The organism is Nonomuraea sp. ATR24, from assembly GCF_041950485.1.
Classification (GTDB): Bacteria; Actinomycetota; Actinomycetes; order Streptosporangiales; family Streptosporangiaceae; genus Nonomuraea; species Nonomuraea ceibae.
Window position 1 is genome coordinate 1 of record NZ_JBGNUU010000016.1, and the last position, 56,216, is coordinate 56,216.

A 56,216-nucleotide genomic window follows, 5' to 3' on the forward strand; every position below is an offset into this window, starting at 1 on the left:
TACGGCGGTTATGGCGGGAAGGAAACACCCGGTTACATTCCGAACCCGGAAGTTAAGCTTCCCTGCGCCGATGGTACTGCACTCGGGAGGGTGTGGGAGAGTAGGTCACCGCCGGACAATCTTTCAGAGAGGGCCCCGACAGGTTTGTCGGGGCCTTCTCTGCGTTGTGTGGCGAAGTAGGCCCTCGGGGTGTCCCCGGGGGCCTTTTCTGCGTTCACGATAAGGCAGCTCAGGCCGTGCCGACGCGCGCCGGCCTTGTCTTCCAAGACAAGCAAGATTGAGCAGTCGCGGGCCTACATTCAGGAGCACCTGGCAAGCGCTGGAGCCCGGAGCGGATCGTCCAGAGCTTGCGCAGGGTCTTCCCTGATCGGCCGGATATGCATGTGTGCCACGAGACCGCCTACCAGGCGCTCCACGTTCAGGGTCGCGCGATGCGCAAGCGCGCTGTCTGGCCCAGCAGCGCCGGTCGGCTACTGCGTGCCCATGGTGATGATGAGCGAGCGACCCGCCGAGGTCGACGACCGCGCCGTACCCGGCCACTGGGAAAGCGACTGCATCCCTGGAAAAGGCCAGGCCTCGGCCGTCGACACTCTCGTCGAGCGCACCACGCGCTACGTGATGCTCGTCCACCTGCTCGGCTGGCTGGGACACGCCCGCGGAGCGCCTCCGGGAGCTCGTGGCGCACCAGAGCCCGACATAGAAGAGGTAGGGGGCGGGCGCGGGTGGCGGGCATGGTCTGTAGGCGTCGGCCGGCGTCAGGGCTTTCTCGGCAAGTGACGACGTATGGACAGCTCTACCAGCACGGGGAGGCTATGCCTACCCGCGAGCTTCATGTTTGCCGTAGGGACACAGCAGCGCCCAGATGATCCACTGGTTGCCCTCCAACGAGAAGGGAACGGGACATGGAGCAGTGTGATCGGCGGGCTGCGATCGGAGCGGCGACCGCGCTGTTGGCGAGTGGCATGACCGTGATGGCGGGCAGCGAATCCGTCCGAGCGGAGTCGTCCGGCGAGGAGGCCCGAAAGTCGTTCCGGGTAGTGGACCGCCGAGGCCGACAGCGCTTCCTGGCGAGCTCAAGCAAACCTCCGGTGATCATTGGAGGTAAGACGTACCCCGCCGACCAACGTCAGGGGCCGGAAGGCACCTACCTGATTTTCAATGACGGCGACGGCAACGAGAAGGGAGGAATCGTTGCCTCCTCTGCCGGGGCCAGCCTCTCGCTCGACTACACCAACGCGCAGGCGATCACGATGGCCACCCGCTGGGAGGGCGTTCAGGGCGCAGCGCTGCTGGAGATGAAGCACATGCCTGATCCAGCGCTCCCGATCGACCAGGTACCCGCCATGCCGCCTCGCGTCCAGCTCGGCTACAGCACTCCGGAAGGAGCTTTCCTGGTGCTCAGCGACTCGCGAGGACGCCCGAGGATCGTGCTGGAGATCGACGGCGACGACCAACCGGCGATCAAGGTGCTGGACTCCGAGGGCAAGGTAGTCGGCCGGCTTCCCGAAACGCCAACCGGGCGGCGTTCGTAGCCGGCATCCATGATGGCCCGGCCCAGGCATGATGCCTCGAGGCCGGTCAAAGCGTGCATGACGCTCGGCCGAGATATCCAGCCGAGCGTCTTACTGTGCTGCAGCAGCCAATTGTCGGTCGTGTGTTGCGACCCCCTGGAATTCGCCGGTCTCCAGGAGACGGGGAGCTTCAGGGGCTGATGACCTGGCCGTGGGCGGTGCCTTCGATGGTGTCCGCGTAGATGCGGGCCAGGTCGTGTGCCGGGATGCCGGCTGTGCCGTCCATGCCCAGGGCGAGGCTGGTCTCGCGTACCCAGCCGGGGCTGATGGCGTTGAGGCGGATGCCGCGCGGCATCTCCGGGGCGGCGGCGCGTACGAAGGACTCCAGGCCGGCGTTGACCAGGTGGCCGAGGGTGCTGCCCGGCAGGGGGTCGGGGATGCGTCCGCTGGTGAGGGTCACCGAGCCGCCGGGCCGCAGGTGCAGGGCGGCGCGGCGGACCAGGTTGACCTGGCCGATGAGCTTGCCGTCGAGGCCGCGCCAGTAGTCGGCGTCCGGCAGGGTGACCAGCGGCGCCAGGGCGCCGGAGGCCGCGCAGCACACCACGGCGTCGACGTCGGGGACGGCGGCGAACAGGGCGTCGAGCGACGCGGGGTGGGTCAGGTCCACGCGCGCCGGGCCGCGGCGGGATGCCGGCACCACCTCGTGGTCCGCTGCCAGGAGGGCGGCGACCGCGCTTCCGATGGTGCCTGTCGCGCCGATCACGATGATTCTCACAGTTGTCTCCTCAGGCGGGTGGTTCGCATTCCAGCGTGGGGGCGGGCTGGTGGCCCAGGCAGAGGTCTGGTGTGGGTACATCTGGCAGGTGCAGGTTGGCGGGGGCGGGTGCCGGGATACTGGGAGTGTGGACGGGCGTGCGGATCTGGGGGAGTTTCTGCGGTCGAGGCGGGCGCGGTTGCGGCCGGGGGAGCTCGGGCTGCCGGTGTACGGGCGGCGGCGGGTGCCCGGGTTGCGCCGGGAGGAGCTGGCTCAGCTCGCTGGGGTGAGCGCGGGCTACTACACCCGGCTGGAGCAGGGGCAGAGTCCCAACGCCTCCGATGCCGTGCTGGACGCCGTAGCCCGGGTGCTGCGGCTGGACGACGACGAGCGGGGGCACCTCTACTCGCTGGCCAGGGCGAAGCCTCGGCCGCCGCGTCGGGCCGCCGAGGCGGAACGGGTGCGGCCGGGCGTCCGGGTGATGATCGAGTCGTTCCGGGACGTGCCTGCGCTGGTCATGGGGCGCTTCTGCGACATCCTGTGCTGGAACGCCACGGCGCACGCGCTGCTGGCCGGACACCTGGACTTCGACGCGCCGGACGACCCCGCCGGGCGGCCCAACGTGGCGGCCATGCTGTTCCTGGACCCGAGGCTGGGTGAGCTGTATGCGGACTGGGCGGGCAAGGCCCGCTCGACCGTCGCCGACCTCCGGCTGATCGCGGGACGGTATCCCGGCTCTCCCGAGCTGGCCGCGCTGGTCGACGAGCTCACCGTGGGCAGCGCCGAGTTCGCGGAGCTGTGGGCGGCGCATCCGGTGAGCGAGTGCGACACCAGGCCGCGGGTCTATCGGCATCCGACCGTGGGGACGATGGAGCTCAGCGCCGAGTTCATGACCCTGCCGGACGACGAGGGGCAGCGGGTGGCGGTGTTCAACGCCGCGCCCGGCTCGCCCTCCGAAGCAGCGCTCCGCCTCCTCGCCACCCGGAGCACGACGGTCGCCCGGACTGCGACGGCCGCCGGGATCACGACGGCCGCTCGGCGGTCCTGAGCGTGTCCGTACGGGCCGTAGGGCCCGTTACGGAGGCCCCGTAACCCTGGGTGCCGGCTCCGGAGGCGGGAGCCGTGTCTCAAGCGCTGGGAATCCCGGCGCCATCGGCGGCTCAAGGCTCAGTGACCTGCGGCTTTACCTTCATGATCAAATGTGATCAAATTGTGATCAGCGTCAGAGTGTGCACGTGGCCTGAGTGGGGCACATCCACGTGACTGATGAGGCCTCAGATGTGGAGGGTGCCGGTGACGACGGTGACAGCGTGTCCCGCGAGCTGGACGCGGTCGCCGTCGAGCGTCACCCGTACGACCCCGCCCCGTGCCGACAGTTGCGCGCCCGTCAGGGTGTCGCGGCCCAGCCGTGCCGTCCAGTACGGCGAGAGCGCGCAGTGCGCCGAGCCGGTCACCGGATCCTCGGGCACGCCGACGTTCGGGGCGAAGAAGCGTGAGACGAAATCGGTCGCCGAGCCGGCGGCCGTCACGATGACACCGCGCGCGTCGATCGCCGCCAATGCGGGGATGTCGGGCGTCAACGACCGGACGACTTCTTCGGATTCGAGCTCGACCAGCAGGTCGAGAGCGCTCCTGCCGACGCTCACCGGGGAAGCCCCGAGTGCTTTTTCCAAGCCGTCCGGAACTGTGGCGGGTGTCACTTCCTTGGCCGGAAAATCCATAGTGATCATGTTGTCCGGCATGCGATTCACGGTGAGCGGACCGCTCGCCGTGGCGAATTTCACCGGACCCGTCGCCGCGCCCGTCGAATACAAGACGTGGGCCGTGGCCAGGGTGGCGTGGCCGCACAGCGTGACCTCGACCTTCGGCGTGAACCAGCGCAGCGAATCGCCCAGCAGGAACGCCGTCTCCGACAGGTTCATCTCGGCCGCGACGGCCTGCATCCACTCGTCCGGAACTCGATCCTCCAGCAGGCACACGGCCGCGGGATTACCCTTGAATGCGGTGCTGGTGAAGGCATCGACGATGAACAGGCGCATGGCTCGATGCTATACGGGGCCGGATATCGGGGTGAAACCAGGACGCTAGCCGTACAAAATGGAATTAGTGCTGGGCGTGTCGCATGGCGAACGCGGAATCGTCGGTTACCGTCCAATGTGTCGGGACGTGCCGATTGCGGTGAGTTCCTGAGGAAAGGACAAGCCGATGGGGGCAGTGCGTAAGGTTGCGGGATACCTTGGCCTGGGCGGGATCGATCACTACGACGAGGGTTACGACGACGACGGGCAGTACGAAGAGGAGTACATGCCCGCGACGGAGCGGGCCGCGCGTAGGTGGCGGTCCACGATCGAGTCGTCGCGCATCGTGATGGTGCAGCCGCTCAAGTACAACGACGCACCGTTGATCGGCCAGTATTTCCGCGAGGGCCAGACGGTGATCATGGATGTGACGGGCATGGCGATGCCGGAGGCGACCCGGATGGTCGACTTCGCGGCCGGCCTGGCCTATGGCTGTGAAGGGCGGATCGAGCGCATCGCCGATCGGGTCTTCCTGCTGGCGCCCGCACACGTGGAGATCGAGACGAGCTGAGCCCGGCTTCAGGGGAAGCCGGGGCGGCTCGCCTCCGCCGCCTTCTCGGGGGGAGAAGGTGGCCACGCGCCTCGGGCGTCATGCCGTGGGGCCGGATGCTCAGCTCATGCGCCTCCGCCGTCTCGGGCGGGCGAGCAGGCGCTCACACGCCTCCATCCCCACTTTTGGGCCCTCCTTCCGAGCGGAAGCGGGCGCTCGACTCCGCCGACTGCTCCGGGAGCACGGTCCAGGAGCGAGCAGGGGCTAGGAGCGAGAAGAGCCCAGGAGCGACAATGGCTCAGGCGCCTCCGGGGAGAAGAGCCCGGTCAGGCGGCTCGGGGGCCGCGGCGGATCAGGCGGGTGAGCTCGGCGCAGTCTTCACTGGCCTGCTTGGCACGCCCCTCCGCCTCGTGCGCGTAGGCGTGCAGTGCCCACACGGCCCCGTCGGCCAGCTCCTTGAGCTCGGCGACCTGGGAGGCCACCCAGCGGGCGTCGGCCTCGGCGGCCTTGCGCCGCCGCCAGAGCAGCCAGGCCGCCGCGCCGAGCAGGCCGGCGCCCGCCACAGCGAGCAGCGGCGGCCCGAGCACCGCGCCGGCGAAGCACGCCAGCCCGGCCAGGACCAGCAATGCGACGTCCCACGGGCGGCGGCGCGGGGTGGTGCCGGCGCTGACGATGGCGGCCTCGGCGGCGGCCATCGAGCTCTCGTCCGGCCCTTCAGGATGCAGCTTGATGTGGTGGCCGAGCAGCGCGACGGTGACCGTGGCGGGCGGCTCCAGGCGGGTGTCGGCCTCCAGCTCCTCGGCGACGCCGCGCAGGATCGGGCCGGCCACGTGCAGGGCGATCGCCGCCAGGTGCGGGTCGGCGCCGGGGCGCAGGTCGTCGAGCAGGTGGGAGCTGAGCGAGGCCATCGGGCCGGGCGGTCCGCCCAGGCCGATGAGGGTGCGCAGGACGGCCAGCGGCTCGTCCTCCTGCCAGGCCGCGGCAGGGCTGGCGTCGGAGTTGGTGAGCGGCGTCGACGCGCTCTGCCCGGCCTGCGGGGTGGAGGTGATCTCCGCGCAGCGGGCGCGCAGCCGGTCGAGCCGGGCGGCGGCCTGGGCGGGCCGGGCCAGCTCGGGGATCTCGGCCATCTCCGGGAAGTCGACGAGCGAGGCGGGCACCACGACCGAGGGCTCGCCGGGCACGAGGGCCTGGGTCCACTGCGACGGGTCGGCGTGCTCCTGGACGGCGAGTGCGTCGAGCTTGCGCAGCACGAAGATCTTGCCTGCCGGGCCGTAGGCGCCGCGGGCGGCGGCGAGCCAGAGCGAGCGCTGGCCGTGGCTGACGGGCTGGTCGAGTGACAGGTCGCCGAACGCGGTGCCGAGCCAGGAGGCGTGGATGCGGCTGCCGTGGCCGGCCACGGCGAGCGCCAGGCACAGGAAGAGCGCGGTCTGCTGCTGGTCGCGGCCGGCGGCCTTGCTCAGCGGCTCCAGCGGGTCGTCGCCGGCCAGGATCGCCACCAGCGCCTCGACGGCGGGCGGCAGCCAGTTGCCCGGGATGTCGGCGAAGCCGGGCGGGGCAGGGGGCGCGGAGCCGTTGGCCGCCAGGTGGGCCAGCAGCGCCTCGGCGTAGCGGCGCAGCTCCGCCGCTGTCTGGGGGCTCGCAGTCAGGTCCGTGCTCAAGGCAGAGAACTCCCCCATTTCGGCCTCAGTTCATGACCGCGTAAAGCCTAACCGTTGGAGCGCGCCTTCGAGGTGGAGGCGCGCCCCAACGGAACAGGGGTCTTTCGCGCTAACCGCCTGTTACATGCGCTCGGGGACGGGGACGCCGAGCAGGTCGAGGCCGGTTTCGAGGACGCGCAGCGTCAGCGCGCACAGCGCGAGCCGGTGCGCCCGGATCTGCGGGTCGACGCCCGGCTTGACGACCGGGCACTCCTCGTAGAAGCCGCTGAACAGCTTGGCGGCCTCGAACAGGAAGGTGGACAGCCGGTGCGGCTCGGAGTGCTCGGCCACCTGCTCGACGATCTGGCCGAAGCCGAGCAGGTGCATCACCAGCGCGCGCTCGGCCGGCTCGGCGGGCACGATGCCGGCGGTGGCCTGCGACGGCTCCAGCTCGGCCCTGCGGAAGATGGAGCGGATCCGGGCCGTGGCGTACTGCATGTACGGGCCGGTGTTGCCGTGGAACTCCAGCATCCGGTCGAAGTCGAAGACGTACTCGGTGTCGTGGCTGACCGAGAGGTCGGCGTACTTCACCGCGCCCATGCCGACGTCGTTGGCGATCTCCCGGCGGGTCGCCTCGTCGTACTCACGGTCGGCGAGCTTCTGCTGGGCCCGGTCGACGGCCTCTTCGAGCAGGGCGATCAGCTTGACCGACTCGCCCGAGCGGGTCTTGAACCGGCGCCCGTCCTTGCCCAGCATCATGCCGATCTGCACGTGCTCGGCCGAGACGGTGTCGGGCAGCCAGCCGGCCATCCGGGCGGAGGCGAACACCATCCGGAAGTGCAGCGCCTGGTCGGCGCCGACGACGTAGAGGATCCGGTCGGCCTTGAGGTCGTGGACCCGGTAGCGGATCGCGGCCATGTCGGTGGAGGCGTAACCGTAGCCGCCGTCGCTCTTCCTGATGATGAGCGGCAGCGGCTTGTCGTCGGAGCCGGTGAAGCCCGGCGGGAACAGGCAGAGCGCGCCCTCGCTCATCACCGCCGTGCCCGCGTCCTCCAGGTCGCGGCAGGTCTTCTCCAGCATCGGGTTGTACATGCTCTCGCCGGCGATGTCGGCGTCGGTGAGCGTGACACCGAGCAGGTCGTAGATCTTGTTGAAGTAGCGGACGGTGGCGTCCATGAAGACGTGCCAGAGCCGCATCGTCTCGGGGTCGCCCGACTGCAGCGTGGTCACCCGGGCGCGGGCCCGCGACTTGAACGCCTCGTCGTTGTCGAACTTGACCCGGGCCGCCTGGTAGTACTCGGTGCCCTGGCCGGCTTCGAGCTGCTGGACCGCGGCCTCCTCGCCGATGTCGAGCAGGTGCTCGATGAGCATGCCGAACGGGGTGCCCCAGTCGCCCAGGTGGTTCTGCCTGATCACCTGGTTGCCGAGGTGCTCGTGCACGCGGGCCAGCGAGTCGCCGACGATCGTGGTGCGCAGGTGGCCGACGTGCATCTCCTTGGCCGCGTTGGGCGCGGAGTAGTCGATGACGATGGTCTGGGCCGGGGCGATCGTGCCCACGCCGGTGCGCGGGTCGGCGGCCATGCGGTTGACCTCGGACTCGATCCAGGAGCCGTCGAGGGTGATGTTGAGGAAGCCGGGGCCGCTGACCTCGACCGTGCCGGGGAAGTCGGACAGCTCGGCCCTGATCGCCTCGGCGACCTCCCGCGGGGACCGTCGCAGGCGCTTGGCCAGGCTCATCGCGACGTTCGCCTGGAAGTCGGCGAACTGGGAGGGCCGGATCAGCGGGTCTGCGTCGGCGTGCTCCGCACCGAACGCGGCGGCCAGCGCCTGCTGGACGCGCTCGGTGAGCACTAGCTGCGGGTCGGTCATGTCCTAAGGGTACCGGTGGCCTTGAGCACGGCGCTGAGCGCGGCGGCCGCCGCGACGGAGACGCCGACGGCGATCAGATCGGCCCGTACGCCGCCCGGTTCGAGCGTGAACAGCTCGCGTACGGCGGGGATGGCCAGGGCCAGTGCGAACAGCCCGGCCATCGCGGCGACCAGCACGATCCGGCCCCGGGTGAGCGGCCTGGCGACGAGCACGAGCACCCACCAGGTGGTCAGGAACAGGGCGAGCACGGCCGAGGTGCGGTCCTGCTCCAGCGAGCCGGTGGCCGCCGCCGCGTAGGCGGCCAGCACGGCGAGGGCGCAGAACACCCCGGCGGGCACGGCGAAGCGCAGCACTCTCGGCACGAACCCGGGCTTGGCCCGCTCCAGCGTGGGCGCCAGCGCCAGGAAGAGCGCCGGGATGCCGATCGTGAGCGCGTTGACCAGCGTCGAGTGGCGGGGGGTGAAGGGGAACATCATCCCGGCCACGCCGGTGGTGAGCGCCAGCACGATGGCGAAGAACGTCTTGGTCAGGAAAAGTCCTGACACGCGTTCGATGTTGGCGAGCACCCGGCGCCCCTCGCCGACCACGTGCGGCAGCGTGGCGAACGTGTTGTCGAGCAGCACCACCTGGGCGACCGCCTTGGTGGCCGGGCTGCCCGCGCCCATCGCGATGCCGAGGTCGGCGTCCTTGAGCGCCAGCACGTCGTTGACGCCGTCGCCGGTCATGGCCACGGTGTGGCCGCGGGCCTGCAGCGCGCCGACGAACAGGCGTTTCTGCTGCGGGGTGACGCGGCCGAAGACGGTGTTGGCGTCGAGCGTCTCGGCCAGTTCGTCCGGGTCGTCGGGCAGCGTGCGGGCGTCGACCGCGCGCTCGCCGCCCGGGATGCCCAGGTCGACGGCGATCGCGGAGACCGCCGCCGGGCTGTCGCCGGAGATCACCTTGACGGTGACGCCCTGTTTGTCGAAGTAGCGCAGGGTCTCGCGCGCGTCGGGCCTGATCCGCTGCTTGAGCGTCACCAGTGCGACGGGCTCGACCTCGGGTGTGCCGCTTTCCGGGAGTTTGTCCGTACGGCACAGCGCCAGCACGCGGGCACCGGTGGCGCTCAGGCCGGCGGCTCGCGCGTACCCCTCCTCGCCGTCGGAGAGCAGGACGTCGGGAGCGCCGAGGACCCAGACGCCGTGCGGTCCGAAGTCGGCGCCGCTCCACTTGCGGGCGGAGGAGAACGGGACGGCGGCGCGCGCCTGCCAGGGCGCGGCCGGGTGGCGCTCCAGGATGGCCCGGGCGGTGGCGTTGGGACGGGGGTCGGCGGCGGCCAGCGCGGCGAGCGCGTCGCCGACCGGCTCGCCGTCGCGCAGCGGCAGGACCTGGTCCAGCTCCATGCCGCCGGCGGTGAGCGTGCCGGTCTTGTCGAGGCAGAGCACGTCGACCCTGGCCAAGCCCTCGATCGCGGGCAGCTCCTGGACCAGGCAGCGGCGCCGGCCGAGCCGTACGACGCCGATGGCGAAGGCGATCGAGGTCATCAGCACGAGCCCTTCGGGGATCATGGTGACGATGCCCGCGACGGCGCCGGTGATGGCGGTGCCGAAGTCGACCGAGTGGCGCAGCTGGCTGTACATGAGCAGCGCGCCGATCGGGATGACCAGCCAGGTGACGTAACGGATGAACTTCTTGATGCCGTCACGCAGCTCGGAGTGCGACAGGTGGAATTTGGCCGCCTCCTCGGCCAGCCGCACGGCGTAGGCGTCAGTGCCGACGGCGGTGGCGGTGAACGCGCCGGTGCCGGCCACGGCGAAGCTGCCCGACAGCACCCGGTCGCCGGGCCGCTTGAGCACCGGGTCGGCCTCGCCGGTCAGCAGCGACTCGTCGACCTCCAACCCGGCGGACTCGACCACCTCGCCGTCGACCAGCAGGTTGTCGCCGGGCGAGAGCAGGACGAGATCGCCGAGCACCACCCGGTCAGGGGCGATCTCCTGCTCGCGGCCGTCGCGGCGGACCGTGACCGGGCTCTGGCTGACGACGGCCAGCCGGTCGAGGGTGCGTTTGGCGCGCAGCTCCTGCACGACGCCGACGAGCACGTTGGCCAGCATGATCAGGCCGAACACGCTGTCCTGCCACTCGCCGAAGATCAGGATCAGCAGCCATAAGACGCCGATGACCAGGTTGAAGAGCGTGCAGAAGTTCGCCCGTACGATCGCGGCGAGCGACCTGCTCGACCGTTTGGGCACGTGGTTGGGCTTCGCCGCGGCCACCTGCGCAGCCGTCAGCCCTTGCCCCGTTGTCACGACAGCTCCCCCCGCCATCCCCCTGGCCCTGCCACACCCTAGCGCGACCTGTGGGACCGGCCGGCGTGCGCGATCCGCTCGCCGATCTTGGTCACCAGGCCGCCTTCGGACAGGTCGGCGGCCAGCCGGCAGGCCGCGCTGATGCCCGCGGCCCGGGAGGAGCCGTGCGCGATGACCACGGTGCCGTTGAGGCCGAGCAGCACCGCGCCGCCGTGGGCCTCGGCGTCGAGCCGCCGGCTCAGCTCGCGCAGCCGGTTGCGCTGCATGAGCGCGCCCAGCCTGGCCACCGGGCTGTCGCCGATGGACTGCCTGAGCTCGTCGAAGGCGTAGCGGACCGCGCCTTCCATGGTCTTGAGCGCGACGTTGCCGGTGAAGCCGTCGGTGGTGATCACGTCGGCCTTGCCGGTCAGCAGGTCGTAGCCCTCGACGTTGCCGGCGAAGTGCAGGCCGGGCGCGGCCTCCAGCAGCTCGTGGGCGCGGCGGACGAGCTTGTTGCCCTTGCCCGCCTCGCTGCCGATCGTCAGCAGGCCGACCCGGGGCTGTTCGACGCCGTGGGCCAGCTCGGCGTAGGCGGCGCCCAGGTGGCCGAACTGCACCAGCGCTTCCGGTTTGACCTCGGCGTTCGCGCCGGCGTCGAGGAGCACGGTGGGGTGCGGCAGGGTGGGCAGGGCGACGGCGATGGCCGGGCGCAGCACGCCCTGCTGGGCCTTGAGCCGGAGCTTGCCGGTGGCCACGATGCCCGCGGTCGAGCCGGCCGACACGACAGCCGACACGTCGCCGCGCCGCAGCAGGTGGCAGGCGACGGCGATGCTGGAGCGGGGGCGGCGCAGGCTGGCCAACGCCCCCTCGTCCATCGCCAGCGCCTCCTCGGCGCGCACGATGGGCAGCTCGTTGGTGGCGCCGTGGTCGGCCAGCGACTCGTAGAGCACGCGCGGCGCGCCGACCAGCACGACCTGCAGCCCCCGCTCACGCACCGCGTGGACGGCGCCGGCCACGATCTCGTGCGGCGCGTGGTCGCCGCCCATGGCGTCGACCGCGATCGGCCTGCTGTCGGACAATGGTCACCTCGTACGGCATGTCTTCACAGGCCACTACCAGGTTAACCGGTCAGTAGTCGCACTATGCGTCGCCGTGCAGGTTCCAGTCCGTGACGGTGCGGGCGACGATGACCTTGCCGAACGTGACCCGCCCGGTGATCCTGATGACCGGGCCGTCGCCGCCGGAGCCGCCCGACACCTGGCGCTTGGCGAACACCGCGCCGACCTCGTCGATGACCTGGGCGTTCGGCGGCACCCTGACGATCGTCTTGGCGCAGAAGGCGCTGACGGAGACGGTGATCTCGCGGCCGGGGAGCACGGCCTGCGACAGGTCGACGATGAGGGCGCCGAAGGTGGCGGCCAGGTGGGTGTGGCGGGAGGCGATCCAGCGGCCGCGCTTGATCACCTTGCTGAACACGGCGCTGACCTGCTGGTGCTCCACGGTGGCCGGGGCGCCGCCCGAGGCGGGGGTCTGGGGGAGGTCCTTGGTGTGGGGGACGAGCTCGCCGACGGTCTTGGCGGTGTAGATGGCTTCGAGCCGGTCGGCGTGCTCGACGCTGGTGAGTCGTCCACTGGCGAACGCCTCGCCGAGCACCGTGGCCGCGCGGTCACGGTCGGCGTCGGAGGCGCGCATCGTCGGGTCGTCGGTCACGCCCGCCAGTCTAGGTCAGAACGCGATATGTCGCGAGAAGAAGTCTCCAGAGAAACTTGGAGCCCACGCGGAACCGTAGCCCCGGCATGCCGCGTCCCGATATAAGAGCGTTAGACGCGCGACGGAGGCATCAGGTTTACACGATCGAACAAAAAAGATGGGAACGGCCTAGTGATCTTGAACCAAGCAGGAACCCGACGCTTCAAGGCGTACACGTCCAAGCACCTCGACGACCTCCTGCTGCGAGCCGGGCTCGACGACGAGGAGCGGCTCAGGGTACGCGCCGTGGCCACGGTGCTCCCCTTCCGGACCAACGCCTACGTCGTGGATGAACTCATAGATTGGTCGGCAGCGCCCGACGACCCCATGTACCGCCTGGTCTTCCCGCAGGAGGACATGCTGCCCGCGGCCGACGTGGCCCGGCTGGCGGACCTGCTCAAGGCCGAGGCGCCCAACGCGGAGATCCAGGCCGAGGCCAACCGCGTGCGCGCGCAGCTCAACCCGCACCCCGCCGGGCAGAAGGAGCTCAACGTCCCCCGCATCGGGGACGAGCCGGTGCCGGGGATGCAGCACAAGTATCCGGAGACGGTGCTCTTCTTCCCCAAGCAGGGGCAGACCTGCCACGCGTACTGCACCTACTGCTTCCGGTGGGCCCAGTTCGTCGGCGACGCCGACCTGAAGTTCGCCTCGGACGACATCGACCAGATGGTCGGCTACATCCGCCGGCACCCGGAGGTCACCAGCGTCCTGATCACCGGCGGCGACGCCATGATCATGGGCGAGCCGGTGATCCGGCGTTACATCGAGCCGCTGCTGGAGCTCGACCAGCTCGAATCCGTCAGGATCGGCACCAAGGCGCTGGCGTACTGGCCGCAGCGCTTCGTCACCGACCCCGACGCCGACGCCACGCTCGGCCTGTTCGAGCAGGTGGTGGAGTCGGGCAAGAACCTCGCCTTCATGGCCCACTTCTCGCACCCGCGCGAGCTGGAGTCACCGCTGGTGGAGTCGGCGGTCAAGCGCATCCTCGGCAGCGGGGCCACGATCAGGACCCAGGCGCCGCTCATCCGGTCCATCAACGACGACCCGCACATCTGGTCGTACATGTGGCGGCGGCAGCTCCGGATGGGGATGATCCCCTACTACATGTTCATCGAGCGGGACACCGGCCCGCAGGACTACTTCGCGGTGCCGCTCGCGCGGGCGTACGAGGTCTTCAGGGACGCCTATGCCGGCGTCTCCGGGCTCTGCCGGACGGTCCGGGGGCCCTCGATGTCGGCGACGCCGGGCAAAGTGTGCGTCGACGGAGTCACGGAGATCGACGGGCAGCGCGTGTTCGTCCTCCACTTCATCCAGGCTCGCGATCCCGGCCTGGTCGGGCGGCCGTTCTTCGCCCGGTACGACCCCACCGCGGTGTGGCTGACGGATCTGCGTCCGGCATTCGCCGACCGTTTTCCGTTCGAGGCCGAGCAGGCCCTGCTGACGGTCTGACCGGTTCAAGCGCGTCTACCGCAACCGGAAAATCTGCGCCCCCGGCCCCTGGCATTTCGTTTTGACGATGATGCCGGCGGGCCGTGCGGGCGCACTTCCTTGTCCCGGGAATATCCGAAATCGCCTCCTGGTATTTCCCGCTTTGTCCGGCCGCGCATTACCTTTCCGCCGCTCGGTAACTTACCCACAAAGCCCGTGTCACGCGGGCTTCCAGCAGCTGCCCCGGGCTCGTACGGGGTGATAGAACTGCGTTAGTAGCTCAGCCGGGACGTCGCGCTTCGTGTGGTGCCCATAGCGCGGACGACTCGGCATTCGGGGGTTATCGATTCGCATTATTCGCTGCATTCGAGAGCGATCGATCAACGAGCCGGGAAGGCAATCATGAAACGCGCAATCAAGACGGCCGTGGCTGTCACATCATTCGGGCTTGCGGCGGCGCTGGCCCCGCCGGTGCACGCCGACGTCCAGGAGCTCGGTCACCGGGCCGCCCCCCAGGCCGACGAGCCGGGCGGCAAGGGCGGCGGGCCGCTGGGCGGCCTGCTCAGCCCGGTCACCGGCCTGCTGGGCGGCCTGCTCGGGGGCGGCGGGGGCCTGCTGGGCGGCGGCAAGAAGTCCGCGCCCGCCGAGAAGTACGAAGGCCAGGCCGAGCCCCGGGGCCCGATCGGCCCCAACTCCTACGAGGACGCCACCCGCTGGTCGGAGCCGCGGCCCGAGCTGGCCCCCAGGGTCGCCGGCCTGCCGCTGCTCGGCGGCCTCGGCAAGGGCCTGCCGCTGGCCGGCGGCCTCCCGCTGGGCGGCGTCGTGCCCGGCGCCTCCCGCCTGGCCGTGCCGCAGAACGCGAAGGTCAAGCCCAACGTCGACGGCACCCTGCACGGCGCGTTCGCGTCGGTGGCCGACCTGGTCGAGGGCTCCCTGAGCGGGGCCATGGCCAAGCTGTCGACCACCCGCCTGCTGCCCGGCGGCACCACCAGCGTCGTCGACGCGAGCAACACCACCACGGACACGCTCAACGGCACCACGCAGGGGCTGGAGAACCTGTCGCTGGAGAGCACCATGGCCGGCCTGGGCGCGGCCGCCAAGCACGCGCTGCCCCACGCCTCGCGCGGCGAGCTGTCGCCGCTCATCGGCCACCTGACCCCCGCCGAGGCCGCGCCGCTCATCGAGTCGCTGCCCGGCACCACCCAGATCGCGGCGGTCGACGAGGTGTCGCCGCTTGTCGAGGACGTCTCCAACGTCCTGTCGACCAACGGCACCAAGGCCACCGGGTCCTACAACGAGACCATCACCTCCCTGGGCTGGTCCACCGCCGCCCTCACCCGCCACGCGGCCGACGCCTGGCCCACGAACTGACACCCCGCGTGGTCGCGGCGGGAGTCTTCCTTGAGGTGCCGACCCCGCGTCTGCGGCCCGCCTGAGACCTTCTCGAACGCCCCTTGAGATGCCGGGGCCCGTTCGGAGGCTCATCCCCGCCGGGGTGTCACCCCGGCCCCGGCTCGCCGGAGCCGCCGCCACTGCAGGGCGGCGGCGCCCGCGGAGCCGCTCGTCAAAGGCCGCCGGCCCCTTCACCGGGCCGGCGGCCTTTTCGTGTGCGCGTGTGTGTGGTCAGGGCAGGCGCACGCCGGTGCGGCGGGCGATCTGCGCCTGCAGCCGGGCCATCTGCCAGTGCAACTCGAGCAGCTGCTCGACCAGCTGCGTCTTGGGTATCTCGGACACATCCTCGGTGGCCAGGTGGTCGATCGCGGCCGAGAGCTCACCCATCGCGCCCCCCACTCCATCGCCGTCAACAGCTCGAACCGACGTTCGAATCCTATCGGACCGGCCGTCTCGCTGTCAGTCTCTTGCCTCACGTGTCACGGCGCTTTTCGTACACACGAGCGATCGCGGGCATGCCGACGGCACCCTCCGGAGGGAGGGCGCACGGGCGGGAGGGCGGGCGTCAGCCCTTGGTGTAGGCGGCGAGGACCTCTTTGGGGTCGCCGTCCATCTTGATCTTGCCCTTGTGCAGCCAGATGACGCGGTTGCAGGTCTGCTCGATGACCCGCAGGTCGTGGGCGACGAGGAAGACGGTGCCGGCGGACTCGCGGATCTGCCGGATGCGCTGCTCGCTCTTCTTGCGGAACTCGCGGTCGCCCGTCGCCAGGGCCTCGTCGATGAGGAGCACGTCGTGCGTCTTGGCCGAGGAGATGGCGAAGCGCAGGCGGGCGCCCATGCCGGAGGAGTAGGTGGACATCGGGAGCTGGACGAACTCATCGATGCCGGAGAAGTCGACGATCTCCTGGTACTTCTCGCGCACCTCGGCCGGCGACATGCCCATGGCGTAGCAGCCGAGCACGATGTTGCGCTCACCGGTCAGCTCGCGCATGAGGGCCGCGTTGACGCCCAGCAGCGACGGCTGGCCGTCGGTGTAGACGGCCCCGGAGTGCGGGGGCAGCAGGCCGGCGATGGCGCGCAGCAGCGTGGACTTGCCGGAGCCGTTGCGGCCCACGATCCCGATGGCGTCGCCGTGGTAGGCCACGAAGGTGACGCCTTTGACGGCGTGCACCTCCTTCATCTGCGGCCGGCCCTGACGCTTGAGGATGCGCGTGAGGGCGTTGACCGCGTTGCCCTTCTCGTTGTCCGACGCCGCGCCGTAGACCCGGTAGATGATGTGCAGGTCGTCGACGATGACCGTCGGCGTCCCGGTGGGTGCGTCCAAGGGGCCCTTGGTCGCGGGCTCCGGGTTGGGGTGCACCCTCACGTCCTTGCCGGGGACGGCGGGCTCCTCGCCCTTCACCTTTGACAGCTCCTTGGTCAGCTCAGCCACGCCCGTACCTCTCCTCGGCTCGCCAGAAGTACCAGAAGCCGAATCCGAGTGCGAACACTGCCCAGAATACGCAAGACGCCCAGACCATCGTCGGGGGGTGGTGCCCGTAGTCGGGGTTGTAGGTCGTGATCATGATCTCGCGCATCCACTCGATGAAGGAAGCGGCCGGGTTGAGGTACATCGCGGTGGCGACCCACTCGGGCAGCTTGGCGACGTTGACGACCTTGTCGTGGATGGCGAAGAAGACGCCGGAGGCGTAGAGCCAGGTGCGGGTGATGAAGGGCAGCAACTGGTTGAGGTCGCGCATGGAGGCGCCGAGCCGGGCGATGATCAGCGCCGCGCCGATGTTGAACATCGTCTGCAGCAGCAACACCACGGGGATCATCAGCCAGGCCCAGGTCGGGAACTCACCGGTGGCCACCACGATGACGGCCAGCACGCCCATGGAGATCGCGAGCTGTTGCAGCTCCTGGATCGTGTAGGCGAGCGGCAGCGTGGCCCTGGGGAAGTGCAGGGCGCGGATCATCGACAGGTTGCCGGAGATCGACTTGGCGCCCGCGGTCACCGTGCGCTGGGTGAAGGTGAAGACGAACATCCCGGTGATGAGGAACGCCGGGTAGTTCTCGATGTTGCCCTTGCCGCCCAGGATGAGGCCGAACATCACGTAGTAGATGCCGGCGTTGAGCAGCGGGGTCAGCACCTGCCACAGCTGGCCCAGCGCCGAGTTGGAGTACTTCGAGACGTTACGCGAGGTCGCGTAGGTCATGACGAAGTGACGCCGCTCCCACAGCTGGCGCATGTATACGGGAAACCTCGGCCGCGCGATGGCACGGCGAAGACCGTATCTCTCGGCGAGCTTGGCCAGCGGCTCCTGCCCGCTTCGGCCGCCCGCCTGGGCGTCCGCGACAGCGGATTCCGGCTGGCTCATGGCAAGGACTCTATTGGATCCGGGTCGTTGGGGTGGCTGCCACGGGGACTGTGGCCGACTGTTGGACGGTCGTCCCGGGTGCCCGGTTCCAAGGCACCGTCAAGACTCGCTCAACCGTAGCTCAGCTAGAACGACTCTGCCCGGAACGGCGCGAGCACTGTTTGGTAGGAGGTATTTTTCATCAACTGTTCACGTCCACTCCTGTGCTCACATGACCGTTTCATGACCTTTGTCGCGGCGTGCGTTGTATGGGTGTGACGTGGGATAGGCGCACGTGTGACCGAACTGCAACGCGCCAGAGACTCCCTGGTGGCAAGTAGTAAGGGATAGTCGCGATCGACTGGCAGGGCGTCGGCTGGTTTGACCAGGTCAGCCAAACCCGGGGGATTACAAGGAACCCCCCGTCAGGCTGCTCACGATCATCGCAGCTCAGCGCTTACGCCCACTTGTAGAGGGAGGAAGTTTTTCACCATGCGTGTTACTCGAGGCGCACGAATCGTCGCCGGTACCGCGCTGCTCGCTCTCGCGGTCGCCGCGTGTGGCGGCGGCGCCACTCCGTCCGGCGGAGACCCCACTGCGGGCGGCGGGGAGACGCCGGTCCGCATGGAGCTGGGCGAGCCGCAGAACCTGCTGGTCCCCTCCAACACCACGGAGTCCGAGGGCGCCGAGCTCCTCGCGGCCGTCTTCGAGCCCCTGGTGAACTACGACGAGAACAAGCAGGCCGTCGAGGCCGCTGCCGAGTCGATCACCACCGAGGACAACATCACCTGGACGATCAAGCTCAAGCCGGGCTACACCTGGCACAACGGTGAGCCGGTCGTCGCGCAGAACTACGTCGACGCGTGGAACTACGCCGCCAACCAGGACAACGCCCAGGGCGCCGGCTACTTCTTCGGCCGTGTCGACGGCTACAGCGACCTCGCCCCCGGTGAGGGCAAGGAAGTCACGACCAAGGAGATGAAGGGTCTCAAGGTCGTCGACGACACCACCTTCACGGTGACGCTGGCAGCGCCGTTCTCGCAGTTCAAGGTGATGCTCGGCTACACCGCGTTCTACCCCCTGCCCAAGGCGGCCTTCGGCCCCGACGGCAAGGTCACCGACGCCTTCGGCGAGCAGCCGATCGGCCAGGGCCTGTTCAAGCTGGACAAGCCCTACAAGAAGGGCACCGACCAGACGGTCGACCTGACGGTGTACGACAAGTACCCCGGCACCAAGCCGACCGGCTGGACCAAGCTGCAGTTCAAGCTCTACAACAGCTCCGAGACGGCCTACAACGACCTCCAGGCCGACAACGTGGACATCCACGACTCGCTGCCCGCGTCGGCGATCGCCAGCGCCAAGACCGCGCTCGGCGACCGTTACCAGGACCAGCCCGACGCCGGCATCGGCTACGTCGGCTTCCCCCTGAAGTACAACGACGAGTACAAGGACATCAAGGTCCGCGAGGCCATCTCCATGGCCATCGACCGGAAGACCATCGCCGAGACGGTCTTCTCCGGCACCCGCGCCCCGGCCGACGACTTCATCAACCCGGCCATCGCGGGCTACCGCCAGGGCGCCTGCGCGGCCTGCACGTACGACCCGGGCAAGGCCAAGGAGCAGTACGCCGCGGCCAACGGCCCGAAGAAGCTGGAGCTCGGCTACAACTCCGACGGTGGCCACAAGGAGTGGATCGAGGCCGTCGCCAACAACCTCCGCGCCAACCTCGGCGTCGAGGTGACGGTCAAGCCGTTCGAGAAGTTCGCGGCGATCCTGGACGACCTGGACGCCAAGAAGTACAAGGGCATGTTCCGGATGGGCTGGGCGATCGACTACCCGTCCGCCGAGAACTACCTGACGCCGATCTTCTCCACCGGCGCCATGACCACCGGCTCCAACTACTCGGGCTACTCCAGCAAGGAGTTCGACGAGCTGGTGGCCAAGGGTGACCAGGCGCCGACGGCCGAAGAGGGCCTGAAGTTCTACCAGCAGGCGGATGACGTCCTGATCAAGGATCTCCCCTACATTCCGGTGTACTTCTACCGGAACAATTCCGGGTACTCAACCAAGGTCAAGAACGTCAAGATCAACCTTCTTAACCAGGTCGAGTGGGCCGACGTCCAGAAGGCCTGACGTTGATCCAGGGGTGGGCGGCGCGCTCGTCCACCCCTTGAGAGCCCGCCTCGAAGGCAGTCGCTTGGGCCGTTTTACCCCAGGTTCCCAGGGACTGCCTTCAGGCATGTACGGGAGGCTTGTATGGGCCGTTATGTCATCAGGCGCCTGATCCAGGCGATACCAGTCCTGCTGGGCGCCACCCTGTTCATCTTCGCCATCGTCTTCGCACTTCCCGGTGACCCCGTGGAAGCGCTGGCCGGCGAGAAGCGCCAGGACCCGGCCATCTTGGCCGTCATCCGGGAGCAGTACCACCTGAACGATCCGCTTCTGGTGCAGTACTGGCACTACATCACCGGGATCATCTTCGAAGGCGACTTCGGCAAGACCTTCGCCGGGGTCCCCGTGACCGAGCTGCTGGCCGGCAAGCTCCAGGTCACGCTGAACCTCGCGCTGGTGGCGCTCACCCTCGAGGCCATCATCGGCGTCGTGCTCGGTCTTTGGGCGGCGCTGCGTCGCGGGCGGGCCACCGACACCGCGATCCTGGCCTCGACCCTGCTGCTCATCTCCGTGCCGACCCTGGTCACCGGATTCGTGCTGCAGCTCTGGCTGGGCGTCTGGCTCAAGCAGGCCGTGGGCACCGAGATCTTCCCGATCGCGGGCGCCACCCAGGGTCTGAAGTCGTACCTGCTGCCCGGGTTCGTCCTGGCCGGCACGTCGATCGCCTACCTGACCCGGCTCACCAGGACGAGCCTCGTCGAGACGCTGAGATCCGACTACATCCGCACGGCCACCGCCAAGGGCATGTCCAGGCGCCGGGTCGTCGGCAGGCACGGGTTGCGCAACGCGCTCATCCCGATGGTCACCTATCTGGGCGCCGACCTCGGCGCGCTGATGGGTGGCGCGGTCATCACCGAGACGATCTTCAACCTGCCGGGCATCGGCAAGCAGCTCTACGATGGCGTCTACCTGCGAGAGCAGCCGATCGTCGTAGGTATCGTGACAATCCTGGTGTTGGTGTACATCGTGGCGAACCTCATCGTCGACATGCTGTACGCCGTGCTCGACCCGAGGATCCGCTATGAGTGACACACCAAGCCCGGACACCCAGACGCTGACGGCGGACCAGGCCAAGCCGGCGCCGCCGCCCCCGGTCAAGCACCGCAAGAAGGAAGCCCGGTCGGCCAGCCTGTGGAGCGACGCCTGGCACGACCTGCGCCGCAGGCCGATGTTCATCTTCTCGCTGGTCCTCATCGCGATCCTGCTGGTCATGTCCTTCTGGCCGTCGCTGTTCACCTCGATCGACCCGTTCGACGCCCGCACCTGCGAGCTGTCGACGGCCCGTCAGGGACCGAGCCCCGGCCACCTGTTCGGCCGCGACAACCTCGGCTGCGACGTGTTCGCCAGGACCATCTACGGCGCCAAGAACTCGATCATCATCGGTGTCGCCACCATGGCCATCACCGCGATCGTGGGCGGGCTGCTCGGCCTCATCGCCGGCACCCGGGGCGGCATCACCGACACGATCACCTCCCGCATCACCGAGGTCTTCTTCGCGATCCCGTCCATCCTGGGCGCGCTGCTCATCACGGCGACCTTCCGGGACGCCGAGCTGGGCATCTGGATCGTGGTCTTCGCCCTGTCGATCATCGCCTGGCCGATGACGTTCCGCATCATGCGGGCCGCCGTCATCACCGCCAGGAGCCAGGACTTCGTCATGGCGGCGCGGGCGCTGGGCGCGAGCCAGAGCCGGATCATGTTCAAGCACCTGCTGCCGAACGCGGTCGCCCCGGTGATCGTCGTGGCCACCATCAACCTCGGCGGGTTCATCGCGGCCGAGGCCGCGCTGTCCTTCCTCGGGGTCGGCGTGCAGTCGCCCGACATCTCGTGGGGTCTGATGATCGCCGACGCGCGCAGCCGGTTCCTGGAGGCGCCGCTGCCGCTGGTGTTCCCCGCGGTGTTCCTGAGCATCACCGTGCTCGCGTTCATCATGCTGGGCGACGCCGTGCGCGACGCGCTCGACCCGAAGCTCAGGTAGGAGGGGGGATAAGTGAGAAAGACATCGCTGGACACGTTGCTCGCCGAGGGAGGGCGCAGCAACGAGCCGCTGCTCGCGGTCGACAACCTGCACGTGGAGTTCGCCACGCGCGCGGGCCTCGTGCGGGCCGTCAACGGGGTGAGCTACTCGCTCAACCCCGGTGAGACGGTCGCCGTGCTGGGCGAGTCGGGTTCGGGCAAGTCCGTGACCGCCCAGGCGATCATGGGCATCCTCGACATGCCGCCGGCCCGGATCCCCAAGGGGGAGATCCGTTTCCACGGCACCGACCTGCTGAGACTGTCGGAGGAGGCGCGTACCCAGGTGCGCGGCCAGCGCATCGCGATGATCTTCCAGGACGCGCTCTCCGCGCTCAACCCGGTGTTCACCGTGGGCTGGCAGATCAGCGAGATGTTCCGGGTGCACCGCGGCATGTCCAAGCGCGACGGCATGAAGAAGGCCGTCGAGCTCATGGACAAGGTCCGCATCCCCGCCGCCAAGCAGCGCGTCAACGACTACCCGCACCAGTTCTCCGGGGGCATGCGGCAGCGCATCATGATCGCCATGTCGATCGCGCTGGACCCCGAGGTGCTGATCGCCGACGAGCCGACGACCGCGCTCGACGTGACGGTCCAGGCCCAGATCATGGAGCTGCTCGCCGAGCTGCAGCGCGAGAGCAACATGGGCATGATCCTGATCACGCACGACCTCGGCGTCGTCGCCGACGTCGCCGACAAGATCGCGGTCATGTACGGCGGGCGCATCGTCGAGAACGCCACCGTGCACGAGATCTACAAGTCCCCGGCCCACCCCTACACCAAGGGGCTGCTGGAGTCGATCCCCCGGGTCGACCTCAAGGGCCAGGAGCTCTACGCGATCAAGGGCCTGCCGCCCAACCTGCTCGACATGCCGACCGGCTGCGCCTTCCACCCGCGGTGCCCGTACCGCCAGGACAACTGCGTGACCGACGTCCCCCCGCTGCACGAGATCAGCGGTACGCGCAACAGCGCCTGCCACTACTGGAGGGAGGTCCTCGATGGCGACCAAAGGTGAGCGCATCCTCGAGGTCCGCGATCTGGTGAAGCATTTTCCCCTGACCCAGGGGATCATGTTCAAGAAGCAGATCGGCGCGATCAAGGCCGTCGACGGGGTCTCGTTCGATCTCGACAGGGGCGAGACGCTGGGCATCGTGGGCGAGTCCGGGTGCGGCAAGTCCACGCTGGCCAAGGTGCTGATGGCGCTGGAGCGGCCGACGTCCGGCTCGGTGAAGATCAACGGCCGGGACATCGCCAAGGCCAGGGGCGCCGAGCTCAAGCGGATGCGGCGCAACATCCAGATGGTGATGCAGGACCCGTACACCTCGCTGAACCCCCGGATGACGGTCGGCGACATCATCGGCGAGCCGTACGACATCCACACCGAGGTCGCGCCCAAGGGTGACCGGGCCCGCAGGGTGCAGGAGCTGCTGGAGGTCGTGGGCCTCAACCCCGACCACATCAACCGCTACCCGCACCAGTTCTCGGGCGGTCAGCGGCAGCGCATCGGCATCGCCCGCGGGCTGGCGCTCCAGCCGGAGATCATCGTCTGTGACGAGCCGGTCTCGGCGCTGGACGTGTCGATCCAGGCGCAGGTGATCAACCTGCTGGAGCGGCTGCAGAACGAGTTCAACCTGGCCTACATCTTCATCGCGCACGACCTGTCGGTGGTGCGCCACATCTCCGACCGGGTCGCGGTGATGTACCTGGGCAAGGTCGTGGAGATCGGCAAGGACGTCGACATCTACGACAAGCCCGCGCATCCCTACGCGCAGGCGCTGCTGTCGGCCGTGCCGGTGCCCGACCCCGAGGGTCGGGAGCAGCGCGAGCGGATCATCCTCCAGGGTGACCCGCCGTCGCCGGCCAACCCGCCGTCCGGCTGCCGGTTCCGCACCCGGTGCTGGAAGGCGCAGGAGATCTGCGCGACCGAGGAGCCGCTGCTGCAGATCCGGCCGGGGACCACGCACGAGAGCGCGTGCCACTTCGCCGAGACGCACGACGTGGTGCACGTGAGCTAGGCGCACTCCGCCTTCAGAGGCCCTCCGCGGACCGGTCCGCGGAGGGCCTCGCGCGTCTGCGGTGGCGCACGACGACGCGGGCGGCCAGGACGCAGGCGAGCACGAGCAGGCCCGCCACCACCGGCGTGCGCGACCAGGGCCGCTCGGGCGGCGGCAGGCCCGCGCCGAAGTGGGCGCCGGGGATCGGCGGCGGCGGGGCCGGGCCGGCCAGCCGGGCCGCCTGGCGCAGGGCCAGGGCCGCGTTGACCACGCCGTGGCCGTAGGAGCGGTCGTAGCCGCCGTCGGGCCGCCTGCGGGTGCCCGCCTCGATCGCCCGGCGCACCTGGAAGGGCGACAGCTCCGGGTGGGCCGCCCTGATCAGCGCCGCGATGCCCGCCACCAGGGCCGCCGCCGAGCTGGTGCCGTCGCCCACCACGTACGAGCCGGACGGGCCGGCGGTGACGATGCCGGTGCCGGGGGCGACGACCGACAGGTAGTCGCGGCGGTTGGAGAAGGGCGCGGGGCGGAGCCTGCGGTCGACCGCGCCGACGGCGATCACCCCGGGGTAGGCGGCGGGGAAGTTCTTCCTGTTGGCGCCCTCGCCGTCGTTGCCGGCCGAGGCGACCAGCACCGCCCCCTTGGAGACGGCGTACTGCACGGCCTCCTCCTCGGCGGCCGAGCCCTCCCAGGCGCCGCTGCCGCCGCCCAGCGACATGCTGATGACGTCGGCGCCCTGGTCGACGGCGTAGCGGATGCCCCGGGCGAGCGCGTCCCTGCCGCCGCCGCGCTGCTTCTCGCGCATCGGGTCGGAGCTCTCCAGCGTGACGCGGACCGACAGCACCCGGGCCGCCGGGGCCACGCCGAGCACGCCCTGGCTGCGGCCGTCGCCGTGGCCACGCCCGGCGATCAGGCTGGCCATCGCCGTGCCGTGGTGGCCCCATAGGCCCGCCCGCCTGCCGACGCCGGTCAGGTCGGGGCCCTGCCGCACCGCGCCCGCCAGGTCGGGGTGGGCGCGTACGCCGGTGTCGAGGACGGCGACGAGCACGCCCTCGCCCCTGCTGGAGCGCCACGCCTCCGGCAGCCGCAGCGCGTCGAGCTGCCACTGCCGGGCCCGTGCCGCGACGGCCAGCTCGTCGGCGGGGCTGAGCGCCGCGCCGCCCGCGGGTAACGCGGCCACCCCGACCAGGAGCAGCAGCGGCATGAGCGGCAGCAGCAGGGATCGGATCACCGGGTGAGGCTCCGGTGCAGCGTGGTGGCGAGCTGGAGGGCGATGCCGCGTAAGCGGGCGGTGGCCGGGTCGCCGGGGCGGTAGGGCCTGCCGTCGGCGTGCCCGGCGGCCGTGGCCACCAGGTAGCGCTCGTGGGTGGAGATCAGCGCGCCGGTGAAGTACTGGCGTTCGCCGAACCGTTCGGCAGGGCCGCCGGGGAAGGCGACGGGCCGGACGGTGGGCGGTCGCTGGCCCATGACGGTGGAGGCGGCGGCCGCGATCGGGGCGCGCTGCCGCGCGAGCACCGCGATGCCGACGGTGGCGACGAACGTGGACGTGCTGTCGGCGTAGGTGGCGCGCAGCGCCGTGACGCAGGCGGGCAGGGCGAGGACGGCGCCCGGCTGGAAGGCGGCCGGGCAGGGCGCCTCGGGCGCGACGCCGGTCAGGACGTAGGTGACCCGGGCGCCCGAGGGGCTGGTGCCGGCCACGGCCGGGGGGAAGACGCGCGTCACCGGCCAGGAGCGCCAGCGATCGGGAACGGGCGGTCCGGCAGTGGGCCAGGCCGCGGTCAGCAGGGCGAGCAGGGCAACGGACAGGTAGTACACGTCGACCTCGGAGGGAGGAGGCGCCGAACTGCCCTGCATTCTGACACGCGGCCGACGATTCGATGTGATGCTTCGGTAAACGGTCCGATACGCGGAGTAATTCCGTTCTGCGGCTTTCGTACTAGCTGACGGGGGCGAGCCGGACATGCGCTCCCGGAGGCAGTCCCAGCCGCTGGGCCGCGTCGCCCGAGTTCACCGCGAACGCGATCAGCCCCGCCGAGTCCGCGAACGCCACCAGCTCCCCGGGCGGCACCGCCGCGTACGTCTCCCGGTACGGCATCGACAGCCGGCGCCGCCCCAGCCACACCCCCACCGTGCCGCCGACCCGCAGCCCCAGCGCCTCCAGGTCGCCCGCCGGGATCGAGAGCTGCGCGTTGCCGTAGCGGTCGACCGAGACCACCTCGCCCTCCACCGCGCCGCCGCGCACCACCGAGGTCGGCTCCGGCAGCGAGATCAGCCGGTCGAGCGGCACCTCCGGCCCCAGGTCGGCCGGCCGCAGCCCGCCGCACAGCCGCGCCGCCACCGGCGCGAACACGTCACGCCCGTGGAAGGTGGGCGACACCGGGTGCAGGAAGTGCTCGTCGTTGCTGATCTCGTACGCCGCCGACGCGCCGCCGTTCGCGGCCACCGCCCACGACAGCAGCCCGTTGTCCGGCCCGATGAACACCCGGCCGCCCGCCTCGATCGCCACCGGCCGCCGCACCCCGCCGCCGCCCGGATCCACCGCGCCGATGTGCACACCCTGGGGCACGTACGGGATCGTCTGGGCGAGAATCGCCGCGCCACGCCGTACATCGCCGGAAGGAACCAGGTGACACACGTCGATCACCCGGACCTCCGGGGCGATGCCCGCGATCACGCCATGACACGCCGCGACATAGCCGTCTTCGAGGCCGTAGTCGGTGAGAAGTGTGATGACTGAGGTCACACTTGGTGACTGTACGTCTCCCAATCCGCCGTGAACAGCCGCACTCGGCACATTACGATGGCCACGGGCCGCGTGCGCGCGACGTGATCGTCACGCGCTCATCCCGAGGAGGAGACCATGGACACTGCACCGGTCAGCGGTGACAGTGCTGCCCAGGAACCCGTTCGACAGCCCCTCACCGACCGCGAACTCGAGCTCCTCGCCTTCGAACGCCACTGGTGGCGCTACGCGGGCGCCAAGGAGCAGGCCATCAAGGAGACCTTCGGGTTCTCCGCCACCCGCTACTACCAGTTGCTCGGCGAGCTCATCGACCGGCCGGAGGCGCTGGAGCAGGACCCGATGCTGGTCAAGCGCCTGCGCAGGCTGCGTGCCACGCGACAGCGCGAGCGCGCGGCCAGACGGCTTGGCATGCGTCCCTGACCTGTTGGGTACGGCAGGCGCGTGGAGAACATCCCTGGAATGGAAGCGATACTGAAGGATCCGGCGGGCGCCGTGATCGGGCTCGACTTCGACGGCACCCTCTCGCCGATCGTGCCCGACCCCGCGGCCGCCCGGATCCACCCCGAGGCCGCCGCCGTTCTCGCCGAGCTGGGCCGCCACGTCAAGGCGATCACCATCGTGACCGGCCGGCCGGTGGCCACCGCCCTGCGGCTCGGCCCCGGGCTGGCCGACGTGCCCGGCCTGGTGGTGCTCGGCCACTACGGGTTCGAGCGCTGGGAGCAGGGCGAGATCACCGGGCCGCCGCCCCCGCCCGGGGTGCCGAGGGCCGAGGCCGAGCTGCCGTTCGTGCTCGACGCGCTCGGCCTGACGGCGGGCGTCGCCGTCGAGGACAAGGGCCGCGCCGTCGCCGTGCACACCCGCCGCGCCCCCGACCCCGAAGGGACGCTGGCCAAGCTGCGCGAGCCGATGGCCAAGCTGGCCGAGAAGCACGGGCTGGTCGTCGAGCCGGGCAGGCTGGTGCTGGAGCTGCGCCCGCCCGGCATGGACAAGGGCCAGGCGCTCAGCCTGTTCCTGGCCGAGCGGGAGGCGCGGTCGGTGCTGTTCGCGGGCGACGACCTCGGCGACCTGGCCGCGTTCGAGGCGGTCAGGGGAGCCGGCGTGCCCGGCGTGACCGTCTGCAGCGGCTCGGCCGAGGTGACGGCGCTGGCCGAACGGGCCGACATCGTCGTGGACGGGCCTGACGGCGTGGTCGCCCTGCTCAAGGAGTTGACGTCGGCTTTCAGCCGTTCATGAGTGGCTTGCAAGTCGGCTCGGCTACCGTCGGGATCATGCTCAAGCGCTCACTGGCCGTAACCGCCGTCGCCGCCTCCGCCCTCCTCCTGGTCCCCGCCGCCGCCGCGAACGCGGCGCCCGCCCAGCAGCTGAAGCTGCGCGGCGGCCTGACCCTCTATGTGCCGATCAAGTGGAAGGTGTACGGCGGCGGCACCGACTACGTGCACGTCGTGACCGGGAAGTGCGCCCACCCCGGCGGCGGCTTCTTCACCCCCGACTGCAAGGGCTTCTGGATCTTCGGTCCGAAGGCCATCAAGAGCGGCGCCGAGGGCTTCGGACCCTACAACGCCCAGCGGGGCGGCTACTACCCGGCCTCCGACGTGCAGCGCTGCCCTGCCGACGGGCGGCTGCTGCGCGGCGAGCGCATCGGCAGGCACGTCAAGGGCCTGCGCCAGGTCGGGCCCGGCCACGAGGCCCACTACCACGAGTTCACCACCCGCTGCCGGACCCACTCGGGCAAGAGCACCAGGACCAGGTTCACCACCCGCGAGTGGTATCTGCCTGCCACGAAGGTGCTGGTCGTCGACGAGTGGAAGACGCCGGGCCTGACCGACACGCTGCGCAACGCCGACTGGCGGTGACCCGTCAGCCCAGCGCGTCGAGCTGGGCGGCCAGCCAGCGCTGCGGCGGCAGGGCCGTGGCCGCCGCCTCCAGCCGGGCCCGGCGGCGCGTCCGCTCCTCCTCGGGCATCACCAGCGCCCGGTGCAGCGCGCCGGCCGTGCCGCTGACGTCGTAGGGGTTGACCAGCAGAGCGTCGGCGCCCAGCTCGGTTGCCGCGCCCGCCTCCCGCGACAGCACCAGCGCGCAGCGCGGCGACAGCACCGGGCCCTCCTTGGCCACCAGGTTCATGCCGTCGCGGATCGGGTTGACCAGCAGCACGTCGGCCATCCTGTAGGCGGCCAGCGAGCGCGGGTAGTCGTCGTTGACGTTGAGGATCAGCGGGTCCCAGTCCTCGGTGGCGTAGGCGTCCTCGATCTCCTGCGCGCAGCGCTGCACCGAGGCGGTGTACTCGCGGTATTCGGGCAGGTCGTGGCGGCTCGGGTAGGCGAACGCCAGGTGCACCACCCGGCCGTGCCACTCCGGATGCGCGTCCAGGAACTCGCGGTAGGCGAGCAGACCGCGCACGATGTTCTTCGACAGCTCCGTGCGGTCGATGCGGACGATCAGCTTGCGGTCGCCGACCTGCTCGCGCAGCGCGGCCATGTGCGACTCGACGTCGGGCTCGCCGGCCCGCGCCCACAGCGCCTTGCCGTCGACGCCCAGCCCGTGGACGCCGATCCGGGTGACGCGCCCCTCGTGCGTGACCGTACGGGCCGCGCCGTCGACCTCGGCGCCGAGCAGAGCCGCGCAGCAGTCCATGAACGCCTCCGCCCACCGCCCGGTGAGGAACCCGGCGTGATCGGCGCCCAGGATGCCCTCCAGGACCTCGCGGGCCACCTCGTCGGGCAACAGCGAGAAGTATTCGGGCGGCGCCCACGGCGTGTGGCTGAAGTGCGCGATGCGCAGGTCGGGCCGCTCGGCCCGGAGCATCGCCGGGGTCAGCGTCAGGTGGTAGTCCTGCACCATCACCCGCGCCCCGTGGCCCGCCTCCTCGGCCAGCGCCAGCGCGAACGCGCCGTTGTAGTCGCGGTAGGACTCCCAGTCGCGCTGGAACCTGGTGCCGAACACCGGCGCGTTGGGGATGTCGTAGAGCAGATGGTTGACGAACCAGAGCGTCGAGTTGGCGATCGAGTTGTAGGCGCGGTGGAAGGTGGCCGGCGCGATGTCGAGCATCCGCAGCGCCCCGGTGTCGTAGCCCGCCTGGTCGAGCCGGCCGCCGGGGGCCTGCCGCACCGCGCTGCGGTCGCCGTCGGACAGCGCCGCGCATACCCACAGCACGCCCGCGTCCCGGGCGACTCCGGACAAGCCGGACACCAGGCCGCCGCCGCCGCGTCTCATCGTCAGCTCGCCGTCGTCGGAGACGGTGAACGAGACCGGGCCTCTGTTGGAGGCGAGCAGGACGCTGTTCATCGACGCTCCCAGGAGTTACGACGAGGAGATGTCACGGAGGTGTCTCCCGACCTTAGGATCCCAGCTATGGCGCTAGATGAGGCAACCGAAGAACTCGCCCGCTCGGCCGCCGTAGGAGATCATCGCGCACTCGGCGAGCTCCTGCGCCGGATCGAGCCGGACGTGCTGCGGCACTGCGCCCGCATCCTGCCCTACCACCAGGACGCGGAGGAGGCGGCCCAGGACACCCTGCTGGCCGTCGCCCGCAACATCGGGCGGTTCGAGGGGCGCGCCAGGTTCAGCACGTGGCTGCACATCGTGACCGCCAACTGCGCGCGGACCACGTACCGGTCGCTGAAGCGCAGGGCGGCGGAGCAGAGCTCCGACGAGCTGCCCATGCAGAAGCCCGACGTGCGGCGGGTCAGCGTGATCGCCGGGTCGCGGCTCGACCTGCTCGACGCGATGGAGGCGCTGGAGGCCGACAAGCCCGACCTGGCGCAGGCCCTGGTGCTGCGCGACATCGTCCAGCTCGACTACAGCGAGGTGGCCGAGCAGCTCAACATCCCGCTCGGCACGGCCAAGTCGCGCATCCACCAGGCCCGCAAATACGTGCAGGCGGCGCTCGGCGAGGACTATCGGTGAGACCGGTTGTCTCGCGGAGTGAGACGACTGGTCAGTTCACGGCTCGGATTGGGTAGAGTCCGAGTCAGCAACTCTAACTGAATATTGCTCATCCAGAGGGGTGGAGGGACCGGCCCTGCGAAGCCCCGGCAACCCTCCCGGCTTGTGACTCGCGACCTGCGAGGCCGACCGGGACAGGGTGCCAATTCCGGTCCGTGGTCAGGGTGGCCGCGGACGAAGATGAGGGAAGGCCTCGCTTCATGTCGCTCGACTTCGGTCCCGCCGTCGCTCTCTCCTGCCGCGAGTGCGGCACCCGCTACCCGCTGGGCCCCAGCTTCGCCTGCCTGGAGTGTTTCGGGCCGCTCGAGGCGGCCTACTCCTTCGGGAACGTGACCCGCGCCGACATCGAGTCGGGCCCGGCCAACATCTGGCGCTACCGCTCGCTGCTGCCGGTGCCGGTCGACGTCGCGTCCAAGCCCAACATGAACCCCGGCTGGACCAAGCTCGTCAAGGCGGGCAACCTGGGCCGGGCGCTGGGCATCAAGTCCCTGTACGTCAAGGACGACTCGGGCAACCCCACCCACTCCTTCAAGGACCGGGTGGTGGCCATCGCCGTCGAGGCGGCCCGCAACTTCGGCTTCCACACGCTGTCGTGCTCCTCCACCGGCAACCTGGCCGGCGCGGTGACGGCCGCCGCCGCCAGGGCCGGCCTGGATGCCTGCGTGTTCATCCCCGCCGACCTGGAGCAGGCGAAGATCGCCATGGCCCGGGTGTTCGGCGGCAAGCTGATCGGCATCGACGGCACCTACGACGAGGTCAACCGGTTCTGCTCGGAGCTCATCGGCGACCCGCTGGGCGACAAGTGGGGATTCGTCAACGTCAACCTGCGGCCCTACTACGCCGAGGGCTCCAAGACGCTCGCCTACGAGATCGCCGAGCAGCTCGGCTGGAAGTTGCCCGAGCAGATCGTCATCCCGATCGCCTCCGGCTCCCAGCTCACCAAGATCGACAAGGGCTTCAAGGAGCTCATCCAGCTCGGCCTGGTCGAGGACAGCCCGTACAAGGTGTTCGGGGCGCAGGCGCTCGGCTGCTCGCCGGTCTCGGCCGCCTACAAGGCCGGCCACGACGTCGTCCAGCCGGTCAAGCCCGACACCATCGCCAAGTCGCTGGCCATCGGCAACCCCGCCGACGGCCCCTACGTGCTCGACATCGCGCGCCGCACCGGCGGGGCGGTGGAGGACGTCACGGACGCCGAGATCGTCGCCGCGATCAAACTGCTGGCCTCGACCGAGGGCATCTTCGCCGAGACGGCCGGCGGTGTGACCGTCGGCGTGCTGAAGAAGCTCGTCGAGACCGGCCAGCTCGACCCCGAGGCCGAAACCGTGGTGCTCAACACCGGTGACGGGCTCAAGACGCTCGACGCGGTCACCGACGTCACCCCCACGGCCGTGATCCGGCCCTCTCTCGACGCGTTCCGCGCGACTGTCTGACAACCAGGAAAGGCGAGATTTACCATGAGCGTTTCTGTGCGGATTCCCACCATCCTGCGCACCTACACCGGCGGTAACGCGGAGGTGAGTGGAGAGGGCGCGACGCTGCGTGACGTGCTTGCCAAGCTCGACTCCGACTACCCGGGCATCGGCGCGCGCATTCTTGATGAATCGGGCAAGATTCGTCGTTTTGTCAACGTTTACGTTGGCGAAGAGGATGTCCGTTTCGCCGAGGGGCTCGACACTCCCGCCCCTGAGGGCACTCAGATCTCCATCATCCCGGCGGTCGCGGGCGGCTGAGAACCCCCCGATCTCCAGAACGACCCTCTAGAAGGCGCCCCATGCGGGCGCCTTCTCTTTTGTGAAATACAAGGTTGAACCAGTTAGCGTGAGGTGAAATACCCGATTTGCCGATTGACTCTGTTGCCAAACGCCTTCCCACAGGTATGGTCGAGTGCGATCGTACGGCTGATATCCATTAGTCAGGCGATTGTGGGTCTCGCGGAGGAATGGGCGGGATCTATGAGCCCAGTAAGAGGAGTCGGAAGTGGCGCAGGGCACCGTCAAGTGGTTCAACGCGGACAAGGGCTACGGCTTCATCGCGGTAGACGGTGGTAAGGATGTATTCGTCCATTACTCGGCAATCTTGATGGACGGGTATCGGTCTCTCGAGCAGGGCCAACGGGTCGAGTTCGAGATCACGCAGGGCCAGAAGGGACCGCAGGCGGAGTCCGTCCGCTCGGTCTGACGTGGTGAGCACGGGCGGCTCGCACGTCAGCGCAGTACGTGCGAACCGCCACCTCTCGTCCCCTCACGTACGGCGGGCTCACGGGCCCGCCGTACCGACGTGACCTGGGGCGGGGTGCTGTCGGCTTGCACTCGACCGGGTAGAGTGCTAAACAATTCGTTGGCACTCTCTGTCGCAGAGTGCCAACCCTGGGATCGAGACGATGGGGTCCGCCGAAGGAGCTGCGGGCCCACATGCCGTCGCGGGCGTCGGCTCGATCGCAGCAGCCACCCTGTGTCTGGGAGGTCTAGCCTTATGGCAGCCAAGATGATCGCGTTTGACGAGGACGCCCGGCGCGGTCTCGAGCGCGGTATGAACCAGCTCGCCGACGCCGTCAAGGTGACCCTGGGGCCCAAGGGCCGCAACGTCGTGCTGGAGAAGAAGTGGGGCGCCCCCACGATCACCAACGACGGTGTCTCCATCGCCAAGGAGATCGAGCTCGAGGACCCGTGGGAGAAGATCGGCGCCGAGCTGGTCAAGGAAGTCGCCAAGAAGACCGACGACGTCGCGGGCGACGGCACCACCACCGCCACCGTGCTCGCCCAGGCGCTCGTCCGTGAGGGCCTGCGCAACGTGGCCGCCGGCGCCAACCCGATGGCTCTGAAGAAGGGCATCGAGGCGGCCGTGGAGCGGGTCAGCGAGGAGCTGTCCAAGCTGGCCAAGGACGTGGAGACCAAGGAGCAGATCGCCTCCACCGCCTCCATCTCCGCCGCCGACCCCGAGATCGGCTCGCTCATCGCCGAGGCGATGGACAAGGTCGGCAAGGAAGGCGTCATCACCGTCGAGGAGAGCAACACCTTCGGCCTCGAGCTCGAGCTCACCGAGGGCATGCGCTTCGACAAGGGCATGACGTCGATGTACTTCGTGACGGACTCCGACCGTATGGAGGCTGTGCTCGAGGACCCGTACATCCTCATCGTCAACTCGAAGGTCTCGGCCAACAAGGACCTGCTGCCCCTGCTCGACAAGGTCGTGCAGTCCGGCAAGCCGCTCCTCATCATCGCCGAGGACATCGAGGGCGAGGCCCTGGCCACCCTCGTGGTCAACAAGATCCGCGGCCTGTTCCGCTCCGTGGCCGTCAAGGCCCCGGGCTTCGGTGACCGCCGCAAGGCCATGCTCGGCGACATCGCCATCCTCACCGGTGGCCAGGTCATCGCCGAGGAGGTCGGTCTCAAGCTCGAGAACGCCACCCTCGACCTGCTCGGCCGCGCCCGCAAGGTCGTCGTCACCAAGGACGAGACCACGATCGTCGACGGCGCCGGTGACGCCGACGCGATCAGCGGCCGCGTGAACGAGATCCGCGCCGAGATCGAGCGCACGGACTCCGACTACGACCGCGAGAAGCTCCAGGAGCGCCTGGCCAAGCTCGCCGGTGGCGTCGCCGTCATCAAGGCGGGCGCGGCCACCGAGGTCGAGCTCAAGGAGCGCAAGCACCGCATCGAGGACGCCGTGCGCAACGCCAAGGCGGCCGTCGAGGAGGGCATCGTCCCCGGTGGTGGCGTGGCGCTGCTGCAGGCCGGCGCCAAGGCCTTCGACAAGCTGGAGCTGACCGGCGACGAGGCCACCGGTGCCGCGATCGTCCGCAAGGCCCTGGAGGAGCCGCTCAAGCAGATCGCGGTCAACGCCGGCCTCGAGGGCGGCGTCGTGGTCGAGCGCGTGCGCAACCTCACCCCGGGTGAGGGCCTCAACGCGGCCACCGGCGAGTACGTCAACATGTTCGAGTCGGGCATCCTCGACCCGGCCAAGGTGACGCGCTCGGCGCTGCAGAACGCCGCCTCCATCGCGGCGCTCTTCCTCACCACCGAGGCCGTCATCGCCGAGAAGCCCGAGAAGACCCCGGCCGCTCCCGCTGGCATGCCCGGCGGCGGCGACATGGACTTCTAGGTCCGATCGCGTTCCACGTGGCGATAGCGTCAGCCCGGTCCGGATTTCCGGCTCGGGCTGATGTGTTTATCGGAGCCGTCCCTAAATAGGGGCGGCTTCTTCTCTTGTGCGCGACAAACAGGTCTGATCCACGCCAGCCAGGTTCCGGTCCGGGTGGAACTCTGGGGCAATGAGCGCTTGGGCAGTCATGGAGAAGTTTTACGCCGCCGAGGCCGCGTACGTCGCCGCCGGCGGATTCGGCAAGGCGTCGTACGACGACGTCGCCGTACACCTCGACCCTGAAGTGGTGCTGCACCAGGCGCCGGGATTGCCTTTCACCGGAACGGGAACCTGGCGCGGGCATGACGGGATGGAACGCTTTCTCGCCGCCTTCAGCGAGGTGTGGGAGTCGATGGAATTCCTGGAGCAGGAGCATTGGGGCGACGACAGCACGGTGGTCGTCCGCAACCGGGTCCGCTTCCGCGCCCGCGCCACCGGGCGGGACGTCGACGCCCTGATCATGCAGCTGATCACCGTACGGGACGGGCGCATGCTCGAATGCCGGCCCTTCTACTGGGACCCCCAGGCCATCGCCGACGCCTGCCGCCCGCCGGTCAGTCGTTCCGCCTGACGGCCAGGCAGCAGCGGACGAAGTCCTGGACGACGGGGTTGGCGTCGTCGGCCGGGGTCCAGGCGACGCCCACGCGGGTGGGGCTGACGCCGCTGACGGGGCGGTACGTGACGCCTGGGCGGGCGTAGAAGCGGGCGGCGGACTCCGGGGCCAGGGCGACGCCGTAGCCGTTGGCGATGGCGCTGAGCCAGTCGTCGGGCTGCTCCGTGACGGCGCCGACGCGCACCGGGTGGCCGTCGCGCTCGTCCGCCGCCAGCCAGTAGTCCCGCCACGGGCCCGTCTCCACCGGAGCCGCCACGAACGGCTCGTCCCACAGCTCCTCGAAGGCGATCACGTCGCGGGCGGCCAGCGGATGGGCCGAGGGCAGCGCCACCCAGCGCGGCTCGGAGAAGAGCACCTCCACGCGCAGCGCGTCCTGGCCGGGGAACGGCAGGCGCAGCAGGGCCACGTCGACGTCCCCCGTGGCGAGCCCGGCCGTCGGGTTCGACCAGGCGGCCTGGCGCAGGTCGGCCCGCCAGCCCGGCCTGGCACGGGCGAACTCCGCCACGATGCGCTGGGTGGCCTCGTTGGCGGCGCTGGCCAGGAAGCCCACCCGCAGCACGCGGGCCGCCCGGCCGGCCGCCTGCCTGGTGCGCCGCAGCGCCACGTCCCAGTCGGCCAGCAGGGCGGGCGTCCGCTCCGCCAGCGCCCGGCCCGCCTCGGTCAGGGACATCCCGGCCCGGGAACGATGGAACAGCTCGGCGCCGAGCAGCGCTTCGAGCTGCTTGATCTGCTTGGTCAGCGCCGGCTGCGACACGTACAGGCGAGCTGAGGCCCGGGTGAGGCTGCCTTCCTCCGCCACGGCGACGAAGTAGCGCAGCAACCTCGTGTCCACATCCATGCCCCCAGGTTATAGACGCAGGTATTGGACGCCGGTGGGGGCGCGGGACAAGGCTGGGATGTGGGAGGAAAGGGGGAAAGGCAATGTACGTCGCCTATGTGGTCGTCACGGTGGCCACGATCGTGATCAACCTCTGGGCCGCCGTCGCCGACTTCGCCCGCGCCGAGATCGTCCTGGCCAACGCCGCGGCTGTCGGCATCTCGCCGTCCTGGATACCGCTGCTGGGCCTGCTCAAGGCGGCCGGGGCCGTGGGACTGCTCCTCGGGCTGGTGGGGGTGCCGTTCGTGGGGGGCGCCGCCGCTCTGGGGCTCGTGCTGTTCTTCGTGGGGGCGGTGGCTCTCCACGTCCGGCAACGGGTGTTCGGGAACATCGGCTTCCCGGGGGTCTTCCTCGCGTTCGCCGTCGCGTCCCTCGTGCTGGGGGCCGCCGGGTGACGCCCGGTCAGGTGGCCGGTGCGATCGCTTCGCACTCCGACGGGTCCACGGGATCGAGCGCCGAGGTGGTCGCGAGGATGGCGTCCAGCCGGTCACGGGCGGCCATGAGGTCGGCCGCGGCGGCGCTGAGCCGCTCACGCTCGCGCAGCAGGTCGGGGATCATCCCGCCACAGGCCGGCGCCAGCATCCCGCCGTCGTCGACCATGCACGGGAGCACCTCGCCGATCGTCGTGGTGCTGAGCCCGGCGGCGAGCAGGAGCCGGATGCCCCGCACCGTGGCGGCGTCCTCCTCGCGATACTCCCGATAGCCGCTGGGCCGGCGCAACGGCCGGAGCAGGCCCTGTTCCTCGTAGTAACGCAACGAGCGCACACTGGCGCCCGTGAGCCGCGACAGTTCTCCGATCCGCATGTGACGACCGCCACTTCGAGTTGACTCTCACGCCGATGTGAGAGTCCAGCCTATGTGTATGACAGAACAGCATCCATCCGGACAGAACAGCACCGCGGTCACCGTCATCGGCCTGGGCCCCATGGGCTTGGTCCTGGCGGAGACGCTTCTCGGCAAGGGCCTGACCCTGACGGTGTGGAACCGCACCCCCGGCAAGGCCGACGCCCTCGCCGCCAAGGGGGCGCGCCGCGCGGCCACCGTCGCCGAGGCCGTGGCCGCCAGCCCCGTCACGATCCTGTGCCTCAACGACTACCCGACCACGCACCGCGTCCTCGACGCCGCCGGTGCCGCCTTCCAGGGCCGCACGCTGGTGAACCTCACCTCCGGGACGCCCGCGGAAGCGCGCGACACGGCGGACTGGGCAGCCGGGCGCGACCTCGGCTACCTCGACGGCGCGATCATGGTGCCGCCGCCGCTCGTCGGCGAGCCCGGGTCGGTCTTCCTGTACGCCGGGCCGCAGGACGTCTTCGACCGGCACCGGGAGACGCTGGCGCTCCTGGGCGACCCCCGCCACCTCGGCGCCGACCCCGGCCTGGCCGTGCTGTTCAACACCGCCATGCTGGAGATGATGTACGCGACCGTGAACGGGTTCCTGCACGCCGCCGCGCTGGTCGGCTCGGCGGGGGCGCCGGCGGCCGAGTTCTCCGAGCTCGCGCTGGGCTGGTTCATGCCCGTGGTGCTCAACCCCGCCTGGCTCGCCCAGCAGGCGCCGAGCCTGGACGAAGGGGCGTATCCGGGAGATCTGGGGACGCTGCAGATGAACTTCAACGCGCTGGAGCACATCGTCCGGACCAGCGCCGAACAGGGCGTCCATTCCGAGCAGCCCCGGTTGATGAAGGAACTCGCCGAACGGGCGATCGCGGAGGGGCACGGGAGCGAGAACTACTTCGCCATGTTCGAGATCTTCAAGCAGGGGTGAAGGTGGTTCTGGGCCTGCTTCGGGGTGGCGGGTGGCCGCTCTCGTCCGCGGTTTCCGTGGGGGTGGGACGAGGTGGTCACGTTGCGGGCCTGGCGAGCGGGGCGCTTGTGGCGGGGCGTCCCTTGGACGCGGCCCGAGCCGCCGGCGCGCGAAGCGCGTGGGTCGAGGACCTTGGGGGTGGGGGCCGGAGACCCTGCGGGGCGGTCCGGGCGGTGGGGCGGTCAGGGCAGGGGCTTGACCCAGCGGGACCACTCTGGCTGGGGTGAGTAGCCGGCGGCGGACCAGGCCGGGTGGGCGAGGGTGTTGTCGTGCAGCACCATGGCGTCGGCCCGGAAGGCGCCGAAGGCGGTGAAGCGGCGTTCGGCGGCGGCGAGCAGCGCGGTGGCGATGCCCTTGCGGCGGTGGGCCGGGTGGACGGCGAGGCGGTACAGGTGTGCCCGCCAGCCGTCCCAGCCGGCGATGAGGGTGCCCGCGAGCGCGCCGTCGAGCTCGGCGATCAGCAGCGCCTCCGGGTCGCGTTCGAGCAGGGCGGTGACCTTGTCGGGGGAGTCGCGGCGGTCGGTGCCTTCGGCGGCGTGGAGCCAGAAGTCCAGGACGGGCTCCACGTCGCCCGGGCCGCCGAACCGGATGTCCACCCCGAGGTCTCTCATGGTTCGCGAACTTATCAAATGGCCGCGAACCGATCAGAGCCGGTCAGACGCCGTAATGGGCGATGATGTGGCCGCGCGCCAGGGTGTTGGCGGTGATGTTGAAGCCGACCGCGGCGGGGGAGGTGTCGCTGTCGACGCCGAGGCTGTCGACCGACAGCGCGTGCACGGTGAAGACGTAGCGGTGCGGGTCGCCGGGCGGGGGCGCGGCGCCGCCGTACTCCTTGGTGTTGTAGTCGTTGCGGGCGTGGACGGCGCCCTGCGGCAGGCCCTTGAACTCGGGGCCGGTGCCGGCGCCGGTGGGCAGCTCGGTCACCGAGGAGGGGATGTCGAACAGCACCCAGTGCCAGAACCCGCTGCCGGTGGGGGCGTCGGGGTCGAAGCAGGTGACGGCGTAGCTCCTGGTGCCGTCGGGGGCGCCGGACCAGCGCAGGGCGGGGGACAGGTTCTGGCCCGTCATGCCCCAGTCGTTGAAGACGTGGAGGTCGTTCAGCCGGTCGCCGTCGGTGATGTCGTCGCTCTGCACGACGAGCGCCGGGGCGGACGGCAGGTGTTCGTGTGGCAGCGGTGCCGGCACGGTTTCCTCCTAGGGGTGATGGCTTTTCCCCGTCATCCTAGGAGCGATCGGCGCCGCTGCCACTGCCCCGCGCGCCGTGTCAGCCGGTGAGCTGGGCGGGCAGGGGTTTGGCGTGCAGGACGGTCAGGGACGTCACGGCACGGGTGAGCACCACGTACAGGCGGGCGAGCCCGCGGGGCTCGGCGTCGACGATGTCGGCGGGCTCGACCACGATCACGTGGTCGTACTCCAGGCCCTTGGCCAGCGTCGCCGGGACGATCAGCAGGCGGTGCTCGTCGGCCGCGTCGGGGTCGAGGACGGCGTGGGCGACGCCGTCGAGCGCGGCGGACGCGGACGCCACCTGCGCGTCGGGGACGATGACGCCGATCGAGCCCTCCTTGGCCAGGGTTTCGGTCACGGCCTGGCGGAGCTCGCCGCCGGGCCGTACCGAGAGTGAGCCGGCGCCGGGGCGCAGGGAGCGGGGGGCGGCCAGGCCGGGGGCGATGGAGGGGAGCAGGCGGGCGGCGTAGTCGAGGACCTCGCGCGGCACGCGGAAGCCGAGCGTCAGCTCGGTGACCTCGCCGGTGTCCTGGCCGAGGTGGCGCAGCACGTCCTCCCAGGAGCTGGTGGACCACGGGGTGGTGCCCTGGGCGAGGTCGCCGAGCACGGTGGCGGAGCCGTTGCGGCAGCGCCGGCCGAGCGCGCGGAGCTGCATCTGCGACAGGTCCTGGGCCTCGTCGACCACCAGGTGGCCGAGTGAGGGCGTGCGTTCGACGAGGTCGGCGAGCTCGTCGAGGAGCGCGGCGTCGGCCGCGGACCATTTCGCGGACTTCCAGCTCCGGTACGGTTTCCGCCAAAGGATCATTTGCTGCTCGTCGGGCGACAAATCGGATTTGGCGGCCTTGGCGAGGAACTCCGCGTCCGACAGCAGCCGATACAGCACCTGCTCCGGCGTCAGCTTCGGCCACACCGCGTCGACGAGCTGCTTGACCGGCTTCGACCGGGCCACCGCGTCCTGCACCCGGTCGTCGGGCGACTCGCCGCGCTGCTCCATCCGTACGAGCACCAGGTGCGCCAGCCGCTGGGCCAGTGCCGCCCGGCCGGGACCGTAGCGGGTGGTGCCGCGCAGCGAGGCGACGATCTCGCGCACCTCGTAGTCGGCCACCCGGTGCCGGTAGGCGCCCTTGGTGAACACCAGGCCCTCTTCGGGCTTGACGATGTGCAGCCACAGGGCGCGTTCGAGGACGGCGGCCATGCGGGCGTCGCCCTTGACGGCGGCGACCAGGGGGTCCTCGGCGGCGGCGTGCTCGCCGAGCAGCCCGGCCACCGTCGTCTGGTCGACCTTGACCTCGCCGAGCGCGGGGAGCACGGAGGAGATGTAGGACAGGAAGGCGCGGTTCGGCCCGACGATCATCACACCGGACCTGGCGAGCCGCTCGCGGTGGGTGAACAGCAGGTAGGCGGCCCGGTGCAGGCCGACCGCGGTCTTCCCGGTGCCGGGGGCGCCCTGCACGCACACGGTCTGGGCGAGCGCGGCGCGGACGATCTCGTCCTGGTCGGGCTGGATCGTGGCCACGATGTCGCGCATCGGGCCGGTGCGGGGGCGTTCGATCTCCTCGGTGAGGATCCTGGAGGGGCCGATGTCGCCGCCCTGGCCGAGCGGCTCGTCCTCGAACGCGGTCAGCGCCCCGCCGTGATAACCGAAGCGGCGCCGCAGCACGACGCCCATCGGGTCGGCCGGGCTCGCCTGGTAGAAGGCCCGCGACACCGGGGCCCGCCAGTCGATCACCAGGGGCCGGCTGCCGCCGTCGTGGACGTGGCGGCGGCCGACGTAGATGGTGGGCGGCAGGTCGTCGTCGGCGCCCCGGTCGAGGCGGCCGAAGAACAGCGGTGTGTCGGGGTGGTCGGCCAGCGCGGCGACCCGCTGGTCGAGCAGCGACTGGAGGATCTGCTGCGACACCCAGTCGCCGGCGGCGTCGGCCGACAGCGACTGCGCGTGGGCGCGCATGGCCTTCAGCGCGGCGCGGGACTCGGCCAGGTGGGCCTGTTCGGCCGCGAGCACGTCGGAGGGTATGTCGGGAGCCAGTTGGTCTGTGGGCATGCGAAAGCGCCTCCCGGTGGTGGTCGGAGGTGGTGGTAACAGGTAGCGAATCCGCCAGTTTAGTGGCCGTGCCGGTGGGCCTCAAAAGCATTTAGCCGGGCGCGCGAGGGGGTAGGAAACCGGCGTGGCGCGCGTCCGGCTCGGCATCTCGCCGATCATTCCCACCGTCGCGAGCTTCCTGCTGGCGGCGCTGTGGGGGCTGTCGGTGTTCGCGGGCTGGGGGCTGCAGGCGTTCTGCTCGGGGACCGAGCTCGCCGCCGACTGCTCGCGCCGGCTCGCCGGGGTGTCCGCGGTGTCGGGGCTGTTCGCCGTCGCCGCCGCGGGCTGCACGCTGGCGGCCTGGCTGGCCGGAGCGGCCCGGCGCGACCCGCGGCTGTTCGGCAGGCTGATGGGAGCGGGGGCCGCGGCGTGGATCGCGGCCGAAGGAGTGCTGTTCCTCGGCGGCCTGCTGCTCCGCACCTAGCTGTAACGAAGCTGGGAAATACCGAAAAATCCGGGCATACCAGGTGCGTTTGTCGGATCATCAGGGTATGTCGCTGCCGGACTGGCAGCGCCGATGAGAGGACGCAGTGAGGGGGGTGGTTCGATTGTCGACGGCCCGCGGAGTCTCGTGGACGTGAGGCACTAGACCTGGCCTGGCCGCTCTTACGGAGCGGCCGGGCTCACACCCCGCCCAGCACGTCGTCGGCGTCGATGATCTGGTACGCGTATCCCTGCTCGGCCAGGAACCGCTGACGATGCGCCGCGAACTCCTGGTCGACCGTGTCACGGCTCACCACCGTGTAGAAGCGCGCGCCGCCCCCGTCGGACTTGGGCCGCAGCACCCGCCCGAGCCGCTGCGCCTCCTCCTGGCGCGACCCGAACGTGCCCGACACCTGGATGGCCACCGCCGCCTCCGGCAGGTCGATGGAGAAGTTGGCCACCTTCGACACCACCAGGACCTGGATCTCCTTGTCGCGGAACGCCTGGTAGAGCCGTTCGCGCTCCTTGATCCGCGTCTCGCCCTTGATGACCGGCGCGTTCAGGTGCTCGCCCAGCTCGTCGAGCTGGTCGATGTACTGGCCGATGACCAGCACCTGCTCGCCCAGGTGCCGCCGGACCAGCGCCTCCGTCACGTGCGTCTTGGACGGCGTCGTCGCGCAGAACCGGTAGCGCTCCTCCGCCTCGGCCATCGCGTACGCCAGCCGCTCCTCGTCGCTCAGCGTGACCCGCACCTCGACGCAGTCGGCCGGGGCGATCCAGCCCTGGTTCTCCATCTCCTTCCAGGGCGCGTCGTAGCGCTTGGGGCCGATCAGCGAGAACACGTCGCCCTCGCGGCCGTCCTCGCGCACCAGCGTCGCCGTCAGGCCGACGCGGCGGCGGGCCTGCAGGTCGGCGGTCATCCGGAAGATCGGCGCGGGCAGCAGGTGCACCTCGTCGTAGACGATCAGCCCCCAGTCGCGGGCGTCGAACAGCTCCAGGTGGCTGTAGACGCCTTTGCGCCGGGTCGTCATCACCTGGTAGGTGGCGATCGTGACCGGGCGGATCTCCTTCTTCGAGCCGGAGTATTCGCCGATCTCGTCCTCGGTCAGCGAGGTGCGCTTGAGCAGCTCCTGCTTCCACTGATGGGCGCTGACCGTGTTGGTGACCAGGATGAGCGTCGTCGCCTGGGCGTGGGCCATCGCGGCCGCGCCGACGATCGTCTTGCCCGCGCCGCACGGCAGCACGACCACGCCGGAGCCGCCGTGCCAGAACGCGTCGGCCGCCTCCTGCTGGTAGGGGCGCAGCGACCAGCCGTCCTGCGCGAGCTTGATCGTGTGGTGCTCGCCGTCGACGTAACCGGCCAGGTCCTCGGCCGGCCAGCCCAGCTTGAGCAGCGCCTGCTTGACGTTGCCCCGGTCGCTCGGGTGCACGACGACCGAGTCGCCGCCCAGCCGCTCGCCCAGCATCGGCTGGATCTTCTTCGAGCGCAGCACCTCTTCGAGCACGGCCCGGTCGGTCGAGGTCAGCACCAGGCCGTTGACCGGGTCCTTCTCCAGGCGCAGCCGGCCGTAGCGGGCCATGGTCTCGGCGATGTCGACCAGCAGGGCGTGCGGCACCGGGTAGCGGCTGTGGCTGATCAGCGCGTCGATGACCTGCTCGGCGTCGTGCCCGGCGGCACGCGCGTTCCACAGCGCCAGCGGCGTCACGCGGTAGGTGTGGACGTGCTCGGGCGCCCGTTCGAGCTCGGCGAACGGCGCGATGGCCTTCCGGCACGCGTCGGCCTTCTCGTGGTCGACTTCGAGCAGCAGCGTCTTGTCGGACTGGACGATGAGCGGGCCGTCGTTCACCAGCATCCCTTCTACGGTTGACGCCTATCCAACACGCGCGAAGGCCAATACAGTCCCCGGACTGGCTAGTCGTCCTCTAGATAGCCGTTGACGCCGAGGAAGACGAACAGGCCGACGGTCAGCACGAACCCGGCCCCGAACAGCACCCAGCTCCACACGACCATGGACCGGGCGGACTCGGGGGAGGCCGAGGCCCGCATCGACAGGCCGGCCAGGATCGCGCCGGGGATGCCGAGCAGGTTGCAGCAGCTCACCACGGCCAGCAGGTTGAGGACGAGGGAGACGATCGCGTTGGCGCTGGGCTGGTTGCGCGGAGGCGGCGGTGGATAGCCGTAGCCGTAGCCATAGCCGTATTCGGGAGGTGGCTGCGAGCCGTAGTCTGCGCCGTAGGGCTGGTACGGATAGCCGCCGGGCTGATCCTGCTGGCTCATGCCACCTCCTGTCCGGTCAACATTTATCACGGATTGGTCAGGTGCCCTGCCCGAATGCGGGCCCTCAGGGCCTTGCGGTCCAGCTTGAGCACGCTGGTGACGGGGATGGCGTCGACGAACGTGATCTCGCGCGGATACTTGACCCGGCCGACCCGGTCGCGGGCCCAGGTGATCAGCTCGTCGGCGGTCGCCGTCGCGCCCGGCCCGAGCTGGACGAAGGCCACGACCTCCTCGCCGTGGCGCGGGTCCGGCCGGCCGACGACGCCGGACATGACCACGTCGGGGTGGGCGTTCAGGGCGTCCTCGACGTCGCGCGGGAAGACGTTGAAGCCGCCCCGGATGATCAGGTCCTTCTTCCGGTCGACCACGTACAGGTAGCCGTCGTCGTCCACGCAGCCGAGGTCGCCGGTGCGCAGCTCGCCGCCGGCCAGCGCGGTGCCGTCGGGGTCGGGCTCGTGCTCGCCCCAGTAGCCGAGCATCAGCGCCTCGCCGGCCACGCAGATCTCGCCCACGTCGCCGGGCTCGACGGCCTCGCCGTCCGTGTCGCGGATCGTGATCGTGTAGCCGGGCAGGGGCAGCCCGGCGCTGCCGGCCTTGGGCCGGTCCGGCGGGTTGAAGGTGGTGACGGCGCTGGTCTCGGTCAGCCCGTAGCCCTCCAGGACGCGCACGCCGGGCATCCGGCGCTCGAACTCCGCCAGCGTCTCGCGGCCGAGCGGCGCCGCGCCGCAGGTGAGGAAGGCGAGGTCGGGCAGCGGGTGCTCGTCCAGCGGCTCGGCCAGCAGCATCCGCAGCATGGCGGGCACCACGGTGCCGTACTGCACGCGCTCCTCGGCGGCCAGCCGCAGGAACAGCCCAGGGTCGAACCAGCGCATGAGCACGGCCTGGGGCGGCTCGGTGGCGTGCATCCCGGCGACGGTGACGATCAGCCCGTAGGCGTGGGAGAGCGGGACGGGGACGATGGCGCGGTTGATCCCGGGCTGGTGTGACATGTCGTAGGAAGCCTTGGCCACCTGCCACAGGCCCGCGTGGCTGAGCATCACGCCCTTGGCCCGGCCGGTGGTGCCGCCCGTGTACATGAGCGCGGCGAGGTCGCCGGGGTCGCGCCGCACCGGCCCGTGCTCGGCCGCGCGTTCGAGCTCGGCGGTGCCGACATGGATGGGTACGTCCACCTCGGCTGCCTCGACGGTGGGCAGGAGCTCGGGGGAGGTGACGATCGCGCGGGCGCCGCTGTCGCGCACGATGTGGCGCAGCTCGGCGGCTCCGACGAGGAACACGACCGGCGTCACCACCGCCCCGGCGGCCCACAGCGCCTGGCAGACGACGGGCACGTCGGGCGAGGTGGCCATCATGACGACGACCCGGTCACCGGGCCGGATCCCGGCCGCCACGAAGCCGCCGCAGACCTTCCTGGCCCGCTCGGCCAGGCTGTGGCTGCGGTGCCAGTTCCCCTCGTAGAACAGCGAGTCGTAGTCCTCGAACCGGTTCCAGGACTCTTCGGCCAACCGGCCCAGCGTTTGCTCGGTCACAGGTCCCAACTTGCTGCGCGCCTCGGCATGGAGTCAACCCTGTCCGCATCGACCGGACGGCTTTCCTGACTGGTCATTGTGGAGTGTGGTCCGCCTGCCCTTAAATAGGCATAAATCCGCCTCTGGCGTGATTCCTGTGCCCAGTGGGGGCCCGATCCACTTTTGAGGTGACTTATGGGGATAATGTGGCGCAGGTAGGCAACTCCGTACTTGTCAAACCCTGACTGTCCCGAGCAAGGGAGAGCATGATCGACATGGTCCAGCACCCATCCGCCGCCGAAGGTGCCTGGTCACGCCCCTCCGACGGGAAACCGGAACAATCCGTTGGCCCGCGATTACTGACGAAGGAAAATTACACCGCCGCACCGGTCGCGACTTTCCGTGAAAGTTCCAGAGGTGTCCAGTGACGAACGACACCGAACCCCGCCAGGGCGAAACGACGCTCGCCGACGGATTCCCGCCGCTCACAGACGTGACGGCCGCCCGGCTGACGCCCTGCGACGTGGCGCACCTGCTGCGCACCTACCTGGAGCCCGCCTGCTTCCCGCCCGCGGTGCGCCGCCTGGCCGAACGCCACCTCCTCGCGCTGGTCGGCCCCGAGGCGACCGGCAGGCGGCTGGGCGCCATCGCCCTGTTGTCGCGGATGCCGCTGGCCGAGGGCAGCATCACCATCCTGTCGCCCGCCACGACCGTGCCCGACCTGCTCGCGCGGATGCCGTTCGACCCCGGCCGCGCCTACCTGCTGCCCGACTGGCCGCACGCCGGGCAGCCGCTCACCCCGCTGGCCCGCGCCCTGGCCGAGATCGGCGCGTATCTCGTCGTCACCCACACACACCCCACCGACCTGCAGCATCCCTGGGCGCCGCCGCCGGGAGGCGACCTCTACGACCTCTGCCTGGCGACCTTCGGCACGCCGCCGCACCGATGCGCGGCCGACCTCGCGGCGGGCCGTGACCACGCCGCCACCCTCACCTCACCGGCCGCCATCGTCGCGCTCGCGACCCAGGTGACCCGCCTGGACACCCCGATCGCCGAGCTCGTCCCCGCCGGGCCGGCCGACGTCAGATCCCCGAGACCCCGGTGATCCGGTGCAGCGCGAACCGGTGCACCGCCGCTCTCGTCTCGTCGTAGGCGGTCAGATAGCCGCCCTCCATGCGCGCCGGCTCCAGGATGCGGGAGGTCGCGTTGCCCTGGGAGTCGAGGTAGCCGATCCACACCCGCACGCCCTGCCGGATCGCGTCCTGGAGGGCGGAGATCGTCGCCGTGGCCGGGGTGCGGGGGAGCTGGCCGCCGGGGGAGTCGACGGGCTCGCGGCGCGCCAGGTGGGCCGCGTCACCGGCGCGCAGGGCGCGGACGGCCGCCACCGCCACCTCGGGGTCGAGGCCGTTGGGTGAGCTCAGCGGGCGGACGGGCGGGCCGCCCTCGGTGCGCCGGCTGTCGAGCTGGGTGATGATCACGTCGCCGTCGAGCGACTCGGGGACCGGCGCGTACCCCATGGCGCGCAGCGAGTCGACCAGGGCCGCCCGCGACGAGCGGGAGGCGATCACGGTGGGCGCCAGGCGGCGCAGCCGCAGGGCGGCCGAGCGGCGGTCGGCGGTGAGCTGGTCGAGCAGCGCCGGGTCGTCACAGCGGACGTACGCGCTGGCCGTGCCGACCCGCATCCGCCCGTGCCGTCGGGCCACGTCGGTCACCAGGTAGGACAGCGCCTGCGGGACCGGGGTGGCGGAGTGGCGTTCGAGCATGGCCAGCAGATCCTCGGCCGCCTGCCCGGCGTCCAGGGCCCGCCGGATGGAGCTCTCGGCGAACCGGTAGACCGTCGCGCCGCCCTTGGACTCGACGTCGGCGGCGAGCGTCATCCACCGGTTGAGCTCGCTGGTGAGCGGGCCGGGGGCGACGGCGGTGAGGTCGGCCTGGAGCAGGACGTGGTCGACCGGCTCGGGCAGCAGCGGGGCCAGCGCCGAGGCGGGGTCGTCGCCGGTGAGCAGGGCCCGTCCGTGGCCGGACAGCGCGCCCAGCCCGGTCAGCCCGAGCTGCTCGGCCTCGCGCAGCGCGAACTCGGTGAGCTGCTCGCGCAGCGGCCCCCGGCGGCGCGGCTGCTCCCAGGCGAGGCGTTCGAGCACGGAGTCGCGCGAGGGCGCCAGGCCGGGCGCGGCGGCGAGCACGCCGAGCGTGGCGGCCCGTACGGCCGGGGCCGACGAGCGGCGCAGATCGGTGTGCAGGGCGTTGAGCGGCCGGTCCCGGTCGTCGCGCTCGCCGACGAGGCCGGGCACCCGGTCCATGTGCAGCCAGGTCGAGGCCAGCGTCACCCACCGCTCGGCGGTGCCCCTGACCCGCCACAGGTCGTAGCCGGGCGTGGGCAGCCACTCGCCGTCGACGTTGCCGCCCGCCGCGACCAGCCCGGCCGCGTGGGCGACCTCCACGACCAGCGCCGCCGCCCACTCGGGCAGGTCGAGCTCGGTGGCGGTGCGCTTCATGTCACGCACGCCGAGGCCGCCGGTGCGCAGCACGCCCGGCGGGTCGATGCTCCACCGCTCGCACAGCTCCTCGACCGCCCGGACGAACATGAACGCCTGCCCGGCCGCGGTGCCGTCGCTCAGCTTCGGGTCACGGGCGGCGCCGTCGAGCGCGGGCGGCACGGCCAGCAGGTCGCGGTGCACGCGCCCGCCGCGCAGGTAGAGGCCCACCTCGCGGGGCAGGACCACGCTCTCCTCGCCGGTCGCCGCCAGCAGGCCGCGCGCCAGCAACTGCTCGATGGGCGAGCGGGCCGAGCCGATGCGCACCTCGCGCCTGGCGTTGGGCACCCGGCCGGTCGGCGGCCCCCAGGCGAGCTGGTCGAGCGCGGCCCTGGCCTCCGGCGAGACGGCCTCGACCAGGGCGGCGGGCTCGGCCAGCACGGCGGCCAGCCGCTCGCGGCCCGGCCCCTCGGTGCCGGGCGCGATGTCGTCGGCCATCTCGTCGAGCTGCTCCGGCGGATGGTGCCGGAACGCCGCCTCGGCCGTCGGACCCAGCCCGGCCGGGTCGTCGAGCGCCTTGCGCACGCCCGGGGCCAGGTCGAGCGCCGAGTCGGGCCCGTACACGAGTGCCAGGCCGCGCAGGTGGTCGAGCGCGGCGGTCAGCGCGGGCTCGGGCTTGCCCGCCGCCAGCGCGCCGCCGATCAGCTCGCGCAGCGCCGTCTTCCTGATCGGGCCCGGTTGTACGGCGAGCGTCTCGACGACGGCGAGCCGGAACCGGTCGAGCCGGTCGAGCACCCTGGCGATCGCCGACGGGCTGCCCGCCCGGGAGGCCAGGCCCTCCAGGTGGGCCGGCACCGGGGTGATCAGCTCGGGGCGCGCTGACACCAGCGCCCGCAGCTCCTCGTCGGAACGCCCCCTGATCCACTCCGTGAACTCCATCGTTGCCATGGTATGTCCCTGCTCGTTGAGGCAGCATTGCTTGGCGTGATGGAGCGAGCGGACCAGCTCATACTCAACTACGTCAGCAAGGCCGCTGACGCGGCGTACGGCGTGCTGAGGCCGGAGCAGCGGCTCGACTTCACCAGGCGGCTGCGCGCCCGCATCGAGGAGGAGCGCGGCGGCAGCCAGAACGCCCGCGACGTGGCCAGGGTGCTGGCCCGGTTCGGCGATCCGGCGGCGCTGGTGGAGCGCGAGGCGCGCCGCCTGGCGGACGCCTCCGCGCCGTCCCCGGCCTCGCCTGGAGCGGGTACGGGAGCCGCGCGGTCCGGCACGACGGCGGCCTTCCCCAGGGCCGTGGACGACGCCGTGCCGCCGGGCGTGGCGCACTACCGGCGCGCGGCCAGGACCGTGACCAGGACCGTGGTCAAGGACCGTCCGCGCGAGGCCGCCGCCCTGGTGGTCCTGGTGGTGGCCGCGCTGCTGGTGCCGTTCGACCTGCCGGCCGTCGCGATCTTCCGGCCGCCGGCGATCGCCTGGGGGGTGGCGGCGGCGCTGGTGATGTCCAGCGAGACCTGGACGCTGCGCGACCGGCTGATCGGCGCCGGTGCGCCGATGCTCGGCTACACGGCGGGCGGCGTGGTCGTGGGCGGCCTGCGGGTCGGCGACCGGCCGGGGCTGGAGGCGTTCGTGCGGGAGTTCTTCAACACCAGCGGGATCATGTTCATGATCGGCGCCGGGGCGGGGGTGTGCTGGCTGTTCCTCCGGCTGCTCGACCGCGACTGAGCCTCAGGTGACGGGCGCGGGGGTGGGCGTCAGGCCCGCCGCCAGCCGCACCCAGGCCGCGACGAACTGGTCCTTCTCGGCATGGCCCGGCGTCTCGCCCACCGTCTCCTGGAACAGCCGGTACTGCACGACCGACCCGCCCAGGACGGCGGCGATGCCCGCCCAGTCGAGCTTGACGTCGCGATACTCCGGCTGGGTCTCGAACCAGCTGACGATCGCGTCGAACATCGGCTGCAACAGCCCCTGCCGCACCACCGCCACCAGCTCGGGGAACTGGCTGAGGTCGCGGAAGAAGACCCGGGTCAGCTCCGACTCCTCGCGCACCTTGGCCAGCCCCGCCCGGCACAGCAGCGACAGCCGCTCCTCCAGGCCGGCCGAGGACTCCATGCCGTTCAGCTCGGCCAGGCTCTCGGCGATCTGGCCGCTCGTCCTGGCCGCGTGCTCGTTGATCGCCGCGGCCAGCACCTCGTACTTGGACTTGAAGTGCCGGTAGAGGCCGCCCGCGCCGGGGGAGAGCCCGGCGGCGGCCTCGATCTCGGCGACGGACGTGGCGGCGTAGCCGCGCTCGGCGAACAGCCGCAACGACTCGTCGATGATCCGCTCACGCGTGCTCGTGGCCATCTGTTTCCCGCTACCTCCGGCAGATAAGTAATTCCTTTCCTACGGTCCCACAACAACCGCCGTTACACGTATCACCCCGTTCTTTGGCATCCTTCACATGTGGCGACATCGGTGGGTTTTGATCTGGACATGACACTGGCTGATACGCGAGCGGGGATCGCGGCGGTCTACGACGAGCTCTCCTCGCGGCTCGGCGTCCCGATCGACAGCGCGCTGGTCGTCACGCGGCTCGGCCCGCCGCTCGAACAGGAGCTGGCCTACTGGCTGCCGCCGGAGGAGATCCCGGCCGCGGCCGACCTCTACCGGGAGATCTACCAGGACGTCGGCGTGCCCTCGCACGTGGCGATGGAAGGGGCGCACGAGGCGATCGAGAGCGTGCGCGCGGGCGGCGGCCGCGTCATCGTGGTGACCGGCAAGAACGAGCGCGACGCCACCAGCACCGTGCGGCACCTCGGGCTGGACGTCGACGAGGTGGCCGGTTCCGTCTTCGGCGCGGCCAAGGGAACGGCGCTCGCGAGGTTCGGCGCGGCGGCTTATGTTGGTGACCATGTGGCGGACATCGCGGCGGCGCGGGCCGGAGGCGCGTTCAGCGTCACGGTCGCGACCGGCCCCTACAGCGCGGGAGAGCTGCGCGAGCACGGCGCCGATGTCGCCCTGGGCGACCTGACGGAATTCGCCACCTGGTTCGCCGGATGGCGCCCGCACGCCGAACTCGTGTAATTCATCGGCATTTACCCGGTCGCCCCGTCGCTCTACGGGGCATAACCTACGTCCATCCCTATCACGACTGTTTGAACGAGGTCCTCCTGTGCCGAGTGGCAAGGTCAAGTGGTACGACGCCGACAAGGGTTTCGGCTTCCTCACCCGCGACGACGGCGGTGAGGTCTTCGTGCATTCCTCCGCGCTTCCTGCCAATGCCGGGCCACTCAAGCCGGGGCAGAAAGTCGAGTTCGGCGTCGCCGAGGGCCGCCGCGGTCAGCAGGCGCTCTCGGTGCGCATTCTCGACCAGCCGCCGACCCTGGCCAAGACCAAGCCCAAGGGCAAGCGCAAGAAGCCGGACGAGATGGTGGTCATCGTCGAGGACCTGATCAAGTTGCTCGACGGCGTGTCCACCTCCTACCAGCGTGGCAAGCATCCCGAGGCGGCCCACGCCAAGAAGATCGCGCAGGTGTTGCGGGCGGTCGCCGACGACCTGGACGCCTAGCCGTTCGGGTTCGTCAGCGGCTTGGTCCTGTCGAGCGGCTCGGTCCGCGGCTCCGGCTCGGGATGCCGGACCCGGACCGCCCGCTTGGCGGCCCGGACGCGGCGGCGCCGGGTCACCACCAGCCAGCCGAGCACGGCGGTCAGCGTCACGGCCAGCGTGACCAGGCCCGCCGTGCTGCTCTCGGTCAGCGACAGGACCAGCCCCACCAGCCCGCCGAACACCCAGGCGAGCTGCAGCATCGCCTCGACCACGCCGAACGTGGACGAGCGCATCTCCTCGCCGATCTCCCGCTGCACGATCGCGTCGAGGGCCAGCTTGCCCAGCTCCTGGGCGAACGCGGTGACCAGCGAGATCGCGACCGCCGCCCACAGGCCGAAGAACACCGCCGACACGATCATGGTGACCACCGTCAGCGCCAGCGTGACGAGCACGAGCGCGCCCGGAGCGTGGTTGCGCGCCCAGTTGGCCACCACCGCCCCGATCAGGCCGCCCAGCCCGGCCGCCGCCGCCAGCACCGCGATCGTCTTCGGCACGTCGAAGAACGGGTCGGGCTCCGCCAGCCACGGCACCCCGCCGTCCTGCACCAGGAACAGCAGGAAGAACAGCAGGAACCCGGAGAACAGCCGGATGGCCACGTTCGCCCACACGGCCTCGGCCACCGCCGGGCCCACGTTGAACAGCGTCCGCCAGCGCGGCGCCCGGCCCTCCGCCGGCGTCTCCTCCTCCAGGTCCGGCGAATCCACGTGGCGCGGCAGCCGTACGGCGAAGACCCCCGCCACCAGGAACGCGACCATCGCCACCCGCAGGATCGCGGCGCTGCCCAGCCACGCGGTCAGGCCCGCGCCGACCGGCACCATCACGCCCGCCGTCACCAGCGAGAACAGCGCCACCCGCGCGTTGGCCGAGACGAGCGTGATGTCGGCGGGCAGCACGCTCGGCATGATCGCCGCGCGGGACACGTTGTAGGCCTTCGACAGCACGAGCACGCCCAGCGCCCCGGCGAACAGCGTCGGCAGGTCCTGCGGGCCCACCGCCGCCGCCATCGCGAAGCACAGCAGCCCGCGGCCGAACAGCGTGCCGGCCATCACGTAGCGGCGGCCGGACCTGAAGCGGTCCAGGATCGGCCCCACGAACGGCGCCAGCAGCGCGAACGGCAGCATCGTGATGACCAGGTAGAGGGCGACGGGCCCGCGCGCCTCGCCGACCGGGAGCCCGAAGAACACGGTGCTGGCCAGCGCGACCGTGACGAGCGTGTCACCCGCGCTGTGCCCGGCGGTGAGCTCGATCAGGCGGCCCAGGCCGGTGCGGTCGGCGCCGTTGGCGTGGGTGAGCCGCCGGGTGGCCCGGCCGACCTTGCGCGCCCCGCCCGCGGTGGCCCGGCCGGCTCGCGCGGTGCCGCCCGCGGTCGCCTTCGCGGCGCGCGCGGTCGCACGGCCCGCGCCGGCGACGCCGCGCCCCACGCGCCGCGAGATCTCCCGTGCTCGCTCCCAGCCTCCCTCCACGCCTACCAGTCTTACCCGATTCCTTGGCGATCTCCGCGCCGGATCCCCTCCACAAGGGTCCCCTCCCACCCGCTCGGGGTCCTGGTGGGCGCGGATCTCGTGCCCGGATCCGCGTCAGTCGGCCCCGCGAGGTCCGGGCATGGGTGAGAATGAAGTGTGAGCGAACAGCACCTTTCGGCGGAGGCGGGCCGATGACCCGTGCCAGGACCCGCGTCTCCGCCCCCGACCAGGCCTGTGTCGCCGCCGTCGATCTGGCGCGCACCGCGGCCGAGGAGCTGGCGCGTCCGGGCGAGCCGGGCGAGCACCTCGGTTTCGAGAGCGAGGGCGACCGGATCGTCACCCATTACTTCGCCTGCCTCGACCGCGCCTATCGGGGCTGGCGCTGGGCCGTGACCGTCACCCGCGCCTCGCGGGCGAAGAAGGTCACGGTCAGCGAGGCCGTCCTGCTGCCCGGCGCCGGCGCGCTGCTGGCGCCCGAGTGGCTGCCGTGGAGCGAGCGGCTGCGGCCCGGCGACCTCGGCGTGGGCGACCTGCTGCCGACCGCCGAGGACGACGACAGGCTGGAGCCGGGCTTCACCGAGACCGACGACGACGTCGAACACCAGATGATTTTCGAGTACGGCCTGGGCCGGGCCCGTGTGCTCTCGGCCGTCGGCAAGGACCGGGCGGCCAGACGCTGGCACTCGGGCGAGCACGGGCCGCACACTCCGATCGCACACGCCGCGCCCGCGCAGTGCTCCACCTGCGGCTTCTACTGGCCGCTCGCGGGTGGGCTCCGGCGCACGTTCGGGGTGTGCGCCAATGAGTACGCGCCCGACGACGGCAAGGTGGTGGCCGCCGACCACGGCTGCGGCGCTCATTCCGAGGCCGCGGTCATGCCGCCGCCCGTGGAGCAGGCCACGCCCATCCTCGACGACCTGGGCTACGACCTGATGGAGGAAGAGGCCGGCTCGGTCGACGAATCCGCCTCCGAGGAGCTCGGCCACTCCTGATCGTTTCTGGCGGGGAGTGTCGGCGCGGGCCGCTAGCCTACGGTGGCCCCCAACTCTCTACCCCGGGATCGTGATCGATGACCGACACCTTTGGCGCCGACCGGATGCGAGCCGCCGTGCTCGCCGCGTGGACGGCCTCGCCCGCCAGGTTCCGCGAGGACGCCAACGCCGAGGAGGACTTCGCCCTCGGCGGCTACCGCGACCGGCTGATCGTGGAGCTGGCGCAGAACGCCGCCGACGCGGCGCTGCGGGCAGGCGTGCCAGGGGTGCTCCGGCTGACGTTGCGCGGCAGCGTGCTGACGGCCGCCAACACCGGCGCGCCGCTGGACGCGACCGGCGTGGAGGGCCTGTCCACGCTGCGCGTCTCCGGCAAGCGTGACGAGGCGGGCGCGGCCGGTCGGTTCGGCGTCGGGTTCGCCGCCGTGGTGTCCGTCTGCGACGAGCCCGCCATCGGCTCGCGTGAGACGGGCGCCGTCCGTTGGTCGCGCGCCGAGACGGCCGCGCTGGTGGGCGCGGTGCCGGAGCTCGCGGGCGAGCTCGCCTCGCGCTCCGGGCACGTGCCGCTGCTGCGCCTGCCGTTCGCCGCCGACCCGCTCGACGTTCCCGAGGGCTTCGACACGCTCGTACGGCTCCCGCTGCGTGACGAGGCGTCGGCCGTGGCGGTGCGCCGCATGCTGGAGGAGACGAGCCCGGCGCTCCCGCTCGGCATGCCGGCCCTGGCGGCCATCGAGATCGACCTCGACGGCACGGTCCGGACGGTGTCGGCCGACGGCTGGCACGTGGTGTCCGATTCCGGTGAGTTCGGCCCTGACGAGGTGGCCGAGCTGTTCGCCGACCGTCCCACCGAGGAGCGGGCCCGGCCGTTCTGGTCGGTTCGCTGGGCGGTGCCGCTCACGGCCGGCGGCGAGCCCGCCGCGCCGCCCGCGACGGTGCCCCCGGTCGTGCACGCGCCCACGCCCAGCGACGAGCCGCTCGACCTGCCGGCGCTGCTCATCGCGTCGTTCCCGATGGCCACCGACCGGCGTCACGTGGCGCCGGGGCCGCTGACCGACTTCCTGGTCGAGCGGGTCGCCGACGCCTACGTCCGGCTGATGCGCGAGCTGCCGCGCACCCCGAAGCTGCTCGACCTGGTGCCCGCGCTGATGGGCAAGGGCGAGCTCGACGCCCGCATCCGGCGGGCCGTGCTGCGGCGGCTGCCCGGCACGCCGCTGCTGCCCGCGCTGTCCGCCCCGGCGCCCGCCGTGCAGACGCCGTCGTTCGCCGACGCCGAGGTCTACGAGCCCGACGCCGAATGGCAGGTCGAGCACCCGGCGCAGGAGCCCGGCGCCGACGGCTGGGTGGTCGCGGGCAAGGAGGCCGCCGTGGTCGCCGGGTCCGGCGAGCTGCTGGCGGCCGTCGCCGACTTCGTGCCCGGGCTGCTGCCCGCCGGCTGGCCTGCCCGCCATTCGGCGATGGCCTCGCTCGGCGTGCGCCGCGTGGAGCTCGCCGACGTGGTCGACCTGCTGTCGGGCGAGGCCGTCGAGGGCAGGGAGCCGTCGTGGTGGCGCTCCCTCTACGACGTGCTGCCGGCCGACGACCCCGAGTCGCTCGGCGCTCTGCCCGTCCCGCTGACCGACGGCCGCCTGGTGCGCGGCCCGCGCGGCACGCTCATCCTGGAGCCCGGCTCCGTACGCCTCGACGCGGGGCTGGACCTGGCGCCGCTCGGGCTGCGGATCGTGCACCCCGACGCCGCGCACCCGGTGCTGCTGCGGCTGGGCGCGGCCGAGGCGAGCCCGCGCACCATCCTCGAAGACCCGCTCACCAAGGCCGCCGTCGGCCAGTCGCTCGACAGCCCCGACCCGGAGCCGGTGGCGCGTGCCGTGCTGTCGCTGGTCGAGGCCGCCGGGCTGGCTCCCGGCGAGGCGCCGTGGCTGGGCGCGCTGGCGCTGCGCGGCGCTGACGGCGAGCTCTACCCGGCCGGTGAGCTGATGCTGTCCGGCGGCGCGCTGGCCGGGCTGCTGGAGCCCGACACGCATCTCGGCGTGGCCGCGGGCGAGCTGGAGGAGACCTACGGGCCGCGCGTGCTGGCCGCCGCCGGGGTGCTCGACGGGTTCGCCGTCGTGCACGACTCCGACGTGCTGCTCGACCACGACGACTGCGACCACGACCTGGACGGCGAGGACGAATGGCTCGACCACGTCCTCGACCTGCTCCCCGAGCTGGACGTGCCGCCGGTGGTGCCGGAGTTCGCCGCCGTGCGCGACCTGGAGCTGGTGGCCGACTGGCCGGCCGCGCTGACGCTGCTGACCAGGCCGCCGCTGCGCGCTGCGCTCCACCCGCTGCGCGTCGAGGGCGTCGAGGTGCCCTCCTACACCGCGTGGTGGCTGGCCGGCCACCCGGTGCTCGGCGGGC

Annotated in this window: 53 protein-coding genes, 1 rRNA gene and 1 riboswitch (1 of these 55 running past the window's edge); of the genes, 29 read left to right on the plus strand and 25 right to left on the minus strand. The window is 70.9% G+C overall.

The window, feature by feature from the left end; all coding sequences use genetic code 11:
• Positions 1-117, plus strand: a 5S ribosomal RNA gene (rrf, locus tag ACBI99_RS31855).
• A 785-nt stretch (positions 118-902) separates the two neighbouring features.
• On the plus strand, positions 903-1,532 hold the full coding sequence (locus ACBI99_RS31860; RefSeq protein WP_375074168.1) for a hypothetical protein: 630 nt from the start codon (positions 903-905) through the stop codon (positions 1,530-1,532).
• A gap of 169 nt (positions 1,533-1,701) precedes the next feature.
• On the opposite strand, the gene ACBI99_RS31865 is transcribed toward ACBI99_RS31860, so the two are convergent.
• Positions 1,702-2,286 (minus strand): short chain dehydrogenase, encoded by a 585-nt coding sequence (locus ACBI99_RS31865; protein ID WP_375074169.1) that lies wholly within the window; start codon positions 2,284-2,286, stop codon positions 1,702-1,704.
• Between the two features lie 127 nt (positions 2,287-2,413).
• On the opposite strand from ACBI99_RS31865, the gene ACBI99_RS31870 reads away from it, so the two are divergent.
• On the plus strand, positions 2,414-3,313 hold the full coding sequence (locus tag ACBI99_RS31870) for a helix-turn-helix domain-containing protein (protein WP_375074170.1): 900 nt from the start codon (positions 2,414-2,416) through the stop codon (positions 3,311-3,313).
• Positions 3,314-3,539: 226 nt separating this feature from the next.
• On the opposite strand, the gene ACBI99_RS31875 is transcribed toward ACBI99_RS31870, so the two are convergent.
• Positions 3,540-4,304 carry a PhzF family phenazine biosynthesis protein gene (locus tag ACBI99_RS31875; protein ID WP_375074171.1) on the minus strand — a complete coding sequence of 255 codons (765 nt, stop codon included), beginning with the start codon at positions 4,302-4,304 and terminating at the stop codon, positions 3,540-3,542.
• A 166-nt stretch (positions 4,305-4,470) separates the two neighbouring features.
• Between ACBI99_RS31875 and ACBI99_RS31880 the strand changes: the two genes are divergently transcribed.
• Positions 4,471-4,854: a cell division protein SepF gene (locus ACBI99_RS31880; RefSeq protein WP_219518525.1), complete on the plus strand. Its 384-nt coding sequence runs from the start codon at positions 4,471-4,473 to the stop codon at positions 4,852-4,854.
• Positions 4,855-5,159: 305 nt separating this feature from the next.
• Here ACBI99_RS31880 and ACBI99_RS31885 read toward each other — a convergent pair whose 3' ends face one another.
• From ACBI99_RS31885 to ACBI99_RS31905, 5 genes are all read right to left on the minus strand, one after another.
• Positions 5,160-6,491: a hypothetical protein gene (locus ACBI99_RS31885; RefSeq protein WP_357591505.1), complete on the minus strand. Its 1,332-nt coding sequence runs from the start codon at positions 6,489-6,491 to the stop codon at positions 5,160-5,162.
• 120 nt (positions 6,492-6,611) lie between these two features.
• Positions 6,612-8,339, minus strand: coding sequence for an arginine--tRNA ligase (gene argS / locus ACBI99_RS31890; protein ID WP_364180523.1), 1,728 nt, complete (start codon positions 8,337-8,339; stop codon positions 6,612-6,614).
• On the minus strand, positions 8,336-10,621 hold the full coding sequence (locus tag ACBI99_RS31895) for an HAD-IC family P-type ATPase (protein WP_308126230.1): 2,286 nt from the start codon (positions 10,619-10,621) through the stop codon (positions 8,336-8,338). Before ACBI99_RS31895 ends, argS begins: the two co-directional genes overlap by 4 nt.
• 38 nt (positions 10,622-10,659) lie before the next feature.
• Complete coding sequence (plsX, locus tag ACBI99_RS31900) at positions 10,660-11,679, minus strand: phosphate acyltransferase PlsX (RefSeq protein WP_357591500.1); 1,020 nt, start codon at positions 11,677-11,679, stop codon at positions 10,660-10,662.
• A 61-nt stretch (positions 11,680-11,740) separates the two neighbouring features.
• Entirely contained in the window at positions 11,741-12,310 is a 570-nt protein-coding gene (locus ACBI99_RS31905) for a DUF1707 domain-containing protein (protein WP_308126229.1), read from the minus strand.
• Positions 12,311-12,481: 171 nt separating this feature from the next.
• Between ACBI99_RS31905 and ACBI99_RS31910 the strand changes: the two genes are divergently transcribed.
• Positions 12,482-13,798: a KamA family radical SAM protein gene (locus ACBI99_RS31910; RefSeq protein ID WP_219518516.1), complete on the plus strand. Its 1,317-nt coding sequence runs from the start codon at positions 12,482-12,484 to the stop codon at positions 13,796-13,798.
• Positions 13,799-14,179: 381 nt separating this feature from the next.
• Positions 14,180-15,148, plus strand: a complete 969-nt coding sequence (locus tag ACBI99_RS31915) for a hypothetical protein (protein WP_375074172.1) — start codon at positions 14,180-14,182, stop codon at positions 15,146-15,148.
• Between the two features lie 252 nt (positions 15,149-15,400).
• On the opposite strand, the gene ACBI99_RS31920 is transcribed toward ACBI99_RS31915, so the two are convergent.
• From ACBI99_RS31920 to ACBI99_RS31930, 3 genes are all read right to left on the minus strand, one after another.
• A complete protein-coding gene (locus ACBI99_RS31920) occupies positions 15,401-15,556 on the minus strand; it encodes a hypothetical protein (protein ID WP_219506210.1) in 156 nt (51 codons plus the stop codon).
• Positions 15,557-15,734: 178 nt separating this feature from the next.
• Positions 15,735-16,601, minus strand: a complete 867-nt coding sequence (locus ACBI99_RS31925; RefSeq protein WP_219506213.1) for an ABC transporter ATP-binding protein — start codon at positions 16,599-16,601, stop codon at positions 15,735-15,737.
• Positions 16,594-17,529 (minus strand): ABC transporter permease, encoded by a 936-nt coding sequence (locus ACBI99_RS31930; protein ID WP_219506215.1) that lies wholly within the window; start codon positions 17,527-17,529, stop codon positions 16,594-16,596. Before ACBI99_RS31930 ends, ACBI99_RS31925 begins: the two co-directional genes overlap by 8 nt.
• 471 nt (positions 17,530-18,000) lie before the next feature.
• Here ACBI99_RS31930 and ACBI99_RS31935 point away from each other — a divergent pair, with 471 nt between their 5' ends.
• The 5 genes from ACBI99_RS31935 (at position 18,001) to ACBI99_RS31955 (ending at position 23,708) form a co-directional block, all read left to right on the plus strand.
• Positions 18,001-19,641, plus strand: a complete 1,641-nt coding sequence (locus ACBI99_RS31935) for an ABC transporter substrate-binding protein (RefSeq protein ID WP_219506217.1) — start codon at positions 18,001-18,003, stop codon at positions 19,639-19,641.
• A gap of 123 nt (positions 19,642-19,764) precedes the next feature.
• Entirely contained in the window at positions 19,765-20,709 is a 945-nt protein-coding gene (locus ACBI99_RS31940; protein WP_219506218.1) for an ABC transporter permease, read from the plus strand.
• Positions 20,702-21,658 carry an ABC transporter permease gene (locus ACBI99_RS31945; RefSeq protein WP_219506220.1) on the plus strand — a complete coding sequence of 319 codons (957 nt, stop codon included), beginning with the start codon at positions 20,702-20,704 and terminating at the stop codon, positions 21,656-21,658. The genes ACBI99_RS31940 and ACBI99_RS31945 overlap by 8 nt, the downstream gene beginning before the upstream one ends.
• A gap of 12 nt (positions 21,659-21,670) precedes the next feature.
• Positions 21,671-22,708, plus strand: coding sequence for an ABC transporter ATP-binding protein (locus ACBI99_RS31950; RefSeq protein WP_308125795.1), 1,038 nt, complete (start codon positions 21,671-21,673; stop codon positions 22,706-22,708).
• The gene (locus tag ACBI99_RS31955) at positions 22,692-23,708 is read left to right on the plus strand and encodes an ABC transporter ATP-binding protein (protein WP_219506222.1); all 1,017 of its coding nucleotides are present in this window, start codon (positions 22,692-22,694) and stop codon (positions 23,706-23,708) included. Before ACBI99_RS31950 ends, ACBI99_RS31955 begins: the two co-directional genes overlap by 17 nt.
• 13 nt (positions 23,709-23,721) lie before the next feature.
• Here the strand turns inward: ACBI99_RS31955 and mycP are convergent, their stop codons facing one another.
• The 3 genes from mycP to ACBI99_RS31970 form a co-directional block, all read right to left on the minus strand.
• Complete coding sequence (mycP, locus tag ACBI99_RS31960; protein WP_375074173.1) at positions 23,722-24,915, minus strand: type VII secretion-associated serine protease mycosin; 1,194 nt, start codon at positions 24,913-24,915, stop codon at positions 23,722-23,724.
• Positions 24,912-25,538 (minus strand): hypothetical protein, encoded by a 627-nt coding sequence (locus ACBI99_RS31965; protein ID WP_219506225.1) that lies wholly within the window; start codon positions 25,536-25,538, stop codon positions 24,912-24,914. The genes mycP and ACBI99_RS31965 overlap by 4 nt, the downstream gene beginning before the upstream one ends.
• Positions 25,539-25,620: 82 nt before the next feature.
• The gene (locus tag ACBI99_RS31970) at positions 25,621-26,427 is read right to left on the minus strand and encodes an SAM-dependent chlorinase/fluorinase (RefSeq protein WP_357591496.1); all 807 of its coding nucleotides are present in this window, start codon (positions 26,425-26,427) and stop codon (positions 25,621-25,623) included.
• A gap of 117 nt (positions 26,428-26,544) precedes the next feature.
• Here ACBI99_RS31970 and ACBI99_RS31975 point away from each other — a divergent pair, with 117 nt between their 5' ends.
• Genes ACBI99_RS31975 through ACBI99_RS31985 form a run of 3 tightly spaced genes read left to right on the plus strand, consistent with a single transcriptional unit; the run spans position 26,545 to position 28,280 of the window.
• Entirely contained in the window at positions 26,545-26,847 is a 303-nt protein-coding gene (locus ACBI99_RS31975) for a DUF3263 domain-containing protein (protein WP_219506231.1), read from the plus strand.
• 39 nt (positions 26,848-26,886) lie between these two features.
• Positions 26,887-27,660, plus strand: a complete 774-nt coding sequence (otsB, locus tag ACBI99_RS31980; RefSeq protein WP_219506234.1) for a trehalose-phosphatase — start codon at positions 26,887-26,889, stop codon at positions 27,658-27,660.
• 35 nt (positions 27,661-27,695) lie between these two features.
• Positions 27,696-28,280: a hypothetical protein gene (locus tag ACBI99_RS31985; RefSeq protein ID WP_375074174.1), complete on the plus strand. Its 585-nt coding sequence runs from the start codon at positions 27,696-27,698 to the stop codon at positions 28,278-28,280.
• Between the two features lie 4 nt (positions 28,281-28,284).
• On the opposite strand, the gene ACBI99_RS31990 is transcribed toward ACBI99_RS31985, so the two are convergent.
• A complete protein-coding gene (locus tag ACBI99_RS31990) occupies positions 28,285-29,709 on the minus strand; it encodes a trehalose-6-phosphate synthase (RefSeq protein WP_219506239.1) in 1,425 nt (474 codons plus the stop codon).
• Between the two features lie 66 nt (positions 29,710-29,775).
• Between ACBI99_RS31990 and ACBI99_RS31995 the strand changes: the two genes are divergently transcribed.
• The 6 genes from ACBI99_RS31995 (at position 29,776) to ACBI99_RS32020 (ending at position 35,080) form a co-directional block, all read left to right on the plus strand.
• The gene (locus ACBI99_RS31995; protein WP_219506241.1) at positions 29,776-30,330 is read left to right on the plus strand and encodes an RNA polymerase sigma factor; all 555 of its coding nucleotides are present in this window, start codon (positions 29,776-29,778) and stop codon (positions 30,328-30,330) included.
• Between the two features lie 85 nt (positions 30,331-30,415).
• Positions 30,416-30,556, plus strand: a riboswitch (SAM riboswitch).
• A 13-nt stretch (positions 30,557-30,569) separates the two neighbouring features.
• Positions 30,570-31,799, plus strand: a complete 1,230-nt coding sequence (gene thrC, locus ACBI99_RS32000; protein WP_375074175.1) for a threonine synthase — start codon at positions 30,570-30,572, stop codon at positions 31,797-31,799.
• Between the two features lie 24 nt (positions 31,800-31,823).
• A complete protein-coding gene (locus tag ACBI99_RS32005) occupies positions 31,824-32,099 on the plus strand; it encodes a MoaD/ThiS family protein (RefSeq protein ID WP_043633550.1) in 276 nt (91 codons plus the stop codon).
• A gap of 247 nt (positions 32,100-32,346) precedes the next feature.
• On the plus strand, positions 32,347-32,547 hold the full coding sequence (locus ACBI99_RS32010) for a cold-shock protein (RefSeq protein ID WP_090947280.1): 201 nt from the start codon (positions 32,347-32,349) through the stop codon (positions 32,545-32,547).
• A gap of 294 nt (positions 32,548-32,841) precedes the next feature.
• Positions 32,842-34,470 carry a chaperonin GroEL gene (groL, locus tag ACBI99_RS32015; RefSeq protein ID WP_219506245.1) on the plus strand — a complete coding sequence of 543 codons (1,629 nt, stop codon included), beginning with the start codon at positions 32,842-32,844 and terminating at the stop codon, positions 34,468-34,470.
• A 187-nt stretch (positions 34,471-34,657) separates the two neighbouring features.
• Positions 34,658-35,080: a nuclear transport factor 2 family protein gene (locus tag ACBI99_RS32020; protein WP_364180552.1), complete on the plus strand. Its 423-nt coding sequence runs from the start codon at positions 34,658-34,660 to the stop codon at positions 35,078-35,080.
• On the opposite strand, the gene ACBI99_RS32025 is transcribed toward ACBI99_RS32020, so the two are convergent.
• Positions 35,064-35,960: a LysR family transcriptional regulator gene (locus tag ACBI99_RS32025; protein ID WP_364180554.1), complete on the minus strand. Its 897-nt coding sequence runs from the start codon at positions 35,958-35,960 to the stop codon at positions 35,064-35,066. The two genes, ACBI99_RS32020 and ACBI99_RS32025, sit on opposite strands and share 17 nt — an antisense overlap.
• Before the next feature lie 83 nt (positions 35,961-36,043).
• Here ACBI99_RS32025 and ACBI99_RS32030 point away from each other — a divergent pair, with 83 nt between their 5' ends.
• Positions 36,044-36,394, plus strand: a complete 351-nt coding sequence (locus ACBI99_RS32030; protein WP_375074176.1) for a DoxX family protein — start codon at positions 36,044-36,046, stop codon at positions 36,392-36,394.
• Between the two features lie 7 nt (positions 36,395-36,401).
• On the opposite strand, the gene ACBI99_RS32035 is transcribed toward ACBI99_RS32030, so the two are convergent.
• Entirely contained in the window at positions 36,402-36,803 is a 402-nt protein-coding gene (locus ACBI99_RS32035; protein ID WP_375074177.1) for a MerR family transcriptional regulator, read from the minus strand.
• 58 nt (positions 36,804-36,861) lie between these two features.
• Between ACBI99_RS32035 and ACBI99_RS32040 the strand changes: the two genes are divergently transcribed.
• Positions 36,862-37,761, plus strand: coding sequence for an NAD(P)-dependent oxidoreductase (locus ACBI99_RS32040; protein ID WP_375074178.1), 900 nt, complete (start codon positions 36,862-36,864; stop codon positions 37,759-37,761).
• A gap of 221 nt (positions 37,762-37,982) precedes the next feature.
• On the opposite strand, the gene ACBI99_RS32045 is transcribed toward ACBI99_RS32040, so the two are convergent.
• From ACBI99_RS32045 to ACBI99_RS32055, 3 genes are all read right to left on the minus strand, one after another.
• A complete protein-coding gene (locus ACBI99_RS32045) occupies positions 37,983-38,411 on the minus strand; it encodes a GNAT family N-acetyltransferase (RefSeq protein WP_357591481.1) in 429 nt (142 codons plus the stop codon).
• A gap of 43 nt (positions 38,412-38,454) precedes the next feature.
• Positions 38,455-38,985, minus strand: a complete 531-nt coding sequence (locus ACBI99_RS32050) for a YbhB/YbcL family Raf kinase inhibitor-like protein (RefSeq protein ID WP_375074179.1) — start codon at positions 38,983-38,985, stop codon at positions 38,455-38,457.
• A 79-nt stretch (positions 38,986-39,064) separates the two neighbouring features.
• On the minus strand, positions 39,065-41,065 hold the full coding sequence (locus tag ACBI99_RS32055; RefSeq protein ID WP_357591479.1) for an AAA family ATPase: 2,001 nt from the start codon (positions 41,063-41,065) through the stop codon (positions 39,065-39,067).
• A 124-nt stretch (positions 41,066-41,189) separates the two neighbouring features.
• Here ACBI99_RS32055 and ACBI99_RS32060 point away from each other — a divergent pair, with 124 nt between their 5' ends.
• Entirely contained in the window at positions 41,190-41,528 is a 339-nt protein-coding gene (locus ACBI99_RS32060) for a hypothetical protein (protein ID WP_219506262.1), read from the plus strand.
• A 199-nt stretch (positions 41,529-41,727) separates the two neighbouring features.
• Here the strand turns inward: ACBI99_RS32060 and ACBI99_RS32065 are convergent, their stop codons facing one another.
• Genes ACBI99_RS32065 through ACBI99_RS32075 form a run of 3 tightly spaced genes read right to left on the minus strand, consistent with a single transcriptional unit; the run spans position 41,728 to position 45,331 of the window.
• Positions 41,728-43,380, minus strand: a complete 1,653-nt coding sequence (locus ACBI99_RS32065; RefSeq protein ID WP_219506264.1) for a DNA repair helicase XPB — start codon at positions 43,378-43,380, stop codon at positions 41,728-41,730.
• Positions 43,381-43,439: 59 nt separating this feature from the next.
• Positions 43,440-43,805 carry a hypothetical protein gene (locus tag ACBI99_RS32070; protein WP_219506267.1) on the minus strand — a complete coding sequence of 122 codons (366 nt, stop codon included), beginning with the start codon at positions 43,803-43,805 and terminating at the stop codon, positions 43,440-43,442.
• Between the two features lie 26 nt (positions 43,806-43,831).
• Positions 43,832-45,331, minus strand: a complete 1,500-nt coding sequence (locus ACBI99_RS32075; RefSeq protein ID WP_375074180.1) for a class I adenylate-forming enzyme family protein — start codon at positions 45,329-45,331, stop codon at positions 43,832-43,834.
• A 403-nt stretch (positions 45,332-45,734) separates the two neighbouring features.
• On the opposite strand from ACBI99_RS32075, the gene ACBI99_RS32080 reads away from it, so the two are divergent.
• Entirely contained in the window at positions 45,735-46,415 is a 681-nt protein-coding gene (locus ACBI99_RS32080) for a hypothetical protein (protein ID WP_219506271.1), read from the plus strand.
• Here ACBI99_RS32080 and ACBI99_RS32085 read toward each other — a convergent pair.
• Positions 46,393-48,723: a helicase C-terminal domain-containing protein gene (locus tag ACBI99_RS32085; RefSeq protein WP_219506273.1), complete on the minus strand. Its 2,331-nt coding sequence runs from the start codon at positions 48,721-48,723 to the stop codon at positions 46,393-46,395. The genes ACBI99_RS32080 and ACBI99_RS32085 overlap by 23 nt on opposite strands.
• A 45-nt stretch (positions 48,724-48,768) precedes the next feature.
• Here ACBI99_RS32085 and ACBI99_RS32090 point away from each other — a divergent pair, with 45 nt between their 5' ends.
• Complete coding sequence (locus tag ACBI99_RS32090; RefSeq protein WP_219506274.1) at positions 48,769-49,506, plus strand: hypothetical protein; 738 nt, start codon at positions 48,769-48,771, stop codon at positions 49,504-49,506.
• Between the two features lie 3 nt (positions 49,507-49,509).
• Here the strand turns inward: ACBI99_RS32090 and ACBI99_RS32095 are convergent, their stop codons facing one another.
• Entirely contained in the window at positions 49,510-50,127 is a 618-nt protein-coding gene (locus ACBI99_RS32095) for a TetR/AcrR family transcriptional regulator (protein ID WP_219506276.1), read from the minus strand.
• Between the two features lie 111 nt (positions 50,128-50,238).
• Here ACBI99_RS32095 and ACBI99_RS32100 point away from each other — a divergent pair, with 111 nt between their 5' ends.
• Together ACBI99_RS32100 and ACBI99_RS32105 are read left to right on the plus strand one after the other, a co-directional pair.
• Positions 50,239-50,847, plus strand: coding sequence for an HAD family hydrolase (locus tag ACBI99_RS32100; RefSeq protein WP_308125796.1), 609 nt, complete (start codon positions 50,239-50,241; stop codon positions 50,845-50,847).
• An 88-nt stretch (positions 50,848-50,935) separates the two neighbouring features.
• Complete coding sequence (locus ACBI99_RS32105; protein ID WP_219506279.1) at positions 50,936-51,331, plus strand: cold-shock protein; 396 nt, start codon at positions 50,936-50,938, stop codon at positions 51,329-51,331.
• On the opposite strand, the gene ACBI99_RS32110 is transcribed toward ACBI99_RS32105, so the two are convergent.
• The gene (locus ACBI99_RS32110; protein WP_219506281.1) at positions 51,328-52,833 is read right to left on the minus strand and encodes an MFS transporter; all 1,506 of its coding nucleotides are present in this window, start codon (positions 52,831-52,833) and stop codon (positions 51,328-51,330) included. The genes ACBI99_RS32105 and ACBI99_RS32110 overlap by 4 nt on opposite strands.
• 191 nt (positions 52,834-53,024) lie before the next feature.
• Between ACBI99_RS32110 and ACBI99_RS32115 the strand changes: the two genes are divergently transcribed.
• Both ACBI99_RS32115 and ACBI99_RS32120 read left to right on the plus strand, forming a co-directional pair.
• A complete protein-coding gene (locus tag ACBI99_RS32115; RefSeq protein ID WP_219506284.1) occupies positions 53,025-53,825 on the plus strand; it encodes a DUF3027 domain-containing protein in 801 nt (266 codons plus the stop codon).
• 77 nt (positions 53,826-53,902) lie between these two features.
• On the plus strand, positions 53,903-56,216 hold the 5' portion of the coding sequence (locus ACBI99_RS32120; protein ID WP_375074181.1) for a sacsin N-terminal ATP-binding-like domain-containing protein. Its footprint extends 728 nt past the window's final position; the window shows 2,314 of its 3,042 coding nt (coding positions 1-2,314); its start codon is at positions 53,903-53,905; its stop codon lies off the right edge, out of view.

Excerpts from the sequence above, each read along its gene's own strand:
- ACBI99_RS32095 (WP_219506276.1), bottom strand. The coding sequence starts at position 50,127 with ATGGCCACGAGCACGCGTGAGCGGATCATCGACGAGTCGTTGCGGCTG.
- ACBI99_RS31935 (WP_219506217.1), top strand. The coding sequence starts at position 18,001 with ATGCGTGTTACTCGAGGCGCACGAATCGTCGCCGGTACCGCGCTGCTC.
- ACBI99_RS32055 (WP_357591479.1), bottom strand. The coding sequence starts at position 41,065 with ATGCCCACAGACCAACTGGCTCCCGACATACCCTCCGACGTGCTCGCG.
- ACBI99_RS31920 (WP_219506210.1), bottom strand. The coding sequence starts at position 15,556 with ATGGGTGAGCTCTCGGCCGCGATCGACCACCTGGCCACCGAGGATGTG.
- ACBI99_RS31990 (WP_219506239.1), bottom strand. The coding sequence starts at position 29,709 with ATGAACAGCGTCCTGCTCGCCTCCAACAGAGGCCCGGTCTCGTTCACC.
- ACBI99_RS32115 (WP_219506284.1), top strand. The coding sequence starts at position 53,025 with ATGACCCGTGCCAGGACCCGCGTCTCCGCCCCCGACCAGGCCTGTGTC.
- ACBI99_RS32065 (WP_219506264.1), bottom strand. The coding sequence starts at position 43,380 with ATGCTGGTGAACGACGGCCCGCTCATCGTCCAGTCCGACAAGACGCTG.
- otsB (WP_219506234.1), top strand. The coding sequence starts at position 26,887 with ATGGAAGCGATACTGAAGGATCCGGCGGGCGCCGTGATCGGGCTCGAC.
- ACBI99_RS32025 (WP_364180554.1), bottom strand. The coding sequence starts at position 35,960 with ATGGATGTGGACACGAGGTTGCTGCGCTACTTCGTCGCCGTGGCGGAG.
- groL (WP_219506245.1), top strand. The coding sequence starts at position 32,842 with ATGGCAGCCAAGATGATCGCGTTTGACGAGGACGCCCGGCGCGGTCTC.
- argS (WP_364180523.1), bottom strand. The coding sequence starts at position 8,339 with ATGACCGACCCGCAGCTAGTGCTCACCGAGCGCGTCCAGCAGGCGCTG.
- ACBI99_RS32020 (WP_364180552.1), top strand. The coding sequence starts at position 34,658 with ATGGAGAAGTTTTACGCCGCCGAGGCCGCGTACGTCGCCGCCGGCGGA.
- ACBI99_RS31975 (WP_219506231.1), top strand. The coding sequence starts at position 26,545 with ATGGACACTGCACCGGTCAGCGGTGACAGTGCTGCCCAGGAACCCGTT.
- ACBI99_RS31965 (WP_219506225.1), bottom strand. The coding sequence starts at position 25,538 with ATGCAGGGCAGTTCGGCGCCTCCTCCCTCCGAGGTCGACGTGTACTAC.
- ACBI99_RS31915 (WP_375074172.1), top strand. The coding sequence starts at position 14,180 with ATGAAACGCGCAATCAAGACGGCCGTGGCTGTCACATCATTCGGGCTT.
- ACBI99_RS32045 (WP_357591481.1), bottom strand. The coding sequence starts at position 38,411 with ATGAGAGACCTCGGGGTGGACATCCGGTTCGGCGGCCCGGGCGACGTG.
- ACBI99_RS32085 (WP_219506273.1), bottom strand. The coding sequence starts at position 48,723 with ATGGAGTTCACGGAGTGGATCAGGGGGCGTTCCGACGAGGAGCTGCGG.
- ACBI99_RS31875 (WP_375074171.1), bottom strand. The coding sequence starts at position 4,304 with ATGCGCCTGTTCATCGTCGATGCCTTCACCAGCACCGCATTCAAGGGT.
- ACBI99_RS32005 (WP_043633550.1), top strand. The coding sequence starts at position 31,824 with ATGAGCGTTTCTGTGCGGATTCCCACCATCCTGCGCACCTACACCGGC.
- ACBI99_RS31945 (WP_219506220.1), top strand. The coding sequence starts at position 20,702 with ATGAGTGACACACCAAGCCCGGACACCCAGACGCTGACGGCGGACCAG.
- ACBI99_RS31940 (WP_219506218.1), top strand. The coding sequence starts at position 19,765 with ATGGGCCGTTATGTCATCAGGCGCCTGATCCAGGCGATACCAGTCCTG.
- ACBI99_RS32040 (WP_375074178.1), top strand. The coding sequence starts at position 36,862 with ATGACAGAACAGCATCCATCCGGACAGAACAGCACCGCGGTCACCGTC.
- ACBI99_RS31860 (WP_375074168.1), top strand. The coding sequence starts at position 903 with ATGGAGCAGTGTGATCGGCGGGCTGCGATCGGAGCGGCGACCGCGCTG.
- ACBI99_RS32070 (WP_219506267.1), bottom strand. The coding sequence starts at position 43,805 with ATGAGCCAGCAGGATCAGCCCGGCGGCTATCCGTACCAGCCCTACGGC.
- ACBI99_RS31930 (WP_219506215.1), bottom strand. The coding sequence starts at position 17,529 with ATGAGCCAGCCGGAATCCGCTGTCGCGGACGCCCAGGCGGGCGGCCGA.
- ACBI99_RS31995 (WP_219506241.1), top strand. The coding sequence starts at position 29,776 with ATGGCGCTAGATGAGGCAACCGAAGAACTCGCCCGCTCGGCCGCCGTA.
- ACBI99_RS31955 (WP_219506222.1), top strand. The coding sequence starts at position 22,692 with ATGGCGACCAAAGGTGAGCGCATCCTCGAGGTCCGCGATCTGGTGAAG.
- ACBI99_RS31880 (WP_219518525.1), top strand. The coding sequence starts at position 4,471 with ATGGGGGCAGTGCGTAAGGTTGCGGGATACCTTGGCCTGGGCGGGATC.
- thrC (WP_375074175.1), top strand. The coding sequence starts at position 30,570 with ATGTCGCTCGACTTCGGTCCCGCCGTCGCTCTCTCCTGCCGCGAGTGC.
- ACBI99_RS32030 (WP_375074176.1), top strand. The coding sequence starts at position 36,044 with ATGTACGTCGCCTATGTGGTCGTCACGGTGGCCACGATCGTGATCAAC.
- ACBI99_RS31985 (WP_375074174.1), top strand. The coding sequence starts at position 27,696 with ATGCTCAAGCGCTCACTGGCCGTAACCGCCGTCGCCGCCTCCGCCCTC.
- ACBI99_RS32035 (WP_375074177.1), bottom strand. The coding sequence starts at position 36,803 with ATGCGGATCGGAGAACTGTCGCGGCTCACGGGCGCCAGTGTGCGCTCG.